The sequence below is a fragment of the Streptomyces sp. NPDC096339 genome, from assembly GCF_044762985.1.
GTDB lineage: Bacteria > Actinomycetota > Actinomycetes > Streptomycetales > Streptomycetaceae > Streptomyces.
In genome coordinates, this window is sequence record NZ_JBIWFI010000044.1 from 1 (window position 1) to 57,671 (window position 57,671).

The 57,671-nt window shown below is 72.1% G+C and carries 44 protein-coding genes (1 of these 44 running past the window's edge); 25 read left to right on the forward strand and 19 right to left on the reverse strand.

Translation table 11 applies throughout. The annotated features are described in order from the left end of the window. Positions 1-158: 158 nt before the first annotated feature. The 6 genes from ACIQ5Y_RS35235 to kdpF (ACIQ5Y_RS35260) form a co-directional block, all read right to left on the reverse strand. Entirely contained in the window at positions 159-878 is a 720-nt protein-coding gene (locus ACIQ5Y_RS35235) for a potassium-transporting ATPase subunit C (RefSeq protein ID WP_403890058.1), read from the reverse strand. 6 nt (positions 879-884) lie between these two features. After that, positions 885-2,993: a potassium-transporting ATPase subunit KdpB gene (gene kdpB, locus ACIQ5Y_RS35240; protein WP_403890060.1), complete on the reverse strand. Its 2,109-nt coding sequence runs from the start codon at positions 2,991-2,993 to the stop codon at positions 885-887. After that, positions 2,990-4,654: a potassium-transporting ATPase subunit KdpA gene (kdpA, locus tag ACIQ5Y_RS35245; protein ID WP_403890062.1), complete on the reverse strand. Its 1,665-nt coding sequence runs from the start codon at positions 4,652-4,654 to the stop codon at positions 2,990-2,992. Before kdpA ends, kdpB (ACIQ5Y_RS35240) begins: the two co-directional genes overlap by 4 nt. 5 nt (positions 4,655-4,659) lie before the next feature. Then, positions 4,660-4,749, reverse strand: a complete 90-nt coding sequence (gene kdpF, locus ACIQ5Y_RS35250) for a K(+)-transporting ATPase subunit F (protein ID WP_063785316.1) — start codon at positions 4,747-4,749, stop codon at positions 4,660-4,662. A 240-nt stretch (positions 4,750-4,989) separates the two neighbouring features. Next, positions 4,990-5,298, reverse strand: coding sequence for a hypothetical protein (locus ACIQ5Y_RS35255; protein ID WP_403890064.1), 309 nt, complete (start codon positions 5,296-5,298; stop codon positions 4,990-4,992). A gap of 65 nt (positions 5,299-5,363) precedes the next feature. Next, the gene (gene kdpF / locus ACIQ5Y_RS35260) at positions 5,364-5,453 is read right to left on the reverse strand and encodes a K(+)-transporting ATPase subunit F (RefSeq protein WP_403890067.1); all 90 of its coding nucleotides are present in this window, start codon (positions 5,451-5,453) and stop codon (positions 5,364-5,366) included. A gap of 241 nt (positions 5,454-5,694) precedes the next feature. Between kdpF (ACIQ5Y_RS35260) and ACIQ5Y_RS35265 the strand changes: the two genes are divergently transcribed. Together ACIQ5Y_RS35265 and kdpB (ACIQ5Y_RS35270) are read left to right on the forward strand one after the other, a co-directional pair. Then, positions 5,695-7,584, forward strand: coding sequence for an APC family permease (locus ACIQ5Y_RS35265; RefSeq protein WP_403890070.1), 1,890 nt, complete (start codon positions 5,695-5,697; stop codon positions 7,582-7,584). Positions 7,585-7,845: 261 nt separating this feature from the next. Beyond that, entirely contained in the window at positions 7,846-9,996 is a 2,151-nt protein-coding gene (kdpB, locus tag ACIQ5Y_RS35270) for a potassium-transporting ATPase subunit KdpB (protein ID WP_403890073.1), read from the forward strand. Positions 9,997-10,050: 54 nt separating this feature from the next. Here the strand turns inward: kdpB (ACIQ5Y_RS35270) and ACIQ5Y_RS35275 are convergent, their stop codons facing one another. After that, entirely contained in the window at positions 10,051-10,218 is a 168-nt protein-coding gene (locus ACIQ5Y_RS35275; protein WP_403890076.1) for a hypothetical protein, read from the reverse strand. Between the two features lie 221 nt (positions 10,219-10,439). Between ACIQ5Y_RS35275 and ACIQ5Y_RS35280 the strand changes: the two genes are divergently transcribed. Continuing rightward, entirely contained in the window at positions 10,440-12,377 is a 1,938-nt protein-coding gene (locus tag ACIQ5Y_RS35280) for an amino acid transporter (protein WP_403890079.1), read from the forward strand. Positions 12,378-12,459: 82 nt separating this feature from the next. On the opposite strand, the gene ACIQ5Y_RS35285 is transcribed toward ACIQ5Y_RS35280, so the two are convergent. After that, positions 12,460-13,119 carry a CBS domain-containing protein gene (locus ACIQ5Y_RS35285; RefSeq protein WP_403890082.1) on the reverse strand — a complete coding sequence of 220 codons (660 nt, stop codon included), beginning with the start codon at positions 13,117-13,119 and terminating at the stop codon, positions 12,460-12,462. A gap of 374 nt (positions 13,120-13,493) precedes the next feature. Between ACIQ5Y_RS35285 and ACIQ5Y_RS35290 the strand changes: the two genes are divergently transcribed. From ACIQ5Y_RS35290 to ACIQ5Y_RS35310, 5 genes are all read left to right on the forward strand, one after another. Then, the gene (locus tag ACIQ5Y_RS35290; RefSeq protein ID WP_403890085.1) at positions 13,494-14,570 is read left to right on the forward strand and encodes an alcohol dehydrogenase catalytic domain-containing protein; all 1,077 of its coding nucleotides are present in this window, start codon (positions 13,494-13,496) and stop codon (positions 14,568-14,570) included. Positions 14,571-14,575: 5 nt separating this feature from the next. Then, positions 14,576-15,262 carry a helix-turn-helix domain-containing protein gene (locus ACIQ5Y_RS35295; protein WP_403890088.1) on the forward strand — a complete coding sequence of 229 codons (687 nt, stop codon included), beginning with the start codon at positions 14,576-14,578 and terminating at the stop codon, positions 15,260-15,262. Continuing rightward, entirely contained in the window at positions 15,259-16,014 is a 756-nt protein-coding gene (locus tag ACIQ5Y_RS35300; protein ID WP_403890091.1) for an HAD family hydrolase, read from the forward strand. The genes ACIQ5Y_RS35295 and ACIQ5Y_RS35300 overlap by 4 nt, the downstream gene beginning before the upstream one ends. Further along, positions 16,011-18,410 (forward strand): glycoside hydrolase family 65 protein, encoded by a 2,400-nt coding sequence (locus ACIQ5Y_RS35305; RefSeq protein ID WP_403890094.1) that lies wholly within the window; start codon positions 16,011-16,013, stop codon positions 18,408-18,410. The genes ACIQ5Y_RS35300 and ACIQ5Y_RS35305 overlap by 4 nt, the downstream gene beginning before the upstream one ends. A 78-nt stretch (positions 18,411-18,488) precedes the next feature. Next, positions 18,489-18,938 (forward strand): universal stress protein, encoded by a 450-nt coding sequence (locus ACIQ5Y_RS35310; protein WP_403890097.1) that lies wholly within the window; start codon positions 18,489-18,491, stop codon positions 18,936-18,938. 48 nt (positions 18,939-18,986) lie between these two features. Here ACIQ5Y_RS35310 and ACIQ5Y_RS35315 read toward each other — a convergent pair whose 3' ends face one another. After that, positions 18,987-19,592 carry a CBS domain-containing protein gene (locus ACIQ5Y_RS35315; protein WP_403890100.1) on the reverse strand — a complete coding sequence of 202 codons (606 nt, stop codon included), beginning with the start codon at positions 19,590-19,592 and terminating at the stop codon, positions 18,987-18,989. A gap of 25 nt (positions 19,593-19,617) precedes the next feature. Then, on the reverse strand, positions 19,618-20,280 hold the full coding sequence (locus tag ACIQ5Y_RS35320; protein WP_403890103.1) for a CBS domain-containing protein: 663 nt from the start codon (positions 20,278-20,280) through the stop codon (positions 19,618-19,620). Between the two features lie 251 nt (positions 20,281-20,531). On the opposite strand from ACIQ5Y_RS35320, the gene ACIQ5Y_RS35325 reads away from it, so the two are divergent. From ACIQ5Y_RS35325 to ACIQ5Y_RS35335, 3 genes are all read left to right on the forward strand, one after another. Further along, a complete protein-coding gene (locus ACIQ5Y_RS35325; RefSeq protein ID WP_403890106.1) occupies positions 20,532-21,452 on the forward strand; it encodes a universal stress protein in 921 nt (306 codons plus the stop codon). After that, positions 21,449-22,348 (forward strand): universal stress protein, encoded by a 900-nt coding sequence (locus ACIQ5Y_RS35330; RefSeq protein ID WP_403890109.1) that lies wholly within the window; start codon positions 21,449-21,451, stop codon positions 22,346-22,348. Before ACIQ5Y_RS35325 ends, ACIQ5Y_RS35330 begins: the two co-directional genes overlap by 4 nt. Before the next feature lie 85 nt (positions 22,349-22,433). Continuing rightward, entirely contained in the window at positions 22,434-24,164 is a 1,731-nt protein-coding gene (locus ACIQ5Y_RS35335; RefSeq protein ID WP_403890112.1) for a GAF domain-containing protein, read from the forward strand. Between the two features lie 44 nt (positions 24,165-24,208). On the opposite strand, the gene ACIQ5Y_RS35340 is transcribed toward ACIQ5Y_RS35335, so the two are convergent. Together ACIQ5Y_RS35340 and ACIQ5Y_RS35345 are read right to left on the reverse strand one after the other, a co-directional pair. Continuing rightward, positions 24,209-24,949 carry a response regulator gene (locus tag ACIQ5Y_RS35340; protein ID WP_403890115.1) on the reverse strand — a complete coding sequence of 247 codons (741 nt, stop codon included), beginning with the start codon at positions 24,947-24,949 and terminating at the stop codon, positions 24,209-24,211. Between the two features lie 53 nt (positions 24,950-25,002). Then, entirely contained in the window at positions 25,003-25,647 is a 645-nt protein-coding gene (locus tag ACIQ5Y_RS35345) for a CBS domain-containing protein (RefSeq protein ID WP_403890118.1), read from the reverse strand. 210 nt (positions 25,648-25,857) lie between these two features. Here ACIQ5Y_RS35345 and ACIQ5Y_RS35350 point away from each other — a divergent pair, with 210 nt between their 5' ends. From ACIQ5Y_RS35350 to ACIQ5Y_RS35380, 7 genes are all read left to right on the forward strand, one after another. Beyond that, the gene (locus tag ACIQ5Y_RS35350; protein WP_403890121.1) at positions 25,858-26,139 is read left to right on the forward strand and encodes an SHOCT domain-containing protein; all 282 of its coding nucleotides are present in this window, start codon (positions 25,858-25,860) and stop codon (positions 26,137-26,139) included. 55 nt (positions 26,140-26,194) lie between these two features. Further along, positions 26,195-26,665, forward strand: coding sequence for a pyridoxamine 5'-phosphate oxidase family protein (locus ACIQ5Y_RS35355; RefSeq protein WP_403890124.1), 471 nt, complete (start codon positions 26,195-26,197; stop codon positions 26,663-26,665). 69 nt (positions 26,666-26,734) lie between these two features. After that, positions 26,735-27,397, forward strand: coding sequence for a class I SAM-dependent methyltransferase (locus tag ACIQ5Y_RS35360; RefSeq protein ID WP_403890127.1), 663 nt, complete (start codon positions 26,735-26,737; stop codon positions 27,395-27,397). 158 nt (positions 27,398-27,555) lie between these two features. Then, the gene (locus ACIQ5Y_RS35365; RefSeq protein WP_403890130.1) at positions 27,556-29,481 is read left to right on the forward strand and encodes an amino acid transporter; all 1,926 of its coding nucleotides are present in this window, start codon (positions 27,556-27,558) and stop codon (positions 29,479-29,481) included. Between the two features lie 111 nt (positions 29,482-29,592). Continuing rightward, positions 29,593-30,585 carry an oxygenase MpaB family protein gene (locus tag ACIQ5Y_RS35370; protein ID WP_403890133.1) on the forward strand — a complete coding sequence of 331 codons (993 nt, stop codon included), beginning with the start codon at positions 29,593-29,595 and terminating at the stop codon, positions 30,583-30,585. Continuing rightward, positions 30,567-32,693 (forward strand): tetratricopeptide repeat protein, encoded by a 2,127-nt coding sequence (locus ACIQ5Y_RS35375; protein ID WP_403890135.1) that lies wholly within the window; start codon positions 30,567-30,569, stop codon positions 32,691-32,693. Before ACIQ5Y_RS35370 ends, ACIQ5Y_RS35375 begins: the two co-directional genes overlap by 19 nt. Beyond that, on the forward strand, positions 32,690-34,258 hold the full coding sequence (locus ACIQ5Y_RS35380) for a phytoene desaturase family protein (RefSeq protein WP_403890138.1): 1,569 nt from the start codon (positions 32,690-32,692) through the stop codon (positions 34,256-34,258). The genes ACIQ5Y_RS35375 and ACIQ5Y_RS35380 overlap by 4 nt, the downstream gene beginning before the upstream one ends. Before the next feature lie 12 nt (positions 34,259-34,270). Here the strand turns inward: ACIQ5Y_RS35380 and ACIQ5Y_RS35385 are convergent, their stop codons facing one another. Together ACIQ5Y_RS35385 and ACIQ5Y_RS35390 are read right to left on the reverse strand one after the other, a co-directional pair. Then, positions 34,271-34,720: a nitroreductase family deazaflavin-dependent oxidoreductase gene (locus tag ACIQ5Y_RS35385; RefSeq protein WP_403890140.1), complete on the reverse strand. Its 450-nt coding sequence runs from the start codon at positions 34,718-34,720 to the stop codon at positions 34,271-34,273. Positions 34,721-34,827: 107 nt separating this feature from the next. Beyond that, entirely contained in the window at positions 34,828-36,000 is a 1,173-nt protein-coding gene (locus ACIQ5Y_RS35390; protein ID WP_403890144.1) for an FAD-dependent monooxygenase, read from the reverse strand. Positions 36,001-36,079: 79 nt separating this feature from the next. Here ACIQ5Y_RS35390 and ACIQ5Y_RS35395 point away from each other — a divergent pair, with 79 nt between their 5' ends. Next, positions 36,080-36,679: a TetR/AcrR family transcriptional regulator gene (locus ACIQ5Y_RS35395; protein WP_403890146.1), complete on the forward strand. Its 600-nt coding sequence runs from the start codon at positions 36,080-36,082 to the stop codon at positions 36,677-36,679. Positions 36,680-36,698: 19 nt separating this feature from the next. Here the strand turns inward: ACIQ5Y_RS35395 and ACIQ5Y_RS35400 are convergent, their stop codons facing one another. Then, a complete protein-coding gene (locus ACIQ5Y_RS35400; protein WP_403890149.1) occupies positions 36,699-37,274 on the reverse strand; it encodes a TetR/AcrR family transcriptional regulator in 576 nt (191 codons plus the stop codon). A 121-nt stretch (positions 37,275-37,395) separates the two neighbouring features. Here ACIQ5Y_RS35400 and ACIQ5Y_RS35405 point away from each other — a divergent pair, with 121 nt between their 5' ends. Together ACIQ5Y_RS35405 and ACIQ5Y_RS35410 are read left to right on the forward strand one after the other, a co-directional pair. Then, positions 37,396-37,836, forward strand: coding sequence for a nuclear transport factor 2 family protein (locus ACIQ5Y_RS35405; RefSeq protein WP_403890151.1), 441 nt, complete (start codon positions 37,396-37,398; stop codon positions 37,834-37,836). Between the two features lie 121 nt (positions 37,837-37,957). Then, positions 37,958-38,392: a hypothetical protein gene (locus tag ACIQ5Y_RS35410; protein ID WP_403890153.1), complete on the forward strand. Its 435-nt coding sequence runs from the start codon at positions 37,958-37,960 to the stop codon at positions 38,390-38,392. A 227-nt stretch (positions 38,393-38,619) separates the two neighbouring features. Here the strand turns inward: ACIQ5Y_RS35410 and ACIQ5Y_RS35415 are convergent, their stop codons facing one another. Continuing rightward, positions 38,620-40,476: a serine hydrolase gene (locus ACIQ5Y_RS35415; RefSeq protein ID WP_403890156.1), complete on the reverse strand. Its 1,857-nt coding sequence runs from the start codon at positions 40,474-40,476 to the stop codon at positions 38,620-38,622. A gap of 663 nt (positions 40,477-41,139) precedes the next feature. Between ACIQ5Y_RS35415 and ACIQ5Y_RS35420 the strand changes: the two genes are divergently transcribed. After that, the gene (locus tag ACIQ5Y_RS35420; protein ID WP_403890158.1) at positions 41,140-42,255 is read left to right on the forward strand and encodes an NAD(P)H-dependent flavin oxidoreductase; all 1,116 of its coding nucleotides are present in this window, start codon (positions 41,140-41,142) and stop codon (positions 42,253-42,255) included. 5 nt (positions 42,256-42,260) lie between these two features. Beyond that, complete coding sequence (locus tag ACIQ5Y_RS35425; protein WP_403890161.1) at positions 42,261-43,814, forward strand: acyl-CoA synthetase; 1,554 nt, start codon at positions 42,261-42,263, stop codon at positions 43,812-43,814. A 12-nt stretch (positions 43,815-43,826) separates the two neighbouring features. Here the strand turns inward: ACIQ5Y_RS35425 and ACIQ5Y_RS35430 are convergent, their stop codons facing one another. After that, positions 43,827-44,606: a hypothetical protein gene (locus ACIQ5Y_RS35430; protein ID WP_403890165.1), complete on the reverse strand. Its 780-nt coding sequence runs from the start codon at positions 44,604-44,606 to the stop codon at positions 43,827-43,829. Between the two features lie 132 nt (positions 44,607-44,738). Here ACIQ5Y_RS35430 and ACIQ5Y_RS35435 point away from each other — a divergent pair, with 132 nt between their 5' ends. After that, positions 44,739-45,854: a calcium:proton antiporter gene (locus ACIQ5Y_RS35435; protein ID WP_403890168.1), complete on the forward strand. Its 1,116-nt coding sequence runs from the start codon at positions 44,739-44,741 to the stop codon at positions 45,852-45,854. A gap of 86 nt (positions 45,855-45,940) precedes the next feature. Here ACIQ5Y_RS35435 and ACIQ5Y_RS35440 read toward each other — a convergent pair whose 3' ends face one another. After that, positions 45,941-52,456 carry an RHS repeat-associated core domain-containing protein gene (locus ACIQ5Y_RS35440; protein WP_403890171.1) on the reverse strand — a complete coding sequence of 2,172 codons (6,516 nt, stop codon included), beginning with the start codon at positions 52,454-52,456 and terminating at the stop codon, positions 45,941-45,943. A 273-nt stretch (positions 52,457-52,729) separates the two neighbouring features. Between ACIQ5Y_RS35440 and ACIQ5Y_RS35445 the strand changes: the two genes are divergently transcribed. Further along, positions 52,730-57,421: an FG-GAP-like repeat-containing protein gene (locus tag ACIQ5Y_RS35445; RefSeq protein WP_403890174.1), complete on the forward strand. Its 4,692-nt coding sequence runs from the start codon at positions 52,730-52,732 to the stop codon at positions 57,419-57,421. Positions 57,422-57,538: 117 nt separating this feature from the next. On the opposite strand, the gene ACIQ5Y_RS35450 is transcribed toward ACIQ5Y_RS35445, so the two are convergent. Then, positions 57,539-57,671, reverse strand: the 3' portion of a protein-coding gene (locus ACIQ5Y_RS35450) for a hypothetical protein (protein WP_403890177.1). It continues 56 nt past the right edge of the window; 133 of the gene's 189 nt are visible here — the last part of the coding sequence; its start codon lies beyond the right edge, outside the window; the stop codon is at positions 57,539-57,541.

Sequence of the window (57,671 nt, forward strand, 5' to 3'; positions counted from 1 at the left end):
TTTTTTGTGGGGGGGGGGTCGGGGGGGGGATTGTCCCCCCACCCCCCCCCCGGGGTTGTGGGGGGGGGGGGTTGGGGGGGGGCCGGGCCCGGGGGGGGGGGGGGGGGGGCGGGCGGGGCCCCCCCCCCCCCGGCTCCCGGGCCGTGCGATGTGGAGCATCAGCTCTTGCTGGTCAGGGCCTTGAGAGCGATGTTGAGTTCGAGGACGTTGACACGGGGCTCGCCCATGAAGCCCAGCGTGCGGCCCGCGGTGTTCTGCTCGACGAGCCTCTCGACCTGCTTCACGTCGAGCTTGTTCTGCTCGGCGACCCGGTGCACCTGGAGCTTGGCGTACTCGGGCGAGATGTTCGGGTCGAGGCCGGAGCCGGAGGAGGTGACGGCGTCGGCCGGCACGTCCTCCGGCTTGACCGTGTAGCAGGCCGTGGAGTTGTCCGCGATGACGGCTTCCTTGGCGGCGACGACCTGGGCGCAGAGGGTGCCCTCCTCGGCGTCCTTGGTGCACTGGCCGTTGACGGCGCCGTTGTCGGCCGAGCGGTTCGTGGCACCGGACAGGATGAGGGAGTACTGGGTGTTGACGCTGTTGCTGCCCAGGCCGTTGGAGGGGCGCGGCTGGAACCACTTGAGGTCCGGCTTGGCGGCCTCTTCGGCGTCGTCGGGGTTCTGCTTCGGGAGGTTGTAGCTCTGCCCGATGAGGGAGGATCCGGCGACCTGGCCGCTCTTGTCCTTGATCTCGGAGCCGTTGGCCTTGTCGTTGAACAGGGCCTGGGCGATGCCGGTGACGGCGAGGGGGTAGATGACCCCGCAGATGACCGTCAGGACGAGCAGGGCCCGCAGGCCTGCGCCGATCAGGCGCGCCGTGTTGCCTACAGAGTTGTTCATCGCAGATCAGCCGATTCCGGGGATGAGGGAGATGAGCAGGTCGATGATCTTGATGCCGATGAACGGGGCGATGAGACCGCCCACGCCATACAGGCCGAGGTTGCGGCGGAGCATCTTGTCGGCGCTGGTCGGCCGGTACTGCACGCCCTTGAGGGCGAGCGGTACGAGCGCGATGATGATCAGCGCGTTGAAGATGACGGCGGACAGGATCGCGGACTCGGGCGAGGCCAGCCCCATGATGTTGAGCTTGTCCAGGCCCGGGTAGACCACGGCGAACATGGCCGGGATGATCGCGAAGTACTTGGCGACGTCGTTGGCGATGGAGAAGGTCGTGAGGGCTCCTCGGGTGATGAGGAGTTGCTTGCCGATCTCGACGATCTCGATGAGCTTGGTGGGGTTGGAGTCGAGGTCGACCATGTTCCCGGCCTCCTTGGCGGCCGAGGTGCCCGTGTTCATCGCCACGCCGACATCCGCCTGCGCGAGCGCGGGGGCGTCGTTCGTTCCGTCGCCGGTCATCGCGACGAGCTTGCCGCCGGCCTGCTCCCGCTTGATGAGGGCCATCTTGTCCTCGGGCGTGGCTTCCGCGAGGAAGTCGTCGACGCCCGCCTCTTCGGCGATGGCCTTGGCGGTGAGCGGGTTGTCACCGGTGATCATGACGGTCTTGATGCCCATGCGGCGCAGTTCGTCGAACCGCTCGCGCATGCCCTCCTTGACGACGTCCTTGAGGTGGATGACACCGAGGACGCGGGCGCCCTTCTCGTCGTGGACGGCGACCAGCAGCGGGGTGCCGCCGGCCTGCGAGATCGAGTCGGCGAGCGAGCCCGCCTCGTCGGTGACCTCTCCGCCCTGTTCCTTGACCCAGGTGATGACGGATCCGGCGGCGCCCTTGCGGGTCTGCCTTCCGTCCACGTCCACGCCCGACATGCGGGTCTGGGCGGTGAACTCGATCCAGTCGGCGTGGGCGAGTTCGCCCTGGTGGCGTTCGCGCAGCCCGTACTTCTCCTTCGCCAGGACGACGATGGAGCGGCCCTCAGGGGTCTCGTCGGCCAGCGAGGACAGCTGGGCGGCGTCGGCGAGCTCGGCCTCGGTGGTGCCCTTGACGGGCACGAACTCGGAGGCCTGGCGGTTGCCGAGGGTGATGGTGCCCGTCTTGTCGAGCAGGAGCGTCGACACGTCACCGGCGGCCTCGACGGCGCGCCCGGACATGGCCAGGACGTTGCGCTGGACCAGGCGGTCCATGCCCGCGATGCCGATCGCGGAGAGCAGGGCTCCGATGGTGGTCGGGATCAGGCAGACCAGCAGCGCCGTGAGCACGATCATGGACTGCTTGGCGCCCGCGTAGATCGCGAACGGCTGGAGCGTGACCACGGCCAGCAGGAAGACGATCGTGAGGGACGCGAGGAGGATGTTCAGCGCGATCTCGTTGGGCGTCTTCTGCCGCGCCGCGCCCTCCACCAGGGCGATCATGCGGTCGATGAAGGTCTCGCCGGGCTTGGTGGTGATCTTGATGACGATCCGGTCGGAGAGGACCTTGGTGCCGCCGGTGACCGCGCTGCGGTCGCCGCCGGACTCGCGGATGACCGGCGCGGACTCGCCCGTGATGGCGGACTCGTCCACGGACGCGACGCCCTCGACGACGTCGCCGTCGCCGGGGATGACGTCGCCGGCCTCGCAGACCACCAGGTCGCCGATACGCAGCTCGGTGCCGGGTACGGACTCCTCGCCGAGGCCGTCCTTGGTCAGGCGGCGGGCGACGGAGTCGGTCTTGGCCTTGCGCAGGGTGTCGGCCTGCGCTTTGCCGCGGCCCTCGGCCACGGCCTCGGCGAGGTTGGCGAAGATCGTGGTCAGCCACAGCCAGGCGGTGATGGCCCAGCCGAACCAGTCCGTCGGGTCCTTCAGCGCCAGCACGGTCGTGACGACCGAGCCGATCAGGACCACGAACATGACCGGGGACTTGATCATGACGCGGGGGTCGAGCTTGCGGACCGCGTCCGGGAAGGACTTGAGCAGCTGCTTCGGGTCGAACAGGCCGCCGCCGACCCGTCCGGCGCCGCCCGGCTCATGGCCGGTGGGCACGTGCTGGTGCGGAGCCCTGGTGGGTGTGGCGGTGCTCATGATGCGAGCCCTTCGGCGAGCGGTCCCAGCGCGAGGGCCGGGAAGTAGGTCAGTCCGGTGATGATGAGGATCGTGCCGACGAGCAGGCCCGCGTAGAGCGGCTTGTCGGTACGCAGGGTCCCTGCCGTCTCGGGGACGGGCTTCTGCTCGGCGAGCGAGCCGGCCAGCGCGAGCACGAACACCATGGGCATGAACCGGCCCAGCAGCATCGCGATGCCGATGGTGCTGTTGAACCACTGCGTGTCGGCGTTCAGGCCCGCGAAGGCGGAGCCGTTGTTGTTGGCGCCCGAGGTGTAGGCGTACAGGACCTCGGAGAAGCCGTGCGCGCCGGAGTTGAGCATCGAGTGCGGCGGGGTGGGCAGCGCCATCGCTGCGGCGGTGAAGCACAGCACCAGGGCCGGGGTGATCAGGATGTAGCAGGCGGCGAGCTTGATCTCGCGGGTGCCGATCTTCTTGCCCAGGTACTCGGGCGTACGGCCGACCATCAGACCGGCGATGAACACCGCGATGATCGCCATGATCAGCATGCCGTAGAGGCCGGAACCGACACCGCCGGGAGCGATCTCACCGAGCTGCATGCCCAGCAGCTGGATGCCGCCGCCGAAGCCGGTGAAGGAGGAGTGGAAGGAGTTGACCGCACCGGTCGAGGTCAGCGTGGTGGCGACGGAGAAGATCGCGGAGGCGCCGATCCCGAAGCGGGTCTCCTTGCCCTCCATCGCACCGCCCGCGACATCGAAAGCCGGGCCCTTGCCCGCGAACTCCGTCCACATCATCAGCGCGGTGAAACCGAGCCAGATGATCGCCATCGTCGCGAGGATCGCGTAGCCCTGGCGCAGGTTCCCGACCATGCGGCCGAAGGTGCGGGTCAGCGCGAAGGGGATGACGAGGATCAGGAAGATCTCGAAGAGGTTCGTGAACGGGGTCGGGTTCTCGAAGGGGTGGGACGAGTTGGCGTTGAAGTAACCGCCGCCGTTCGTCCCGAGCTCCTTGATGACCTCCTGCGATGCGACCGCGCCGCCGTTCCACTGCTGGCTGCCGCCCATGAACTGGCCGACCTCGTGGATCCCGGCGAAGTTCTGGATCGCGCCGCACGCGACCAGCACGATCGCGCCGATCACGGCGATGGGCAGGAGGATGCGGACGGTGCCGCGGACCAGGTCTGCCCAGAAGTTGCCGAGCTCACCGGTACGCGAGCGGGCGAAGCCCCGCACGAGCGCGACGGCGACGGCCATGCCGACCGCGGCCGAGACGAAGTTCTGCACCGCCAGGCCGCCGGTCTGTACGACGTGGCCCATGGCCTGCTCGCCGTAGTACGACTGCCAGTTCGTGTTCGCCACGAAGGAGGCGGCGGTGTTGAAGGCCTGGTCCGGGTCGATGGCCTGGAAGCCGAGCGAGCCGGGCAGGATGCCCTGGGCGCGCTGGAGGCCGTAGAGGAAGAGGACGCTCACGGCCGAGAAGGCGAGGACGCCGCGCAGGTAGGCGGGCCAGCGCATTTCCGCGGTCGGGTTGGCGCCGATGGCCTTGTAGATCCACTTCTCCGGTTTGTAGTGCTTCTCGGAGGAGTAGACGCGGGCCATGTAGTCGCCCAGGGGGCGGTAGGCCAGCGCGAGTGCGGCGATCAGTGCGAGGAGCTGGAGCACACCAGCGAGAACGGGACTCATCGGTGCTAGAACCTCTCCGGCTTGACGAGGGCGAGGACGAGGTATCCGAGCAGGGCGACGGCCACGATGAGGCCGACGATGTTTTCGGCGTTCACAGCTTGGTCACCCCTCGGGCGATGAGAGCCACCAGCGCGAAGACCGCGATCGTGGTGACGACGAAGGCCAGATCGGCCACCGTGAGCTCCTGGAAGAAGTGGAAGATGGGAATCGGCCAAGACGGCCGAGGTCGACATAACCGTGTCTTCAGCCCGGCGTTAAGACGCCTTGACGGGGTCCATACGGACGCAGCGGAACTCTTAACGGGACCCTGACGCGAGAGGCGGGCGACGGGCGCGTCAGGCCTGGTGGGGGAGGCCTGCGGTGTCCAGGGCGGCACCGGCCTGGGCGGCCGGCGCGACCGCCACCCGGCGGGCCTCCTCGGGGGGCAGGGGACGGCCCGGGACCGGTTCGATGAGGTATCGGCCGTAGTAGTGCCCGCCGCCGAAGACCCTCAGCTCGGTCTCACCCTCCGGCGGCCAGGCCGTGTACTCCGTGATCCGGTCCCCACGGCGGAGCCACAGCCCGCCGTCGTGCTCCATCCGGGGCAGCCGGCCCGTCAGCGAGCCGTACTGGAAGCGGCAGCCGCGCAGTCGCAGCAGGCCCACCGGCCCGGTCGTGGAAGCGGAACCCGGACATGTGATGCCTCCGGTCCGGACAGGGCGATCCCGAGTCAGAACTTCTCGGGCTTGATCAGGGCGGTCACCAGATAGCCGAGCAGGGCGATGGCGATGACGAGCCCGACCACGTTCTCCGCGTTCATCGCCACGTCTCCTCGGGAGTCATCGGGCGTGTGCCGCCCACACTTCGAGCGTGCCCCCGGGCGACGGCGGAGGCACGCACCCCGGTGTGGTCTTGACGCGCCCCATACGGCTTCCCGGCCCCGGCGTCAGGAGCGCGTGAAGAGCGCGCCGCCCGGCGTATGGATCTCGCCAAGAGCACTGGTGGTCCTGCCGTGGCGTCCCGACGCTGGGCTCACTTTGTCCAATGGAGGAACAGCGAACATGTCCATACACATGGGGAAGCCGGCGGCTGCGGAACGGACTCCCGGCACGCAGGAGCCTCCTGATACCGGGGTGGCGACGCCCGCGGCGGAGGCCGGGGAACGGCACAAGCTGACCGCACTGCAGGGGCTCGCCGCGCTGTCACTCGACGCCATGGCGTCCGTGGCGTACGGGCCCGAGTCGATCGTGCTGGTGCTGGCGGCGGCCGGCGCGTACGGAATGGGCTTCACCCTCCCGGTGACGCTCGCCATCGCGGCCCTGCTGGCCGTGCTGGTGGCCTCGTACCGCCAGGTGATCGCCGCGTTCCCGGACGGCGGTGGTTCCTATGCCGTTGCCAGGAACCACCTCGGGCGGCGCACCAGCCTGGTGGCAGCGGCCTCGCTGATCCTCGACTACGTCCTGAACGTCGCCGTCTCCGTCACGGCCGGTGTGGCCGCGCTGACCTCGGCCTTTCCCGGGCTGTACGGGGAGCGGGTGTGGATCTGCCTCGGGGTCCTCGTCCTGGTCACCGCCGTCAATCTGCGGGGTGTGGTCGATTCGGCCAAGGCGTTCCTGGTCCCGACCGCCCTGTTCGTCGGTTCGATCCTGGCGATGATCGTCGTCGGTCTCTTCCGGGACGGGCCCGTCAGCACCGCCTCCGCCGCCGGGCACGCCTCCGTGCTCGGCGAGGGCGCCACGACGGTCGGGGCGCTGCTCCTGCTGAAGGCCTTCGCGGCCGGCTGCTCCGCCCTGACCGGCGTCGAGGCCGTCGCCAATGCCGTGCCGTCCTTCCGGACCCCGGCAGTCCGCCGCGCCCAGCGCACCGAGGTCGCCCTCGGCGCCCTGCTCGGAGTCATGCTGATCGGGCTGTCGGTGCTGATCGGCCGCTTCCACCTCCAGCCCGTCGAGGGCGTGACCGTCCTCGCCCAGCTCGCGGACGCGTCCTTCGGCCACAACGCGGCCTTCTATGTGGTGCAGTTCGCCACCATGGTGCTGTTGGCGCTGGCCGCCAACACCTCCTTCGGCGGTCTGCCGGTCCTGATGAGCCTGCTCGCCCGGGACAACTACCTGCCGCACGTCTTCGCACTGAAGGCGGACCGCCAGGTCCACCGGCACGGTGTGGTCTGGCTGGCGCTCGTGTCCGCCGCCCTTCTGGTGTTCTCCGGCGGGGACACCAACACCCTCGTCCCGCTCTTCGCCATCGGCGTGTTCGTCGGCTTCACCATCTGCCAGGTCGGCATGGTCCGGCACTGGTACGCCGAACGCCCGCGCGGCCGGCAGGCGAAGGCGGCCCTCAATGGCTTCGGCGCATTGCTCACCGGGGTCTCGGCGGTGGTCGTCACCGCCACCAAGTTCACCGAGGGCGCCTGGCTGATCGTGGTCGCCCTGCCCCTGCTCGTGCTCGGCTTCGAGAAGATCCACCGCACCTACGCCGACATCGGCGAGCGTCTCGAACTCGGCCGGATCCCCGTGGCCCCGCACCGCTCCCGCTCCCTGGTCGTGGTGCCCGTTTCGGGACTGTCGCGACTGACCTGCCAGGCGTTGACCGCCGCGCGTTCCCTCGGTGACGAGGTCCTCGCCGTGACGGTCACCCACCCCACCCCCGAGGACCGGCAGGCCACCGAAGCGCTGCGCAGGGACTGGGAGTTGTGGAAGCCCGGCGTCGAACTCATCGAGCTCCCCTCGGAGACCCGGTCCCTCGGACGTCCCGTGTCCGGCTACGTACGCGAGCTTGCGCGGACCCACCCGGACGCCCAGGTCACCGTCCTCATCCCGGAGACGGAACCGGCCCGGTTGTGGCAGCGGCTGCTCCAGAACCAGCGCGGCTCCGTCGTCGCCCACGCCGTCCGCCGGGACACCGACGCGGTGATCTGCCGACTGCGCTTCCGCGTCACGTCGGGCGCCCGCTGACGCACCCTTGACGGGGGTTTGACGTGCCCCGTACGCCGCCGTCAAGACGGTGCCAATTCCCCTGCCGAAATGGGGATCATGCGACCAACGGGCAGTAACTTGCTGCCTGTTGCGCCGCCGGGGGTCTCTCGAACTCACATGACGGCCGAGGGGGTCGATGGAGAGGACCCCCGGCGGCGACACTCCTCACCCACGCATCCGCCTCTCGCCCGCCAGGGCCGTTGAGGGCGTGCCCAGCCGCACTCACCAGAAGGTCGTTTCATGGCTCCCGCCGCAGCCCAGCACGTTCCCCCGGGTCTCGGGACCCCGCCGCGGACCCCGGTCAACCGGCCCTCCCGGAAGCGCCCCGGCCAGGTGAACGTGCTGGAGCCCGAGCTCCTCGCCACTTCCGCCAAGGACGCCGTCGCCAAGCTCCACCCGCGTGAACTGGTCAAGAAGCCGGTGCTGTTCGTCGTGGCCGTCGGCTCCGTCCTCACCACCCTCTCCGCCCTCGTCCACCCGTCCGTCTTCACCTGGGTGATCAGCGTCTGGCTGTGGCTGACGGTCCTGTTCGCCAACCTGGCGGAGGCGGTCGCCGAAGGCCGTGGCCGCGCCCAGGCGGAATCCCTGCGCAAGGCCCGTACGGACACCGTCGCGCTGCGGCTGGAGCACTGGACGTACGGGGCGAACCTGCGGCAGGCCCGGACCGAGGCCGTCACCCCGGCCGAGCTCCAGCCCTTCGACTTCGTCCTCGTGGAAGCCGGCGAACTGGTCCCCGCCGACGGTGACGTGGTCGACGGGGCGGCGATGATCGACGAGTCGGCCGTCACCGGCGAATCGGCGCCGGTGCTGCGGGAATCGGGCGGCGACCGGACGGCGGTCACCGGCGGTACGACCGTCCTGTCCGACTCGATCGTCGTACGCGTCACCTCCCGCCCCGGCAACAGCTTCATCGACCGGATGATCGCCCTGGTCGAAGGCGCCTCCCGGCAGAAGACGCCGAACGAGATCGCGCTGAACATCCTGCTGGCCGCCCTGACCGTCATCTTCATCCTGATCGTCGTCGCCATCCAGCCGATGGCCGCCTACGCGGGCGCCGCCCAGTCCACGACCGTCCTGGTCGCGCTCCTCGTCACCCTCATCCCCACCACGATCGGAGCCCTGCTCTCCGCCATTGGCATCGCGGGCATGGACCGGCTCGTCCAGCGCAACGTCATCGCGATGAGCGGCCGCGCCGTCGAGGCCGCCGGAGACGTGAACACCCTCCTCCTCGACAAGACCGGCACCATCACCCTCGGCAACCGCGAAGCCGCCGCCTTCATCCCGCTCCCCGGCACCGACCACACCAAGCTCGCGGACGCCGCCCAGCTCTCCTCCCTCGCCGACGAGACCCCCGAAGGCCGCTCCGTCGTGGCCCTCGCCCATGGCTACGGACTTCAGCCTGTCGCCGTGGAGGAACTCGCCAACCCCCGCTTCACCGAGTTCAGCGCCCGCACCCGGATGAGCGGCATCAACCTCAGCTGGGACAACGGAGCCGGCTGCGCCATCCGCAAGGGCGCCGTGACACAGGTCTGCGACTGGGTCGCCGCGCGCGGAGGGACGGTACAGGCCGAGGCCGTCGGGTGGTCGGCCTCCGTGTCCGCGTCCGGCGGCACCCCGCTGCTGGTGGCGGTCCATGACTGGGACGGACCGCGCGTTCTCGGGATCATCCACCTCAAGGACGTCGTCAAAGACGGCATCCGGGAGCGCTTCGCGGAGCTGCGCAGCATGGGAATCCGTACGGTCATGGTGACCGGCGACAACGAGCTGACGGCCCGTGCCATCGCCGCCGAGGCGGGCGTGGACGAGTACCTGGCCGAGGCCACCCCCGAGGACAAACTGGCTCTCATCAAGCGGGAGCAGGCCGGCGGCAAGCTCGTCGCGATGACCGGCGACGGAACGAACGACGCCCCCGCGCTCGCGCAGGCCGACGTCGGCGTGGCGATGAACACGGGCACCTCGGCCGCCAAGGAGGCCGGGAACATGGTCGACCTCGACTCCAACCCCACCAAGCTCATCGAGATCGTCGAGATCGGCAAGCAACTCCTCATCACCCGAGGAGCCCTGACCACCTTCTCGATCACCAACGACGTCGCCAAGTACTTCGCGATCATCCCCGCGATGTTCGCGTCCGCCTACCCCGGCCTCGGCGCCCTCAACATCATGGGGCTCAGCAGCCCCACCTCCGCCATCACCTCGGCGATCATCTTCAACGCCCTCATCATCGTGGCCCTGATCCCCCTCGCCCTGCGCGGCGTCCGCTACAAGCCGGCCTCCGCCCACGACCTGCTCCGCCGCAACCTCGGCGTCTACGGCCTCGGCGGCCTGATCCTGCCCTTCGTCGGCATCAAGCTCATCGACCTGGTGGTCTCCACCATCCCGGGACTCGGCTGACGTCTCCCCGGCCACCGGGCGACACGGGCCGCCGGTGCGGCGCCCGTCCGCAGCTCACTGTCGTTGTCCGTCGGCCGGTGCCCTCAGCAGCCGGTCCAGCCCGTTCCCGGCCCCGTCGTACCCGGCGTCGGCGATCCGTTGCAGCTCGCGCAGGTCGCGGGCGGCGCTGCCCGGGCTGGACGCGGCCTCCGGGGTCCCGACCCTCGTCTGGAGCGCGGTCAACGACTCCTCTGCGGCGTGGCAACGCCTCGACACGCTCATCCGCGCGGAACTGGCGGAACTGAAGGCGGGACACCACGTCTGCTGGGCCACCCGTGGCGTCGTCCGCGTTAAGAGCGCGTCAGGATTCGATCAGCTACGGGCAGAACGGGTCAGCGTGCGTACGCTTGCTCAGCCGTCGGTGTCGATGGCCGATTCTTTTCGTACGACAGGAGCCCACCACGATGGCCACCCCTGCCCGCACGTCCCGCCTGCGCGCGTGGCTGCTGGAAGGCTTGACCGCCGAGAACAGTTCGCCCGCGGCCAAGGAGACGGCCGCCCAGCCGCACGGCCGGCCGTGGTGGCGGGTCATGTGCCTGACGGGTCTCGACTACTTCTCCACCCTCGGCTACCAGCCCGGCATCGCCTTCCTCGCGGCCGGCCTGCTCTCGCCGCTGGCGACCATCGTGCTCGTGCTGCTGACCCTCTTCGGCGCGCTGCCCGTCTACCGGCGCGTGGCCGAGGAGAGCCCGCACGGCGAGGGATCCATCGCCATGCTCGAGAAGCTGCTGTCGTTCTGGAAGGGGAAGCTGTTCGTGCTGACCCTGCTCGGGTTCGCGGCCACCGACTTCCTCATCACCATCACCCTCTCCGCCGCCGACGCGACCGCGCACATGGTGGAGAACCCGCACCTGACCAGCACCCTGCACGGCCACGAGGTGCTGATCACCCTGATCCTGATCGCGCTGCTCGGCGGCGTGTTCCTGAAGGGGTTCAGCGAGGCCATCGGCGTCGCCGTGGTCCTGGTGGCCACCTATCTCGGGCTGAACGTCGTCGTCGTGGCGGTCGGACTGTGGAACGTGTTCAGCGAGCCGCAGGTCATCACCGACTGGACGACCGCGCTGACCGCCGAGCACGGCAACGTCTTCATGATGATCGCCATCGCGCTCGTGGTGTTCCCGAAGCTCGCGCTCGGCCTGTCCGGCTTCGAGACCGGCGTGGCGGTCATGCCGCACGTCCAGGGTGACCCCGAGGACACCGAAGAGAAGCCCGTCGGCCGGATCCGCGGCGCCAAGAAGCTGCTGACCACGGCGGCCGTGATCATGAGCGTCTTCCTGATCTGCTCCAGCCTCATCACGACCCTCCTGATCCCGGCCGCGGAGTTCGAGCCGGGCGGCGAGGCCAACGGCCGTGCGCTGGCCTACCTGGCGCACGAGTACCTGGGCTCCGCCTTCGGCACCGTCTACGACATCTCCACGATCCTCATCCTGTGGTTCGCGGGCGCCTCGGCGATGGCCGGGCTGTTGAACCTGATGCCGCGCTACCTGCCCCGTTACGGCATGGCCCCGCGCTGGGCGCGCGCTCTGCGCCCGATGGTCATCGTGTTCACCCTGATCGCGTTCCTGGTGACCTGGATCTTCGACGCCGACGTCGACGCGCAGGGCGGCGCCTACGCCACCGGCGTCCTGGTCCTGATCACCTCGGCGGCCGTGGCCGTGACCATCGCGGCCCGCCGGGCGGGGGAGCGCGGCTGGACGATCGGCTTCGGCGTCATCTCGGCCGTCTTCATCTACACCACGGCCGTGAACGTCGTGGAGCGCCCCGACGGTGTGAAGATCGGTGCCTGCTTCATCGCGGGCATCATGGCGCTGTCCCTGCTGTCGCGCCTCGCCCGCGTCTTCGAGCTGCGCGTCACGCACATCGAGTTCGACGACATGGCGCAGCGGTTCATCCGTGACACCTCCAACCGCACGATCCGCTTCATCGCCAACGAGCCCGATAAGCGGGACCTGGAGGAGTACCGGCAGAAGAAGGCGCAGATCCGCGCGGACAACGACATCCCGTCCGAGGACGACGTCATGTTCGTCGAGGTCACCGTTCTGGACGCGTCCGAGTTCGAATCCGGCATGCGGGTGCGCGGCGAGGTCCTGCACGACCGCTACCGCGTCCTGACCCTGGAGAGCTCCAGCATCCCCAACGCCCTCGCCGCGCTCCTCCTCCACGTCCGGGACGAGACCGGCCAGCGGCCGCACATCTACTTCGAGTGGACCGAGGGCAACCCGATGGCCAACTTCTTCCGCTTCTTCCTCTTCGGGCAGGGCGAGGTCGCCCCGGTCACCCGCGAGGTCATCCGCGAGGCCGAACCCGACCGCTCCCGCCGCCCGCACGTCCACGCCGGCTGACCGCTCTCGAACGGGAAGCGCAAGGAATCCCGCCGGTCCCCGCAGGTCCCGGACGTGGCCTGATGCCGGCCATGAAGCCTCGTCACAGCGAGGCCCCGCTGTCGGCGCGCAGCCGGCAGCGGACGTCGACGACGCCTTCCACGGCGTGCGTGAGGCGCTCGGCCATCGAGATCAGGTTCGGGTCCCTGACCGGGCCGGTCAGGGTGGCGACGCCCTGGTCCACGCTGACCTCGACCGAGCCGTGGGAGAGCGGGAACAGGCGCTCGACGACGCTCTCGCGGATCTCCGCGGTCAGGTCCTCGTCGGTGCGGAGGAAGACCTTCAGGAGGTCGGCACGGCTGACGATGCCCGTGAGGGTGCCGTCGGCGTCGACCACCGGGAGCCGCTTGACGTGCCGGTCGGCCATGAGGCGGGCGGCCCGGGGAAGGGTGGCGTCGGGACGGATCGTGACCGCCGGGGTGGTCATGAGCTGCTCGGCGACGGTGGAGCCGGCCTTGGCGGTGTCGCCGAGGCGGCGCATCTGCTCGATCAGGCCGGGGCGGTGCTCGTGGAACTCCTCCTTGGGCAGGAGGTCGGCCTCGGAGACCACGCCGACGACACGGCCCTCCCCTTCGATGACGGGGAGGGCGGTCACCTTCCACCGCTCCATGGCGGCGGCGATGTCCTTGAAGCCGGTCGACGGGGTGACGGCGATGACCTTGGTGGTCATGACGTCGGCGACGGTGTACGGGGTGGAGGTCATGGTGAGCTCCTCGGGGTGAGGGGCCGGCGTGCCCGGCGGTGGGCGTGGGTGTCGACGACGCCGTGGGCGGCCGGCGGTGGCGTCGCAGGGCGACCGGTACCGGTTGCGGCGCGGCCGGTCCGCGACACCCTGGAAGGGTCCGCAGTCGCAGAGGATCCGGGCAGCTGCCCGAGCCGTGCCGAGGCCGACCGGGACATCGCACCGGCCCTCGCTCCGGAACGGGCGCCGGTCTCCACCGTCGCACCGTCCGGGCTCCCGGGGAGGGGCCCGACCGGTACCAGGCAAGGGGCCGACCGGCCCAAGCGAGCCGACGCGGTACGGGCACAGCCTGGCGGTGGACCCTTTCGCACCGCACACAGAGAGAAGGCCGCGCCATGAAGGCACTCGTCTTCCACGGGCCCGGACAGACCTCCTGGCAGGACGTCCCGGACCCCGCGATCAAGGACGCCGCGGACGCGGTCGTCCGGGTCGACGCCGTCACCATCTGCGGCACCGACCTGCACATCGTCAAGGGCGACGTCCCGGAGGTGACGCCGGGCCGCGTGCTCGGCCACGAGGCCGTCGGCACCGTCGTGGAGACCGGCGGCGACGTGCGCACCGTCCGGCCGGGCGACCGTGTGCTGATCTCCTGCATCTCGGCCTGCGGCCGCTGCCGGTTCTGCCGCGAGGCCCGCTACGGACAGTGCCGGGGAGGCGGCGGCTGGGTCCTCGGACACACCATCGACGGCACCCAGGCCGAGTACGTACGCGTCCCCTTCGCCGACCTCTCCGTCCATCCCCTGCCCACGGCGTTGGCCGCCCACGAGGCGGTCCTGCTCGCGGACATCTTCCCGACCTCGTACGAGGTGGGCGTCCTCAACGGGAACGTCCGTCCCGGCGACACCGTCGTCGTGGTCGGCGCCGGCCCCATCGGCCTGGCCGCCATCGCCACGGCGTCGCTCTACAGCCCGTACCGGACCGTCGCCGTCGACCTGGCCGCCTCCCGGCTCGCCGCCGCCCGTGACCTGGGCGCCGATGCCATCGTCAGCGCCCGGGAGGAGCCGGAGCGGCTGGTGGAGGACCTGACCGACGGCCTCGGCGCGGACGTGGTCATCGAAGCCGTCGGGGTGCCCGAGGCCTTCGAGCTGTGCACCCGGATGGTCCGTCCCGGCGGCCGGGTCGCCAACATCGGCGTCCACGGCAAGCCCGCCACCCTCCACCTCGAAGACCTGTGGATCAAGGACGTCACCCTCACCACCGGCCTCGTCGACACCCACTCGACGCCCATGCTGATGCGCATGATGGCCGCCGGTCGCCTGCCCGGGTCGGCGCTGGTCACCCACCGCTTCGAGCTGGACGAGATGGAAGAGGCGTACGACGTCTTCTCCCGCGCCGCCGACACCGGCGCACTCAAGGTCGTCCTCGGCGGAGCACAGCACGACACGGTCGCCGTACCGCCCCAGGAGCAGTGATCACCGTGAAGAGCAACCCGGGAACCGCGCACCGGCCGTCCGCCGGAGCGGCCGGCCACACCGACCTGGGCCGCCGTCTGGCGGCCCGCCGCGAGGCCCTCGGCCTGACCCGCGAGGAGCTCGGCCGGCGGTGCGGAGCGGACGGCAAGTACATCTCGTACCTGGAGGAGCACGCGGCCTCCCCGTCCATCGGCACCCTCGTCCGGCTCGCCGACGTACTCGGTGTGACGGTCGACGACCTGACCGGCGCGAGCGCCGGCCGGGTCCGCGGCCGGTCCACCGCCCGCCGCGACGCCGCACTGGCGGCGCTCGACGAGGACGAGTGCCGGACGCTGCTGGGTACGCACGGGGTGGGGCGCATCGCGGTCTTCACCCCCGAAGGCCCGGCCGTCCTCCCGGTCAACTACCTGATCGCGGGCGAGGACATCGCGTTCCGCACCGCCGTCGAAGCCGTCGCGGCCAGAGCGGCGGGTACCGAGGTGGCCTTCGAGATCGACAACATCGACGACGTCACCGCCGGCGGCTGGAGTGTCCTGGCCGTGGGCGGACTGGAAGCCGTCACCGCCCCCGACGAGATCCGTCACCTGACGGCCACGGCCCGGTCCCAGCCCTGGGCCGGGGGCCCGCGCACCCACTGGATGAAGATCACCCCCGTCCGGCTCACCGGCCGTCGCGTGGCCCACCGGTCATGAGCCGCGTGGGCGCGGTCGTCTTCGACACCGACGGAGTGCTCCTGGCCACGGCCGACCGGCACGCGGCCGCCTGGAAGGAGACCTTCGACGGCTGCCTCGCCGAGTGGGAGCAGCGGTTCGGAGACCGGCAGCGCCCGTTCGACACCGTCCACGACTACCGGGACCTCGTCGACGGCAGGTCCCGGCTCGACGGCGTACGCGCCTTCCTCACCGCACGCCGCATCGGCCTCCCGCCCGGAACCCCTGGAGATCCACCGGGATGCGACACCGTGCACGCGGTGGCCGCCCGCAAGGAGGCGGTCTTCTCCGGGATGCTGCGGACCGAGGGGGTCCAAGCCTACGACGACGTCAGGCCCGTACTCGCGCGACTGCGCGAGATGAACGTGGGATGCGCGGCGGTCTCCGCCTCGCGGCACGCCCGTGCCCTCCTGCGGTCCGCAGGCCTCACCGGCTTCTTCGGCGCCCTGATCGACGGCCGGGACGCGGACGCGCTCGCCCTCCCGGGCAAACCCGACCCGGCCGTCTTCCTCGAAGCGGCCGACCGGCTCGGCGGCGGCCCCGAACACACCGCCGTGGTGGAGGACGCCCTCGTCGGAGTCGAGGCCGGCCGCATCGGCCGCTTCCACCTGGTCGTCGGACTCGATCGCGGCCGCGACCCGCGCACGGCCGACGCGCTGCGGGCGCACGGCGCCCACCTGGTGCTGCCGGATCTCCTCGGACTCCCCGCCGCGCTCGACGGAGACGGGCGGTGAACACGTCCTGGAGCTGGGAGTACCGGCACTACGACCCCAAGACCGAGCGGCTGGTCGAGTCCCTGTGCACCCTGGGCAACGGCCGCTTCGCCACCCGCGGATCAGCCCCCGAGACCACCGCCGACGCGGTCCACTACCCGGCCACCTACCTGGCCGGCTGCTACGACCGCCTCACCTCCCGCGTCGCGGGACGCACCGTCTCCAACGAAGACCTGGTCCGGCTGCCGGACTGGACCGCCCTGCGCTACCGCTGCCTGCCCGACGGCGCCCCGCCCGGCGCGTGGCTCACCCCGGACCACCCGACCCTGCGCCACCACCGGGTCTCGCTCGACCTGCACGGCGGGACGCTCACCCGCCGCATGTTCTTCGTCGACGCCGAAGGCCGCCGCCTGGGCGTCACCCACACCCGCCTCGTCCACATGGGAGACCCGCACCTGGCCGCACAGCGCACCGTCTTCCGCGCGTCCGGCTGGAGCGGCCGGATCGAGGTCCGGTCCGTCCTCGACGGCGAGGTCGTCAACGCCGGCGTGGACCGCTACGCCGCCCTGGCCGGGCGCCACCTCGTCGGGCACCGGGCGGGGGCCGGGGCGGACGGCACCGCTTGGCTGTCCTGCCGTACATCCACCTCGGCCGTGCGCATCGGGCTCGCCGTACGCACCTCCACGCGGCCCCTGGCGGCCGTCGACCGGGCCTGCACGGCCACCGCGGCGACGCAGACCTCCGTGCTGCCGATCAGGCGGGGGCGGCCGGTCGTCGTCGTGAAGACCGCCGCCCTGTTCACCTCGCTCGACCGACCCCACGCCGATCCCCTGCGAAGCAGCATCGGACGGGCGGAGCACGCCCCGGACTTCCCCGCCCTGCTGGCAACGCACGAGGCGGCCTGGCAGCGGATCCGGAGCGAAGGCGGGCTGCGGACACCGGGGGAGACCGGCAGGATCCTGCGCCTGCACGCATTCCACGTGCTGCAGACCGTCTCCCCGCACACCGCGGAACTCGACACCGGCGTTCCCGCCCGCGGCCTGCACGGGGAGGCGTACCGGGGGCACGTCTTCTGGGACGAGCTGTTCGTCCTGCCCTACCTCGCCCTGCACTTCCCGGAAACCGCCCGCGCCCTGCTGATGTACCGGCACCGGCGGCTGCCCGCGGCCCGGGAAGCGGCGCGCCGGGCCGGGGCCAGGGGCGCGATGTTCCCCTGGCAGAGCGGCAGTTCCGGCGCGGAGGAGACGCAGAGCCTGCATCTCAACCCGAGCTCCGGTCGATGGCTGCCCGACCACTCCCGCCTCCAGCACCACGTGGGCTCGGCCATCGCCTGGAACGCCTGGCAGTACGGCCTCGCCACCGGGGACACCGGCTTCATGTACGGCCCGGGCGCCGAACTCCTCCTGGACGTCGCCCACTTCTGGTCGGGCGCCGCCACCTGGGACCCCGGGCTCGGCCGCTACCGCATCCGCGGCGTCGTCGGCCCGGACGAGTACCACGACGCCTACCCGGACGCCGCCACCCCCGGTATCGACGACAACGCGTACACCAACGTCACGGCGGCCTGGGTGCTCGCCCGCGCCCTCGACCTCCACCGGGAGCTCCCGGCGGCCCGGAAGGCGGAGCTCTTCGTGCGGCTGGGCCTCGGAGCGGACGACCTCACGGGCTGGGAGGAGATCTCGCACCGCATGTACGTCCCCTTCCACCAGGGCGTGATCAGCCAGTTCCACGGCTACGGAGACCTCGCCGAGCTCGACTGGGACACGTACCGTGCCCGCTACCACGACATCCGCCGGCTGGACCGCATCCTGGAAGCCGAAGGCGACACGCCCAACCGCTACCAGGCCTCCAAACAGGCCGACGCCCTCATGCTCGGCTTCGTCTTCCGCCCCGCGGAACTCGCCCGGCTGTTCAGCCGGCTGGGATACGACTTCGACGACGAGCTGTGGGCGAGGACGGTGGAGTACTACCTGCGCCGGACGTGTCACGGCTCCACGCTCAGCAGCCTCGTCCACGGCTGGGTGCTCGCCCGGCAGCAGGGTCCGGACGCCTGGCGGTACTGCCGGGAAGCCCTGCTCGGCGACATCACCGACGTCCAGGGCGGCACCACGGGCGAGGGGATCCACCTCGGCGCGATGGCGGGCACCCTCGACCTCGTCGAACGCGGAATCGTCGGACTCGACCCCGCTGCCGACGGTCTGCGCGTCGACCCGGTGCCGTTCTCCGGGATACCGGGTTCGAGCTTCTCCGTCTCCTACCTCGGCCACCGGGACATCCGCATCCGGTTCCGGCCGGGCCGACTGGGCATCCGCGTACCGCCCTCGCTCCTCGGCCCGGTGCCCCTGGTCCTGCCCGGCAACCGACACGAGTGGATCGCCCCGGGTCAGGAGCGGTGGTTCCACCTGCCCACGGGGTGAAGCGACCGCCCGCCGCGTGGCGATGCGTCCGCGCCTCGCCCACGCTGGAGAGAGAGCGCCGGAAGGGGTGAAGGACATATGGGCACGCAGCAAGAGGCTCCGCGCATCGTGGTGGGCGTCGACGGATCGCCGTCCTCCCAGGCCGCGCTGCGCTGGGCGGTGCGGTACGCCGGCCTCGTCGGCGGGAAGGTGGAGGCGGTCACGGCCTGGGAGGTTCCGGGCAGCTCGTCGTGGTCGGCACCCGCGGTGGACGCCACGTTCGACGAGGAGGACGCCGAGCGGCGCCTGGTCGAGGAGGTGCGTACGGTCCTCGGCGAGGACGGCGCCTCTTCCGTGCACCAGCGCCTGGTGCACGGGCATCCGGTCGACGTGCTGGTGGACGCGGCCGAGGGGGCGGACATGCTGGTGGTGGGCAGCCGCGGCCGTGGCGGCTTCAGCCGGGCCCTGCTCGGTTCCGTGAGCCAGCAGGCGGCCCTGCACGCCCCGTGCCCGGTGACCATCGTGCGCCCGGACGTCCCCGGCGGATGAAACCCGCTGCCCGGCCGTCTCCTGCGTGGGTACGGGGACGGTGAACTCCTACGTGGGTACGGGGACGGAGAAGTCGGCCTCCACGTCCACGACCCCGGGCACGCCGCGGGCGGCACGTACGACGACATCCCGCACATCGGCGTCCGGCAGCGTCCCGCGGAGGTGGACGATGCCGTCGGCGACGTGGACGTGCACTTCCGCCAAGCGGTGCGGGAGGAGCTGGTACATGATCAGCTCACGGACCTCGGCCCCGATGTCGGCGTCCGGCCGGAGGTAGACCCGCAGCAGGTCGCCGCGGCTGACGACACCGACGAGGCGGCCCTCGCCGTCGACCACGGGGAGACGCTTGAGGTGGCCGCGGGCCATCAGGCGCGCCGCGCCCGCGATCGTGGTGTCCCGCCGCACGGTCACGGCCGGGCGGGTCATCAAGCGCTCCGCGACGGTGTCGTGCGACGCGCCGGCCTCGTCCTGTGTCCTGAGCAGCAGGTCGGCCTCGGAGACGACACCGACCACCCGTCCGTCCCCGGACAGCACGGGCACGACGCTCACGTGCCACATCCGCAGCGTCTCGGCGATGTCCTTGAACGCGGTTCCACGATCGACGGAGACCACGGTGCGGGTCATGACGTCGTCGACGGTGCGCAGATGCTTCATGGTCCTTCCTCCAGAGGGAGCGCGGTCACGGCATCGCGTGGCGGAGGTGGCCGGCACCAGCGGTCGACGTGTCGTCCGTGCGGGCCGTGATGTGGGAGGCCACGGCCACGACGCCGTCGAGCCGTTCGACGAGACCGAGGACCACGGGCAGCCGACTCACGCGCGGCACGGTGCCGCCGAGAGTGACGACGCCGTCCACGACGTGCACCTCGATGTCGTCGGCCGGTGCGCCCGCCACGTCCCTGAGGACGTCCTGGACGCGCCGGCGTATCTCGGAATCCGGGCGCAGGAACATGCGGAGCAGGTCCCGGCGGGTGACGATGCCGACGAGCCGGTCCTCCTCGTCCACGACGGGCAGCCGTTCGATGCCCCGGCGCGTCATCAGCCGGGCGGCGCCGACGGCCGTCTCGCCGGCGAGGACGGTCACCGCGGGGGCCGACATGATCCCGCCCGCGGTGGTGGCCCGCCCCCGCGTCCCGTCGTACGGAGGCTCGTGCGGACCGGGTGCGGCATGCGCCAGCACGTCGGTCTGCGAGACCACGCCCACCACACGGTCCTCCTCGTCCAGGACGGGGACACCGCTGATGTCGTACTGGGCCAGCAGTTTGGCGACGTCCTTGAAGGCGGTCCCAGGGGCCACGGAGACGACCTCGTCGCTCATCAGGTCCGCAACCTTGAGGCTTTTCATGAGGCCCTCCTGCTCACTGCCGTGCGTCTGTGCCACCCACCATCCGACGGAGCGGGCCACGGGATCGAGGGCCGAACGGTCCCGTCCGGGGGCCGGAAGGACCCCTGGGCCGTCCCTTCCGGGCGCCGCCGGGCCGGGCCCGGCGATGGGGACCTTCGGCCCCCGAAAGGTCCCGGGCGGCCCTCTTCCGCGGCCGGCGCCGGTGACAGCGTGAGGGGTGCCACCCATCGGCTTCTCGGTCGGGAGACATCGTGGAAACCACCCTCCGTACCCCGGACAACAGCTCGGTCGTCGTCGGCGTCGACGGCTCCGAGCCGGCACGCGCCGCCGCTCTGTGGGCCGCGGCCGAGGCCGTACGCCGTGACCGCCCCCTGCACATCGTCTACGGCGGCGACACGGACGGCAGGGCCCTGTACGTGTCCGCGCAAACCATCGAACGGATCCGCGTCGCGGGCCGGGAGCTCCTGGACGACACGGCGAAGGCCGTGACCGCCGAGTACCCCGGTCTGAGCGTGACCACCGAGTTCAGCCGCACCGACGCCGTCACCACGCTGCACCGGACCGGTGGCGCGCACGGCACCGTCGTCGTGGGCAGCCGCGGCCTGGGCGGCTTCGGCTCGCTCGTGCTCGGCTCCGTCGGCCTGGGCATCGCGGCCGTCGCCAGGAGCCCCGTCATCGTGGTCCGCGGCACCGACGGTGCCGAGGAGCGCGGCATCGTGATCGCGGCCGTCCGCGACGAACACGACCTCGTCTGCGCCCGCTACGCCGCCCGGGAGGCCGAGCTGCGCAAGGCGTCCCTGCGCCTGCTGCACGTGTGGAACGTGCTGGAGTCCGTGGGCAGCGTGGTGACCATGCTGGACGGCGTGGACGAGATCGCGGGGGGACACGAGGAAGCCCTGTGGGCCCTCACCGGCGTCATCCACGACGAGTTCCCCGACCTGGCCGTCCAGAGCGACGCGGAGAAGAGCGCCTCGGTGGCCGGAGCCCTGGTCGCGGCGTCCCACCAGGCCGACCTGCTGGTCATGGGCGGCCGCCGGGCCCCCACCCCGCTCGGACTCGGCCGCAACCTCGGCCGGGTCACCCACGGCGTCCTGCACCACGCCCGGTGTCCGGTGCTCCTCATCCCCCGGTCCGGCAACGGGTCCGGCGGCCGGTCCGGCGGTCGGTCATGACCGCCGAGTGGGAGGGGGCACACGACCTCGTGCTGGGGATCGACCCGGCCAGGGACTGGCACCTGGCGGCGGCCTGGGCCGCCGACGAGGCCCACCGCCGCCGACTGCCGCTGCGCCTGGTGCTGGCGGTGCCGCCACCCCACGACACCCACCACGCCCACGACACGCACCACGCCGACGACGCCCACCACGCCGACGACACCCCGCGGCAGACCGCCCTGCGGCGAGCGGGCGCCGACACGCTGGACGAGGCCCGGGGCTGGGTCCTCGACCGGAACCCGGAAGTGAAGGTCACCACCGAGCTGCTCGCCGGTTCCCCCGCCCACGTCCTCGTGGCGCAGGCGCGCCACGCCCGCCTGGTCGTCCTGGGCTCCCGACACCTGGGCCGCGTGGCCGAGTTCTTCAGCGCGGGCTCGACGGTGATCCCCGTGACGGCCCAGGCCCCTTGCCCGGTCGTCGTGGTGGGCGACGCGGAACACGTCACCCAGCAACCGCCCTACGTCGTCGCCGGCTTCGACGGCAGCGCCTTTGCCACGGACGCCCTGACCTTCGCGTTCGACGAGGCCGACCGGCGGGGCGCGGCACTCAGGGTCGTCTGCGTCCGCCGGCAGCAGATGCTCATGCCGGACGACGAGAGAGCCGCGGTCCAGGAGCAGCGGACCCTGCTGGTCGAGGCCACCGCCGGGCCGGCGCAGGAGTTCCCGGACGTGCGCGTCACCCACGAGGTCCTCTCCGGCCACCCGGTCGAGGAACTGGCCCGGGCCGCCGAGCACGCCCTCGCCGTCGTCGTGGGGCGCCGCGGGCACGGCGGCTACACGGGCATGCGGCTCGGCTCCGTCGCGCACGGGCTGCTGCACCGTGCCCACTGCCCGGTCATCACCGTTCCCACCGGATGAGGGCTGGCCGACGCGAAACCCGCCCCGGCCGGGGCTAGCCTGGACGAGGTGGTCCTCTCACCGCCGCCACCGGCCGAGGAGGGACATGAGCGCGGACGGCAGGCCCCCCGGAGGCGGCGTGCCACGGCTGCGGCTGGACGAGCTGCTCGACGAGCTCCAGGTACGGATCGACGAGGTGAGGGGCGCCCGGGACCGGCTGAACGGCCTCCTGGAAGCCGTCATGTCGGTCGGCCGGGAACTGGACCTGCCCCAGGTACTGCGCGGCATCGTCGAGGCCGCCGTCGTCCTCGTGGACGCCGAGTACGGCGCGCTGGGCGTGATCGGCGACGGTAAGAGGCTCGCCGAGTTCGTCCCCGTCGGCATCGGCGACGAGCTCCGCGCACGGATCGGCGACCTGCCCTCGGGCCACGGGATCCTGGGCGAGCTGATCCGCCATCCGCAACCCCTGCGCCTGTCCGAGCTGTCCGAACACCCCGCCTCGTACGGCTTCCCGCCCCACCACCCGCCGATGCACTCCTTCCTCGGCGTCCCCGTCCGGGTCCGCGAGGAGGTCTTCGGCAACCTCTACCTGACCGAGAAGCGCGGCGGGGCGGAGTTCGACGCCGAGGACGAGGCGGTCCTGTCCACCCTCGCCGTCGCGGCCGGCATCGCCATCGAGAACGCCCGCCTCTACGAGGAGGCCCGACTGCGGCAGCGCTGGCTGACGGCGGGCTCCGACGTCACCAGCGCCCTGCTCTCCGGCACCCGGCGCGACGAGGTACTCGAAGGCATGCTGGAGCGCGCCAAGGACATCACCGGTGCCGACATCGGGGTCTTCTACCTCCTCGGTCCCGCGGGCGAGCTGCGCGGTTCACTGGCCCTCGGGGAGGGCGCCGGGGCACACCGGGGGATGGTCCTGCCCGGCACCCGGGGCACGCTGGCCGAAGCCGCCCTCGCCCGGGACGGCCTGATCACCGTCACGGACATCGAGAACGACCGGCACGTCACCGTGCAGCCCGAACGGTGGAGGGGCTTCGGCCCCGCGGTCGCCGTCACCGTCGGTACGAAGGACAAGCTCAGCGGCGTGCTGATCCTCGCCCGCTGCCGGGGGCGACCGGCGTTCGCCACCGCTGAGGTCGCGGCACTACCCGGTTTCGCCGGCCAGGCGACCCTGGCCCTGGAGCTGGCGGACCGGCGCCGCGACGCCGAGCAGACGAGCATGCTGGAGGACCACGACCGCATCGCCCGTGACCTGCACGACCTGGCCATCCAGCGGCTCTTCGCGGCGGGCATGACCCTCCAGAGCGCCCAGCGGTTCGTCGAGCACCCCGAGGCATCCGAGCGGCTCGCCCGCGCGATCGACGACCTCGACGCCACCATCAAGATCATCCGGTCGACCATCTTCGGGCTCCGCGAGCACGAGCCCCCGGCCACGGGCTCGAAGCTCCGCTCCCGGGCCGTCCGGACCCTCGACGAGGCCGCCGCCGCACTCGGCTTCGCCCCCGCGCTGCGCATGGAAGGCCTCATCGACACCGATGTACCGCCCGCCGTGGCCGACGAGGCCCTGGCGGTCATCGGTGAAGCCCTGAGCAACGTCGCCCGCCACGCCCGCGCCACCCGCGCGGAGGTGTCGATCGCCGCGAGCGGCGGAGTCCTGACCGTGGCGGTGACGGACGACGGCGTCGGCATGCCCGAGGGCGGCCGGCGCAGCGGGCTGCGCAACCTCGCCGAGCGCGCCGAGAGGCTCGGCGGCCGGATGACGGCCGCCCCGCGGGGCGGCGACACGGGAGGCACCCGCCTGGAATGGCGGGTGCCGCTGACTCCCGCGCGGAACTGACGCGTGCCGCCCCCGACGGACCGGGCTCCCCGCGCACCGCACCATCAGGTTCCGTGAGGAGCGCGCGGGCCGGTTCCGTCGGCGCGTACGGCGGCCTGGCCGCCGTGGTCGTGATCGTGGACCTGCGCGGCGATCACTGCCGCCTGGACCCGTCGTTCGACGCCGAGCTTGCCCAGGAGCCGCGAGATGTGGTTCTTGACGGTCTTCTCCGACAGGTAGAGCCGCTTGGCGATCTGCCGGTTGGTGAGGCCCTCGCCGATGAGTTCCAAAACGGCCCGTTCCCGCTCCGTCAGAGCCGCCAGGCGGGCGTCCTCCGGTTCCTTCGCCGCTTCCGGGTCGCGCAGGGAGTGCATCAGGCGGGCGGTCGTGGCCGGGTCCAGCATGGACTGTCCCGTGGCGACGGTGCGCACGGCGGAGACGAGGTCGGAGCCCTTGATCTGCTTCAGAACGTATCCGGCGGCGCCCGCCATGATCGCGTCCAGCAGGGCGTCCTCGTCGTCGAACGACGTCAGCATCAGGCAGGCCAGGTCCGGCATGTGGGAGCGCAGCTCCCGGCAGACGCCGATACCGTCGCCGTCGGGCAGTCGCACGTCGAGTACGGCGACGTCCGGGCGCAGCGCCGGCCCGCGGGCCAGAGCCTGCTCGGCCGTGCCCGCCTCGCCCACGACCGTGATGTCCGGCTCGGCGTCGAGGAGGTCCCGCAGTCCGCGCCGGACCACCTCGTGGTCGTCGAGGAGGAACACCTTGATCTGAGCCTCGGCGGAGGCGTTCGGATCGTAGGACATGGTCACCCCGGTTCGGTCCGCGCCGTGCGCTCCCATCCGAATTGTCTCAAGGGTCAGGCGGCGGCGCCGAGCGTGCCTGCCACCTCCATCCGGACGTCCACGACGCCCTCGACCGCGCGGATCGCCCGCGCGAGCAGGGGGACGAGCGCGCGGTCCCGTACCGGGCCGCGCAGGGTCACGACACCCTCCTGGACCTCGAAATCCCAGGTCACGCCGGGTGTCAGCTCGGTGAGTACCGCCCGGCGGATCTCCTCTTCGAGCTCCTCGTCCGGTCGCAGGAAAACCTTCAGGAGATCACTGCGGCTGACCACGCCCTCGAGCATGCCGACCCCGTTGACCACGGGCAGGCGCTTGACGTGCTTGCGCGCCATGATCCGGGCCGCCTCGGCGAGGGGCGCGTCCGGATGGACGGTGACGGCGGGGGCCGACATGAGTTCCTCGGCCAGTACCCCGCCGGCCTTGGACGCCTCCTCCAACTGGTCGGGGAACACGGGCTCGGTACGCCGGAACTCCTCCTTCGGCAGGAGGTCGGCCTCCGAGACGACGCCGACGACACGGCCCTCGCCCTCCAGCACGGGCACCGCGCTGACCTTCCACTGGTGCATCAGCTCGACGATCTCCTTGTAGGACGCCTCGCGGCCGATCGCGATGGCGGTGTGCGTCATGACGTCACTGACGGTGTAGCGGGATGCGGGCATGACCGGCTCCTTCGGCGTGCGGTGACGAGAGGACGGCCACCGGCTTCGAGTCCGGCTCCAGTCTTCGCCGCCCGGTACACCCGGGCATGGGCCCTGTGGTCCCCCGCCGGGGCCCGACCGGCCCATGTCCGGCGGTGCCCGGCCGGGGATCCTGGCAGCAGACGGCCGGAGAACCACGGTCGTCCCGTCCCGAGATCCGGCAGGTATGCGATGTACTGGAACGATCACATGGGTGCCTGGGGCTGGTTCGCGATGTCCCTGACGACGTTGGTCGTCTGGGCGCTGATCGTCGCCGCCGGCGTCGTCCTGGTCCGCACCCTCCGACACGACGGTGCGGCCGGACCGGCGGCACCGGCTCCGCGTGCCGACTCCGCCGGGGAGGCCGAGCCGCTCCTCGCGGAGCGGTACGCCAGGGGTGAGATCGACGACGAGGAGTACGAGCGGCGGCTCGCCGTCCTGCGTGGCCATGCCCGGGGCTCCACGGCCCCTTGAGACGAAGACAGCGGGGAACGCACTGCCCGCCCCCGCTCGACCCGAGGTGCCCACGATGACGAGCCGTCCGGTCGGAAGGACCCCTGGTACGCCGCCCGCGGCCCCGCCGCTGCGGCGGGCGGAGGAGCTCGGGGCGGACGAGGCGCTGGAGTTGCTCGGCACCGTCGAAGTGGGCCGCATCGTCTTCACGCGCAACGCGTTGCCCGCGGTACGCCCGGTGAACCACGTCCTCGACGCCGGGGACATCGTCGTCCGCGTTCAGGACGACTCGACTCTGGCCGCCCTCCTCACGGTCCAGGCCGGTACGGGCGTGGTCGTCGCCTACGAAGCCGACGCCATCGACCCCGGTGACCGCCTGGGATGGAGCGTGGTCGCCACCGGCTACGCCATCGCCGTGACCGACCCCCACGAGATCGAGCGCTACGCACACCTTCTGCGACCCTGGGTGCAGGGGGCCGCGTCCGGAGCCATCCGGATCAGCCCCGGCCTCGTCACCGGGTTCCGGCTGAGGCCGGGCGACCCGTAGCGGCCGGCACGGGGGCACGGCGCCCCCGGCCTGCGCCGGTGGGCAGGTGCGAAGGTGAGGCGGGCGGCAGTGACGGACGAGGAAGACCTGGCCGCGGCGCAGCGCGCGCACTGGGACGCCACCTATACCGCCCACCCGGGCATGTACGGACAACGGCCCTCCCGGCCCGCCGTCCACGCGATGGAGGTGTTCCGGGCGGCCGGTGCGAGGGACGTTCTGGAGCTGGGCGCCGGGCACGGCCGCGACGCACTGTACTTCGCGCGCGGCGGATGCGCCGTCCGGGCCACCGACGTCAGCGCCACCGGACTGGAGCAGCTGCGGCGGGCGGCCCGGGAGCAGGGTCTGGAAGGGCGGGTGACGGCCGCCGTCCAGGACGTACGCGAACCCCTGGCGCTCCCCTCCCGCTCGGTGGACGCCGTCTTCGCCCACATGCTGCTGTGCATGGCCCTGTCCACCGGGGAGATCCGCGCCCTGGTGGACGAGGTCCGCCGCGTGCTGCGGCCGGGCGGCACCTTCGTCTACACCGTGCGGCACACGGGCGACGCGCACTACGGCACCGGGATCGCGCACGGCGACGACATCCACGAGCACGGCGGCTTCGCCGTCCATTTCTTCTCCCGGCGCCTGGTCGACGCCCTGGCCGAAGGCTGGATCCTCGACGAGGTGCACGCCTTCGAGGAGGGGGAACTGCCACGGCGGCTGTGGCGCGTCACGCAGTCCGTGCCCCGGTGAATGTCCGTGGTCGAATCGCAGGACCTGTGGTGGGGAGAGATCCGCGTTAAGGAATCGTAAGTATTTCGCCGGATCCGAGCATTGATGCGCAGGCTGCGTACGCTGGCCGAGCCGTCACGTCGATGGCTGATTTCAAGCCGTACGACAGGAGCACCACGATGGCCACCCCTGCCCGCACGTCACGCCTGCGCGCGTGGCTGCTGGAAGGCTTGACCGACCGCCCCAAACAGCAGGCGCACGCCGAGCACGAAGGCCGCCCGTGGTGGCGCGTGATGTGCCTGACGGGTCTGGACTACTTCTCGACCCTCGGTTACCAGCCCGGCATCGCGGCACTCGCCGCCGGCCTGCTGTCGCCGGTGGCGACGATCGTGCTGGTGCTGCTCACCCTTTTCGGCGCGCTGCCCGTCTACCGGCGGGTGGCGGAGGAGAGCCCGCACGGCGAGGGCTCGATCGCGATGCTGGAGCGGCTGCTGTCGTTCTGGAAGGGCAAGCTGTTCGTCCTGACCCTGCTCGGGTTCGCGGCGACCGACTTCCTCATCACCATCACCCTGTCGGCGGCCGACGCGACCGCGCACCTGGTGGAGAACCCGCACCTGACCAGCACGCTGCAGGGCCACGAGGTGCTGCTCACCCTGATCATGGTCGCGCTCCTCGGCGCGGTGTTCCTCAAGGGGTTCAGCGAGGCGATCGGCGTGGCCGTGGCGCTGGTGGCCTCCTACCTCGCCCTGAACGTCGTCGTCATCACGGTGGGCATCTGGCAGGTGCTCTCCGAGCCGCACGTCATCACGGACTGGACCGCCGCGCTCACCGCCGAGCACGGCAACCCGTTCATGATGATCGCCATCGCGCTGGTCGTGTTCCCGAAGCTGGCCCTCGGCATGTCCGGGTTCGAGACGGGCGTGGCGGTCATGCCGCACGTCCAGGGCGAGGCGGACGACACGTCCGAGAAGCCCGCCGGCCGGATCCGGGGCACCAAGAAGCTCCTCACCACGGCCGCCGTGATCATGAGCGTCTTCCTGATCACCTCCAGCTTCATCACGACGCTGCTGATCCCGGCCGCGGAGTTCAAGCCGGGCGGGGAGGCCAACGGCCGTGCCCTCGCCTACCTCGCCCACGAATACATCGGGTCCGGGTTCGGCACTGTCTACGACATCTCGACCATCCTGATCCTGTGGTTCGCGGGCGCCTCGGCGATGGCCGGGCTGTTGAACCTGATGCCGCGCTACCTGCCCCGTTACGGCATGGCCCCGCACTGGGCGCGCGCTCTGCGCCCGATGGTCATCGTGTTCACCCTGATCGCGTTCCTGGTGACCTGGATCTTCAACGCCGACGTCGACGCGCAGGGCGGCGCCTACGCCACCGGCGTCCTGGTCCTGATCACCTCGGCCGCCGTCGCGGTGACCATCGCCGCCCGCAAGGCCGGCGAGCGCGGCTGGACCGTCGCCTTCGGCCTCATCTCCGCGGTCCTCGTCTACACGACCGGCGTCAACGTGGCGGAGCGCCCCGACGGTGTGAAGATCGGTGCCTGTTTCATCGCGGGCATCATGGCCCTCTCGCTCCTATCCCGCCTCGCCCGTGTCTTCGAGCTGCGTGTCACGCACATCGAGTTCGACGACATGGCGCAGCGGTTCATCCGCGACACCTCCAACCGCACGATCCGCTTCATCGCCAACGAGCCCGACAAGCGGGACCTGGAGGAGTACCGGCAGAAGAAGGCGCAGATCCGCGCGGACAACGACATCCCGTCCGAGGACGACGTCATGTTCGTCGAGGTCACCGTCCTGGACGCGTCCGAGTTCGAATCCGGCATGCGGGTGCGCGGCGAGGTCCTGCACGACCGCTACCGCGTCCTGACCCTGGAGAGCTCCAGCATCCCCAACGCCCTCGCCGCGCTCCTCCTCCACGTCCGGGACGAGACCGGCCAGCGTCCGCACATCTACTTCGAGTGGACCGAGGGCAACCCGATGGCCAACTTCTTCCGCTTCTTCCTCTTCGGGCAGGGCGAGGTCGCCCCGGTCACCCGCGAGGTCATCCGCGAGGCCGAACCCGACCGCTCCCGCCGCCCGCACGTCCACGCCGGCTGACGGGGCGCCTCGGCCGGGGCCGTCCGACGGATCACGGCCGAGGCCGACCCCGATCCGCCGGACAGGCCCTAGGCTGGGTCCGCCGGGCGCCTGTGGCAGGGAGGTACGGGGATGGGCGACACCACGACCGGACGTACCGGCCCCTCAGGACCCACGAGTCCCACGAGACCCACCAGCCCCATCCGCCCCGACCCCGGGTTGTACGGACCGTCGTCCGTCACCTGGCAGTGCCACGGCGACCCCGTCATGTGGATCGCCGGCGTCCGCGCCCTCTACCTCCAGGCGCTGCACCCGCGCGCCGTCCGCGGGGTCATGGAGAACTCCGACTTCAGACGAGACGCCTGGGGCCGGCTCCTGCGCACCGCGGACTTCGTCGGCACCCTCACCTACGGCACCACCGAGGCCGCCGAGCGCGCGGGCGCCAGCGTCCGCGCGATCCACCGCAAGCTGTCCGCCACCGACCCGGGCACCGGCGAGCGGTTCCCGGTCGACGACCCCGAGCTGCTGCTCTGGATCCACTGCGCGCAGATCGACAGCTTCCTCCACGTGCTGCGCCGCTCCGGCGTCCGCCTCACCCCCGGCCAGGCCGATCGGTACGTCGACGAGAACAGGGTGAACGCCCGGCTCGTCGGCCTCGATCCGGCCGGTGTCCCGGCCGACACCGCCGCCCTCGCCGCGTACTTCGAGCACGTCCGCCCCGGGCTCGCCGCCGGCCCCGACGCCCAGGCCGTGTACGACTTCCTCCAGGGCCCGCCGGTCCCTCCCCTCCTCGGACCTGGCCGAAACCTGCTGTGGCGCCCGATCGCCACCCTCGCGTACGGTTCCCTCCCCGACTGGGCGCACCACCTGTACGGGCGACCCGCACCAGCCCCGCGCACGGTAACCCGGCGCCTGCGCCTCACGGGTCGCGTGCTGCGCGGCATTCCCGCAGGTCTACGCTGGAAGCTGCCGCCAGGTCACATCTTGAAAGCGATGCGTCGCATGGGCCCCGGGAGCCGCCCCTCGACGCACGGGCTGCGCGCGGCAGCCTCCATACTGGACGGGCCGGGGAGGGCATCGCACGACGACGGGGGCGGCTTTAAGACATGGCGGAGTCCAGACTGATCCAGGGTCGGTACCGGTCGCTCGACCTGATCGGGCGCGGCGGCATGGGCGAGGTATGGCGCGCCCGGGACGAATCCCTGGGCCGGCAGGTCGCCGTGAAGTGCCTCAAGCCGATCGGGGCCGACCAGGACGCCCACTTCACCCAGGTGCTGCGCGAACGGTTCCGGCGCGAGGCGCGCGTGGCCGCCTCCCTCCAGCACCGGGGGGTCACCGTCGTCCACGACTTCGGCGACGACAGTGCCTCGGGCGGCTGCCTCTACCTGGTGATGGAGCTCCTGGAAGGCCGCAACCTCAGCCAGCTCCTGGACGAGAACGAGACCCGCCCGCTCCCCGTGGACGTGGTCGTCGACATCGCGGAGCAGATGGCCGCCGCCCTCGGCTACACCCACGACCAGGGCGTCGTCCACCGTGACCTGAAGCCCGCCAACATCATGCGGCTCACCGACGGCACGGTGAAGATCTGCGACTTCGGCATCGCCCGCCTCGCCCACGACATCGGCTTCACCGCCAAGCTCACCGGCGGGGGCATGGCCATGGGCACCCCCCACTACATGTCGCCGGAGCAGATCGCGGGCGGCGAGGTCGACCACCGCAGCGACCTCTACTCCCTGGGCTGCGTCCTGTACGAGATCGCCACCGGAGCCCCGCCCTTCGACCTCGGCGACTCCTGGTCCGTGCTGGTCGGCCACCGCGACAACGCGCCCGTGCCGCTGCGGCAGCACCGCCCCGAGCTGCCGGTCTACTTCGAGGAACTCGTCCTCGAGCTCCTGGCCAAGCGCCCCGAGGACCGGCCGGGCGACGCCATCCACCTGCACCGCCGGCTGGTCGAGGCACGCCTCGGTCCCGGCGGGGTGCCCGGTGCACTGGCACCGCTGCCGGCGTGGGCCCGCGGGATGACCGCCGGGCGCAAGGCCGGGATCGACGCCCGCCCCGCGAGCGGCGAATGGGCCGTGCTCACCGGCTCCTGGACGGCCGCGCGCCCCAGCGGCGAACAGTCGGCGGTACGCTCCGGCGCCGGACAGCCCGTACTGCGCACCACCCTGCCGGGCGGCCGGCACCCCTCCCTCCGCCGCCCCGAGCCCGCCGAAGACCCGCGCCTGACCGTGGCGTACGGCGTCGCGCGCATCCCGGGCCAGCGCGAGACCGACCCCGACGCGCTCACGGCCGGGCACACCCGCGCCTTCGCGCTCAGTCGCGCGGGCCACCCCGAGGAGGCCCTCGCCGCGTACACGGCCGTGGCCGAGGGTCGCGCCCGCGCGCTCGGCGCGGACCACCCCGACACGCTCGCCGCGCGCCAGGAGACGGCGTACGAACTGGGCCGGCTCGGCCGCCACCAGGAGGCCCACGACACCTACCGCGCGGTGATCGTCGCCCGCGAGCGGACCGTGGGACCGCGCCACCCCGACACCCTGCGCTGCCGTCACAACCTGGCCTGCGAGCTGGGAGCCCTGGGCCGGTTCGCGGACGCCCACGCCACCGCCGCCCTGGCCGCCGCCGACCGCGCGGCCGTCCTGGGCGCAGAGCACCCCGACACCCTGCTGACCCGCTACGAGGTGGCGTACGCGCTGGGCCGCCTGGAGCGCTGGAAGGAGGCCCTGGCGGGCTTCAGCGAGGTCGCCGCCGTCCGGGAACAGGTCCTCGGCCGCGACCACCCCGACACCCTGGCCGCGCGCTACGAGGTCGGCATCGCGCTCGGCCGCACCGGGAACAGCGCCCAGGCCCTCGACCTGTTCCGCGGCCTGGTCCGCGACCGCACCCGCGCCTACGGCGCCACCGACCCCGAGACCCTGCGCGCCCGGCACGTCCTCGGCGTCAACCTGGGCCGGCTGGAGCGCTGGGAGGAAGCGGTGGCCGAGGCCCGGCAGGTGGGGACCGTACGGGCGAAGGTGCTCGGCGCCGAACACCCCGACACCCTGGTCAGCCGCCGCGAACTCGCCGTCGGCCTCGGCCGGCTGGGCCGCTGGGAGGAAGCGCTGCCCATCTACCGCGAGCTCTCGGGCATCCGCGAGAGGTCCCTGGGCGACGAGCACCCCGACACGGCGCTCGCCCACGCCGACGAGGCGTACTGTCTGGAGCGGCTCGGCCAGGTGTGCTACCAAGAGCCATGACGACCTTCGGGCGGGACGTATACGACGACGTGATCGTGGGCGGCGGACACAACGGCCTGGTGGCCGCCGCGTACCTGGCCAGGGCGGGCCGCGCGGTCCTCGTCCTGGAACGGCTCGGGAACACCGGCGGGGCGGCCATCTCCAGCCGCCCCTTCGCCGAGGTCGACGCCCGCCTCTCGCGCTACTCCTACCTCGTCTCCCTGCTCCCGCCGAAGATCGTGCGCGATCTGGGCCTGCGGTTCGAGGTCCGCCGCCGCACCGTGTCCTCGTACACGCCCGTCGAACGCGGCGGCCGGCCCGGCGGACTCCTCGTCGGCGGCGACGAGCAGCGCACCCGGGAGTCCTTCGCGCGGCTGACCGGCTCGGAACGGGAGTACGAGAGCTGGCGCGCGTTCTACGGGACCACCGGGCACGTGGCCCGCGCGGTGTTCCCGACCCTCACCGAACCCCTGCCCACCCGCGCGGAGCTGCGCTCCCGCATCGACGACGAGGCCGCCTGGCGCATGCTCTTCGAGGAGCCGCTGGGCCGGGCGGTGGAGGCGAACTTCGACGACGACCTGGTGCGCGGGGTCGTCCTCACGGACGGACTCATCGGCACCTTCGCCGACGCGCACGACCCCTCGCTCGCCCAGAACCGGTGCTTCCTCTACCACGTCATCGGCGGCGGGACGGGGGACTGGGACGTGCCCGTGGGTGGGATGGGCGCCCTGACGGACTCCCTCGCCGCCGCCGCGCGGGCCGCCGGCGCGGAGATCGCCACCGGGCACGAGGTGCTGCGGATCGACACGGACGGGACCTCACCGGCGGAGGTGGTGTTCCGTACGGCCACGGGCGAGGGGCGGATCGTCGCCCGCACGGTGCTGGTGAACGCCTCGCCCCGGGCGCTGGCCGAACTCCTCGGCGAGGCACCGCGGGACCCGGCCCCGGAAGGCGCCCAGCTCAAGGTCAACATGCTGCTGCGCAGGCTGCCCCGGCTGCGGGACACCACCGTGGACCCGCGCGAGGCCTTCGGCGGCACCTTCCACATCGCGGAGGGCTACGGAGAGCTGGCCCGGGCGTACGCGGAGGCGGCGTCCGGCGAACTGCCGTCCGTACCGCCCTCGGAGATCTACTGCCACTCGCTGACCGACCCCACGATCCTGGGGCCGGAACTGGTGGAGCAGGGCTACCAGACGCTCACCCTCTTCGGACTGCACACCCCGGCCCGCTTGTTCGGACACGACAACCGGCAGGCGCGCGAGGTGCTGCTCGCCGCCACCCTCGCGCAGCTCGACACCCACCTGGCCGAACCCCTCACCGACTGCCTCGCCTTCGACGGCGACGGCCGCCCGTGCATCGAGGCGAAGACCCCGCTCGACCTGGAGCGCGAACTGCGCCTGCCCGGCGGCCACATCTTCCACCGCGACCTGTCCTGGCCGTACGCCGACAGCGATGCCGGCGGCGGCCGGTGGGGGGTGGAGACCGCCCACCGCAACGTCCTGCTGTGCGGCGCGGGGGCGGTCCGAGGGGGCGGCGTCAGCGGGGTCCCGGGCCACAACGCGGCGATGGCCGTGCTGGGGCACTGACCCCGCCGGCTCCTACCGGACGGGCTCGATCACGACGATCGGGATCTCGCGGTCCGTCTTGGCCTGGTACTCGTCGTACGAGGGCCAGTGACGCAGCATCAGGGGCCAGTACGCGGCGCGTTCCGCGGCCGTGGCGGTGCGGGCCGTGCCCTGGAGGATCCGGGGGCCGACCTGGATGCGGACCTCGGGGTGCTCGGTCAGGTTCAGGTACCACAGGGGGTGCGCGGGGTCGCCGCCCTTGGAGGCGACGACGAGGTAACGGCCTTCGTCCTCGCCGTAGATGAGGGGCGTGCGCACCGGATTGCCGGAAACCCTGCCCACGGTCGTGAGCAGCAGGGTCTGCGTGCCGTTCCAGTACTGGCCCTCGGTCCCCTTCGAGTCCACGTACAGCTTGACGTGGTCGAGCTGCCAGCTGCCCGGCTTGGGGTCGGTCGGGTGGTCCCAGTCGATGTCGGTCGTCACGGTATTCAGCCTGCCTTCGTGCGTTGAAGGGTCAACGAACCTCGACAACGAATGCCAACGCCGCGGGACACGCGGTTTATGCCGGGCACGCGGGGCGCGCAGGGGCGTCAGGGGAGCTTGAAGCCGTCGACGATCCCGTCCATGGCGCGGTTCGTGACGAAGGGCGGGGTGGCGCGGACCGCGAGGTCGCGCGCGGCGACCGCGAGCGGGTGGGTGAGGGCGGCGACCCTGCCCATGCGGCGGGCCCGGACGCGGATGGCGTCGGTGCGGGCGCAACGGGCCGCGCTGTAGGCGGCGAGTGCGGCCGGTACGTCGCGGGAGTCCTCGGCGTCGCCCAGCAGATGGGCGAGCACGGCGGCGTCCTCGACGGCCTGGCAGCCGCCCTGGCCGAGGTTGGGGGTCATGGCGTGGGCGGCGTCGCCGAGCCAGGCGAGGCGGCCGTGGTGGAAGCGGGGGAGCGGGGCGGCCAGGTCGTAGAGGTCGTGCTGGAGCACGGCGGCCGGGTCGATCCGTTCCAGCAGCGCGGGGATCGGGTCGTGCCAGGCGCCGAAGCGGCGCAGGAGTTCGGCGTGGACGTCGGCCGGGCGGTACCCCTCGGGGGCGACGGCGGTGGCGTAGACGTAGACGCGCCCGTCGGCGAGCGGAACGGTGCCGAAGCGCTCCCCGCGGCCCCAGGTCTCGGCCGTGTCGACGCCGACACCGCCCGGGGTGGCGGGCGCCGGCAGGACGGCGCGCCAGGCGGTCTCCCCGCTGTAGTGCAGTCCCGGGTGGTCCGGGAAGTACTGGCGGCGCAGCGGGCTGTGGATGCCGTCGGCGGCGAGGACGAGGTCGGCTTCGAGGTCGCCCGCGGAGGTACGGGCCACCGGGCGGCCGGCCGCGTGGTCCACGGCGGTGACGGCGGTGGCGTACCGGATCGTGCCGTCGGGGAGCGCGGCGGCCAGGGCGTCGGCGAGGGCCGAGCGGTGCAGGGCGAGCGGCGGCCGGCCGTAGCGCGCGGTGAGCGCGGCGGTGTCGGCGCGGGTCAGCCAGATTCCGTCCGAGCGCCGCAGGCCCATCGCGGCGGGGACCGTGAGGCCCCCGGCGCGGGTGGCGTCGAACCCGATGGTGTCGAAGGCGCGCAGTGCGTTGGGGGCGAGCACGATCCCGGCGCCGACGGCGGTCGGCCCGGGCGCCCGCTCGCACACGGTGACGCTCCAGCCGCGCCGGTGCAGGGCCAGCGCCGCGGTGAGCCCCCCGATCCCCGCACCCGCCACGACCGCATGACGCCGGAGTACCGACATGTCGAGCCCTCCCCATCTCCCTCGATCCTCTACATCCGTAGAGGCGCATGCCCGCACTCTACAGCTGTAGAGTGCGGGCATGTCAACGGAGCGCAGAACCCTGATCGCCGACACCGCGATCGACCTCGTGGCCGCCGCCGGTCTGCGGGGGCTCACCCACCGGGCGGTCGACGGCGCGGCGGGGCTGCCGGCGGGCAGCACCTCGTACTACTTCCGTACGAGGACGGCCCTGATCGGGGCCTGCTACCAGCGGCTGGCGGAGCTGGACCTGGCCGACCTCGGGGAGGACGGCCGGGCCGCCCCTGTCTCCGCCCTGTCCGGCCGGGACGTGGCCGCGGCGGCGCTCGGCGGGCTGCTGCTGCGCTGGCTGACCGTGGGGCGCGAACGCCAGCTGGCCCGTTTCGAGCTCAGTCTGGAGGCCGCCCGCAACCCCGAGCTGGAGGCCGACCTCCATCGTGCGGGCCAGGGGGCCCGGTCCCAGGCGGCCGCGATGCTCGCCGCCCTGGGGGCCGACCGCCCCCGGGAGGCCGCCGAGCTGCTCGCGGCCTGGACGGACGGACTCCTCTACGACCGCCTCGCGGGCGCCCTCGCCCGCTCCCGCCCGGCCCCGGATCCGGCCGAACTGACCACCGTGGCCCGCCGCATGATCGACGCGGTATTGGCGCCCCGGGTGGACTGACGCGCCATCGGCAGGCCGCTCAGGGGTGTGGGCGCAGCCCGTCGAAGACCACGGTGAAGATCCGTTCCCTCGGGGCCGGTTCGGGCCCGAGCTGTTCCAATGCCCTTCCCGTCCCCGCCAGAAGCGCGATGAACTCCGGCAGGCCCAGCTCCGGGCGGACCGCCCCCGCCCGTTGCGCCCCGGACAGCAGATCGGCGAGCCGGGCCTGGATCTCCGCGGTCGGCCCTTGCAGGGCCGCGTGTGCGTCCACCCCGGCGGCGGCGAGCGCGCGGGTGAACTCGCTCTTGCCTGTGGACTCCTCCACCACGAGGCGGAAGCACGCGAAGAAGGCCTCGGCGGGTCCGGTATCGGCGGCCAGCCGCGCCGTGCGGGCTCCCATCTCCTCCAGTCTGCGCACCATCACGGCCTCCAGGAGCGCCTCCTTGGTCGGGAAGTGCCGGAAGAGCGTGCCCACTCCGACCCCGGCGGCGCGGGCGATCTCCTCGGTCGGCACCCCGACGCCGCGGGTGGTGAACACCTCCGTGGCGGTGTCGAGCAGCTTGGCCCTGTTGCGGGCCGCGTCCGCCCGCAGCGGGCGCTCCTGTGCGCCACCCATGCGTCTCCCACCCTTCGTCGCCGACGACGGCATCACCCTGGACAACCGGAGTCCCCAGTCCGTATCGTCGAAACGGAGTCGCCAGTCCGATTCTAGTCGCGGATCTCACCGGAGGTTGGGCATGTCCGAAACGCTGTCACCACGCGAGGTCTTCCGGAAGCTGATCGAGAACATCGGCGCGGGCCGGTACGAGGAACTGGCCGCGCTCTACGCCGAGGACGCCGTGGTGGAGACCGTCTTCGAACCGGTCGGTCCGCGCCGGGTCGAGGGGCGGGCCGCACTCGAGGAGCGGTTCGCCCAGGTCGCCGCGGATTCGCCGGTGGAGCTGACCCCGGTGAACGTGGTCGTCCGGGAGACCGACGACCCGGAGGTGGTCGTCGCCGAGTTCGACTACCGGGTGCACCACCGGGTGACCGGCCGGACCTTCGAGGCCGCCAACATCCAGGTGCTGCGCGTCCGTGACGGCCTGATCGTCGGCAGCCGGGACTACCACGACCACCTCGCCCTCATCGTGGCCGGCGGGAACCTGCCCCAACTGGTGGCGGCGCTGGACGGCGCCTGATCGCCCCTCCGCCTGATTGTCCGGTCGTCCGGTGGTCCGGTCGTCCAGGGCCTGTCCGGACGATCACGCTGTGGTGACGTGCCAAGGCTTCTGTCTCAGGCCATCAGTAGGGTTCGCAGACATGGGAGCGAGTAGATGGTCGTACTTCACGCCTTTCCGGCACAGTGAGCAGGATGCGCTGGACGATCTTCGCGAGACGGTCTTCGCCGAAGACTCCGCGTACTACCGGGAAGCAGGCATCGATGCGCCGGCAGCCCTGGTGGCGAGCGCCTGGTTGGAGGAGGAGCCGGCGCATTCGGTGCTGGACGTCGAGCGCGTGGTCCGCTGCGAGGAACACATGGAGGAGCCTGGCGACGTAAGGGTGGTCGAAGCGGCTGAAGCCGTCGAACTGTTCGGGACGACGCGGCCCGGGCGGGATGTGGTCGAGCAGGGCCTGAAACGGGCCGGAGACGGCTGGTTTCCTCCGTTCGACCGCGGCTCCGGTTGCTGCACGGTTGTTTACGACCCCGAGGGCCACCCGGCGGAACTGTGCTTTTGGGGCTTCACCGGAGACTGATGCGGGCCCCACGGCCGGAGATACCGGCCACACTTCTCGGGTCGACCATGTGCGAAGCCGGATGGCGAGGGCCGGGGCGGTCACGGGGCCGGGGAAGACGTGGCCGCGCTCGCCGACCGTTGGGAACGGCCGCAGCCGTTCCCACTCGGCATCGCTCAAATCACCCCGCACCATGCCCGCATCGACGACTCGGGCTCGGAGCGGTCGCATGCTCGCGCGGACAAGTCCTAGTCGGCGGACCGGGTCCAGCCGATCGCCACGAGGCGGGCGGCGTCGGACGGGCGGTCCTCCGCGAAGAGGAGTCGGGACGGTTCGGCGACGCGGATGACGTCCACGTAGATGCCGCGTCCCACGTAGCGGCCGGTCGCGGTGTGACGCAGGCGCAGCCGGACCTCGCGGCCCGCCCAGGCGGCCGTGAGGGGGGCTTCGAGGCGGTGCCAGATGCGGCCGGACCAGCCGGTCGCGGAGCCGCGGGGCCACTCCTCGGGCGCGCCGCCGGTGGTGCGCAGCGTGGTGAAGGGGAGCGGCTCCCAGTGCTCCCCGTCGGGCGAGGCCTCCAGGTGGAGGGCGCCCTCGCCCGGCACGGTGTCCCACCACACGGCGCAGCGCAGCCGGGCCGCCGCGGTGGCCGGGGTGAGCGGGGGCAGGTTGAGCGTGCCCGAGGCGCCCGGCTGGATCCCGGAGAACCAGGCCGCGCCGCCGTGCTTCGTGCGGACCGGGACGGCGCGGGCGAAGCGGTTGCCCACGGCGACCCGCGGCGCGCTGCCGGCCCGCCAGGTGCGGACGGGGTGGACCGAGTTGCCGAGCAGGATCAGGAAGGAGTCGGTGGAGGGATCCAGGACGAGTGAGGTCCCGGTGAAGCCGGTGTGTCCGGCGGAGTGGGGAGTGGCCATCGCGCCCATGTACCAGTGCTGGTAGAGCTCGAAGCCGAGCCCGTGGTCGTCGCCGGGGAAGGCGGTGTTGTAGTCGGTGAAGAGCAGCTCGACGGAGGCCGGGGAGAGGATGCGCTTGCCCGCGTAGGCCCCGCCGTCGAGCAGGGTCCGGGCGAGGACGGCCAGGTCCCAGGCGGTCCCGAAGACCCCCGCGTGGCCCGCGACTCCGCCGAGCGCGTGGGCGTTCTCGTCGTGCACCTCGCCCCAGACCAGCCCGCGGTCCAGGCCGGACCAGGGCGGCCGCTGCACCTCGGTGGCGGCGGTGATCCGGCGCCAGGAGAGCGGCGGGTTGTAACGAGTGCGGTGCATCCCGAGCGGAGCGGTGATCTCGTCGTGGAGCAGGACATCCAAGGTGCGGCCGGTGATCCGCTCCAGGAGCAGCTGGAGGGAGATCAGGTTCAGGTCGGAGTAGCGGTACACGGATCCGGGGGTCTCCTGCGGCACGACCGACCAGAGGAGTCGCAGTTGCCCCTCGCGGCTGGACTCCCGGTAGAAGGGAGCCCAGGACCGCAACCCCGAGGTGTGGGTGAGCAACTGGCGGACCGTGATCAGTTCCTTGCCGCCCCCCGTGAACTCCGGCAGGTACTGCCGCACCGGGGCCTCCAGCGCCAGGTGCCCCCGCTCCATCTGCTGCACGGCCAGGATCGAGGTGAACAGCTTCGTCAGCGAAGCGAGGTCGAACACCGTGTCCTCGGCCATCGCGATCCGCTCGGCCGCCGGGAACTCCCGCACGCGGTCGGTGCGTCCGTCGTAGTCCGCGTACCGCACGGCGTCGCCCATCGCGCGGTGCAGGGCGATGGTGCGGCCCCGCCCCGCGAGGACCACGGCCCCGGCGTAATAGGGGTGCTCGGGGGAGGGGCCGAGGAACCGGCGCGCCTCCTCGGCCACGCCTTCGAGGTGACGCTCCACCAGACCGGCCTGGCGCGCGGAGCCGTACCGCAGGCGGAGCCCCTGGAGCGCGCGGCGTTCGGCCGGGTTGCCGGACGCGGCCGCGCCGGGGCCTCCCGGCAGGGCGGCGTGGAGCACCAGTACGCCGCCGAGTGCGAGGAGGCGGGCGCCGAGCCTGCGGCGGCTCAGCCCGTGCCCGTCGGCGGTGGCCGCGCCGTCGGCCCTTTTCTCGGTGCCCGCGGCGGCCCCCGTTGTCGCTGCCATGTACGGCCCTCCTGTCCTCTGCTCTTCTGTCCGAGCCTGCCTGCGGCGCCGTCTCCCGGGGCTCCGCCCCGGACCCCGCGCCTCAAACGCCGGCGAGGCTGCATGTGCCCCCGCCGTCCCCGAGGCCGACGAGGTGTATGTGCCCCCGCCGTCCTCAGGGCCGGCGAGGCTGTATGTGCCCCGTCGTCCCCGGGGTCGACGAGGTGTATGTGCCCCGTCGTCCCCGAGGCCGGCGAGGCTGTATGTGCCCCGTCGTCCCCGAGGCCGGCGAGGCTGTATGTGCCCCGTCGTCCCCGAGGCCGACGAGGTGTATGTGCCCCCGCCTTCCCCAGGGTCGACGAGGTGTGCGTGTCCCCGTCGTCTCAAACGCCGGCGGGGGCGTGCAGGTACCGCCACCTCCCTGGCCGGTTCGGCCGAGTGCGCCCGTGCCTCGGAGCGGTGCGGCCGGTGCGCCGCCGCTGCGCCGGCGCGCGGCCCGGTCCGTACGCGCCCAGGGCCCCGGCCGGGCCCCGAGTCACGCCGAGCTCGCCGCAGGCGACTCGCACGCCAGTGGGTATGTGCCCGCCCAGTGGCCGGGCTCCGCACCGACGGGCCCGTAAAGAATCTGACACTGCATCAGAAAATCTCTTCCCTCGATGGCCGGGCTGCGGCATCCTGCCGCCCATGGAGACGGAGCTGAGCAAGAAACTGGGAGTCGAGCACGCCATCTTCGGCTTCACGCCCTTCCCGGCGGTCGCCGCCGCCATCACCCGCGCGGGTGGGTTCGGCGTGCTCGGAGCGGTCCGCTACACCGCTCCCGACGACCTCAAGCGCGACCTCGACTGGATGCAGGAACACACCGACGGCAAGCCCTACGGCCTCGACGTCGTCATGCCCGCCAAGAAGGCCGTCGACGGCGTCAGCGAAGCCGACATCGAGGCGATGATCCCGGCCGCGCACCGCGCCTTCGTCCGCGACACCCTCGCCAAACACCACGTGCCCGAGCTCCCCGAGGGCGAGGCCTCCGGCTGGCGGATCACCGGATGGATGGAACAGGTCGCCCGGGGCCAGCTCGACGTCGCCTTCGACTACCCCATCAAACTCCTGGCGAACGCGCTCGGTTCCCCGCCCGCCGACGTCATCGCCCGCGCCCACGACCACGGGGTCCTCGTCGCCGCCCTCGCCGGCAGCGCCAAGCACGCCCGCCGCCACGCCGAAGCCGGCATCGACATCGTCGTCGCCCAGGGCTACGAGGCCGGCGGCCACACCGGCGACATCGCCACCATGGTCCTCGTTCCCGAGATCGCCGAAGCCGTCGCCCCGCTCCCGGTCCTCGCCGCCGGCGGCATCGGCAGCGGCGAGCAGATCGCCGCCGGACTCGCCCTCGGAGCCCAGGGAGCCTGGCTCGGCTCCCTCTGGCTCACCACCACCGAGGCCGACCTGCACTCCCGGGCCCTCACCGAGAAGCTGCTCGCCGCCGGCTCCGGCGACACCGTCCGCTCCCGCGCCCTCACCGGCAAGCCCGCCCGCCAGCTGCGCACCGAGTGGACCGACGCCTGGGACGACCCGCAGGGCCCGGGCGCCCTCCCCATGCCGCTCCAGGGGCTGCTCGTCGCCGAAGCCGTCTCCCGGATCCAGAAGTACGAGGTGCAGCCGCTGCTCGGCACCCCCGTCGGCCAGATCGTCGGCCGGATGAACGAAGAGCGCAGCGTCCAGGCCGTCTTCGACGACCTCACCAGTGGCTTCGAGCGAGCCATAGACCGCATCAACCGCATCGCAGGCCGAGTCCGAGAGGCGTGATCAGCGTGACCGACCAGCCCCCCAACGGCTTCTGGGCCCAGGCCGCCGCAGACCCCGGGCGGACCGTACTCGTCAGCCCCGAGGGCGAGGAATGGACCGCCGCCCGGCTGCACGCCGACGTCAACCGGCTCGTCCACGGCCTGCGCGAAGCCGGACTGGAGCAGGGCGACGTCTTCGCGGTCGTGCTGCCCAACGGCGTCGAGTTCCTCACCGCCTACCTCGCCGCCGCCCAGGCCGGCTTCTACCTCGTCCCCGTCAACCACCACCTCGTCGGCCCCGAGATCGCCTGGATCGTCTCCGACTCCGGCGCCAAGGTCCTCGTCGCCCACGAGCGTTTCGCCGACGCGGCCACCGCCGCGGCCGACGAGGCCGGCCTGCCCGCGAGCCACCGCTACGCCGTCGGAGCCGTCCCGGGCTTCCGCCCGTACGCGGAGCTCCTCGATGGACAGCCCGCCACGCCCCCCGCGGACCGCACCCTCGGCTGGGTCATGAACTACACCTCCGGCACCACCGGCCGGCCCCGCGGGATCCGCCGCCCGCTGCCCGGAAAGCTCCCCGAGGAGACCTACCTCGGCGGTTTCCTCGGCATCTTCGGCATCCGCCCCTTCGACGGCAACGTCCACCTGGTCTGCTCGCCGCTCTACCACACGGCGGTGCTCCAGTTCGCGGGCGCGGCCCTGCACATCGGGCACCCGCTGGTCCTCATGGACAAGTGGACCCCCGAGGAGATGCTGCGCCTGATCGACCGGCGGGCCTGCACCCACACCCACATGGTCCCGACCCAGTTCCACCGGCTCCTCGCGCTCCCGCAGGCCACGAAGGACGCGTACGACGTCTCCTCGATGCGGCACGCCATCCACGGCGCCGCGCCCTGCCCCGACCACGTCAAGCGGGCCATGATCGACTGGTGGGGCACCTGCGTGGAGGAGTACTACGCCGCGAGCGAGGGCGGCGGCGCATTCGCCACCGCCGAGGACTGGCTGAAGAAGCCCGGAACCGTCGGCAAGGCCTGGCCGATCAGCGAACTCGCCATCTTCGACGACGACGGCAACCGGCTGCCCCCCGGCGAACTGGGCACCGTCTACATGCAGATGAAGACCGGCGGCTTCAGCTACCACAAGGACGAGGGCAAGACGAAGAAGAACCGCATCGGCGACTTCTTCACCGTCGGCGACCTCGGGCTGATGGACGAGGAGGGCTACCTCTTCCTCCGCGACCGCAAGATCGACATGATCATCTCCGGCGGGGTCAACATCTACCCGGCCGAGATCGAGTCGGCCCTGCTCACCCACCCGGCGGTCGCGGACGCAGCCGCCTTCGGCATCCCGCACGCCGACTGGGGCGAGGAGGTCAAGGCCGTCATCGAACCGGCCGAGGGCTTCGAGGCGGGCGACGCGCTGGCCGCGGAGATCCTGCGGCACTGCGAGCGGCAGCTCGCCGGCTACAAGCGCCCCAAGACCGTCGACTTCATCGGGACGATGCCGCGCGACCCCAACGGCAAGCTGTACAAGCGGCGGCTGCGCGACCCGTACTGGGAGGGTCACGACCGGGCCATGTGAGACGGCCCCGCCTCACCAGTGGGTGAAGTCGTGCACCGAGGCGCAGTACGGGTCCTGCGTCTCGGTGCGGGTCCACCCCAGCTCGTCGCGCACGAGGGAGTCCAGTGCGGCCATCAGCCCGGTGTGGCCGCCCCTGACCCGGCCGTCGCGGTCGCGGAGCGATACGTCCAGGCCGACCCGCGCGCCCCCGTCCTCGGGGTCCGCGTACAGGCGCACCGTGTCCGCGTCGAGCTGCAGGAAGCCGCCGAGCCGCAACCCCTCCTCCGGGCCCCGGTCGAACGGTCGGAACATCGACACCGCGGAGTGGAGCGCGTCGCCGAGGTCGTACGAGGGCTCCGAGGAGAAGCGGAGCGCAGCGTCGCGGGCGTCGACCACGAGGATGCCCAGGCCGTCCCGTACGGAGCCCGGCCCGTCGGCGGGGGTGGGCCGGACGGCCAGGGTCCGCAGCAGCGCGACGAGAGCGCTCCACGGGATGTTGCCCCCGGCCGGGTGCACCAGCGGCAGGTCGTACGCCACCGAGCCGGCCGGGTCCGCACCGTCCCACAGCACGACCCGGGTGGTGTCCGACCGCCCCGGCGGGGCCAGTACGCCCCGCACCGGCCGTCCGTCGCTGCCGCCCGGGGGCCGTGAGACGTGGCGCAGCATCGCCCAGAGCACGATGCGGTGGAGGTCGTCCAGATCCTCCTCCGTGTACTCGGTGCACGCGGAGTACGAGGAGCGCGCGCTGCACCCGGCGGTTCCGGTGCACTCGTCGCACCCGGTGCACGCGGGATCGGGCTCCTCGGAGGTCATGGCTCAGTCTGGGGCGGGCCAGGGGCCGGCCGGCTCCGCCACGCCCGGGGAACGCGTGAGAAGGGACACGTCAGGGCCCCGGAAGGGCGCCTTGCGCCGCAGCGAGGGGATGGTTCTGGCAAGTTGGCGTATATGAGTACGGCAACCCGCAAATCACCCCTGACCGACTGGACCGTCCTGGTCCCCGTGGTGGCGCTCGTCGCCCTCGTCTTCAGCTGGGGACGCGAGCTGCCCTCGTTCGGGGTGGCCCTGGTCGCGCTCTGCCTGGCGGGCGCGGTGCTGGCGGCCGTCCATCACGCCGAGGTCGTGGCCCACCGCGTCGGTGAACCCTTCGGATCCCTCGTCCTCGCCGTCGCCGTCACGGTCATCGAAGTGGCCCTGATCGTCACCCTGATGGTCGACGGCGGTGACAAGACGGCCTCGCTCGCCCGGGACACGGTCTTCGCCGCCGTCATGATCACCTGCAACGGCATCGTCGGCCTGTCCCTCTTCGTGGGCGCCCTGCGCAATCGGGTCGCCGTCTTCAACGCCGAGGGCTCCGGCGCGGCCCTCGCCACCGTCGCGACCCTCGCCACACTCAGCCTGGTGCTGCCGACCTTCACGACCAGCAAGCCCGGACCGGAGTTCTCCACGGCCCAGTTGACCTTCGCGGCCGTCGCCTCGCTCGCCCTGTACGGACTGTTCATCGGCGTCCAGACCATTCGCCACCGGTCCTACTTCCTGCCCGTGGAACCCGCGAGCCCGAACGGCGCGGCGGACGGGGGAGGCGACGACGAGGCCGAGCGGCCCACGCCCCGCGCCGCCCTGATCAGCGTCGGCCTGCTGCTCGTCGCGCTCGTCGCGGTGGTCGGCGACGCCAAATCCGTCTCCCCGACCATCGAGAAGGGCGTCGCCGAAGCCGGCCTGCCGAACGCCGTCGTCGGTGTGATCATCGCCCTGCTCGTGCTGCTGCCCGAGACCCTGGCCGCGGTCCGGGCCGCGCGCCGCGACCGCGTCCAGACCAGCCTCAACCTGGCCTACGGATCCTCCATCGCCAGCATCGGGCTGACCATCCCCGCCATCGCGCTGGCCTCGGTGTGGCTCTCGGGCCCGCTCCTGCTGGGCCTCGGACCGACCCACATGGTGCTGCTCGCCCTCACCGTCGTGGTCAGCGCCCTCACCATCGCCCCGGGCCGCGCCACCCTGCTCCAGGGCGGGGTCCACCTCGTGCTGCTGGCCGCGTACCTGTTCCTGGCCGTGAGCCCTTAGACACCACGGCCGGGCAGCGGACGGCGCGCCGAAGGCCGGCCCCCCGCGAGGGAACCGGCCTTCGGTGTCATGCTGGTGACGTGGTGTCAGCGTCCGGAGCACGCACGGGTGAGCCAGCACGGGTTGAACACCGACCGGCCCGCCTCCTTGCTGCCTTCGACCGCGGTTTCCACGAGCCTTCCCTTGACGTCCTCGTACTGCTTGTACGCCCATTCACTCGTGGAGACGCCGAGCGCGGCTCCGGCGATCGCACCGATGACCGCACCGGGAGGGCCGCCGACCGCGCCGCCGATCGTCGCTCCCGCCGCCGTGAGGCGGCCGATGTACTGGACCTCGAACCTGGTCTTGACCGCGGCCTTGACGAAGCCCTCGAAGGTGTACCCCTCCTCGCGGAAGTTGTTCCCGAAGGTGAGCAGCGCTCCGACGTAGGTGCCCTTCTTGGCCATGTCCGCCAGCTTCGGGGGAATCGGCAGCCTGTTCTTCTCCAGGTACTGCAGGAGCCCCTTCGGGCCGGCAGTGACGACGGACACCAGGCCCTCCGCGGTGTTCTCGACGGTGCACGTCGCCCCTTCGATGCTGGAGATCCCGCAGTTGGGATCCCAGTGGAACAGGTCGACGCTCGGCTCGTGCTCGCCCTTCGGTGCGGCGATCCCCGGCGGAACGCCGTGCGGGTCGTTCTGAGGCACCACCTTGATGACCGTCTGCGTCGGCTTGGCCGGCGGCGGCGTAGGCCTTGGCTTCACCGTCGAGGGACTCCACGGGATCCCCAGAGCGGCCTCCTGCTGCCGCGTGTTCTCGACGACCTTCTCCCCTTCCTCCTGTGAAATGCCCCGCAGCATGGCGATGGTCGCCGGGTCGTGGTGGTTGCACTCGGTGCTCGGGCAGTAGTCCAGACCCGTCGGGTCGCTGTTCGTGACCGGGTTTCCGCCCGCGTACAGGTAGCCGTGGATCTGCTGCGAGCGCTCCGGGTCCATGACCGGGTCGACGCTGATGAAGCGGCCCAGCGCCGGGTCGTACTCGCGGGCGCCCACGTGGGTCAGGCCGCTCGCGTCCTGCGGCCGGCCGAGGAAGCCCTTGTCGTCCGGCCAGGCCGTGGGGGCCGGGCCCCGGGATTCGCCGTACGGCTTCTGCGCGCGGCGGGTGATCGCCAGGGTCGCGGCGTCCAGCGTGGTGGTCGCCGTGCCGTGGTGGTCGCTCGCCACGTAGGTGAGGCCCGTCGCGGTGCGCACGATGGAGGGGCCGCCGCCGAAGCCCGCGTAGGTGCGGGTGCCGGTGACCTTGCCGGTGGCGGCCGTCAGCGTCAGCTCGTCGGCGCCGAGGTACAGCGTCGTCCTTCCGGGCTCGCGGCGCAGCAGCCGCTGCCCCTCGGCGTCGTACACGTTGCTGCTGCCGTTGTTCGTGGCCAGGTGGCCTTCCGGGTCCCAGGTCAGGGTCTGGCCGCCGGGACGGGTCAGGGTGTTGCCGATGGCGTCGTAGGTGTAGGAGGAGCTTTCCGGGGCTCCCGTGGGCGCGGCCTTGGTCGCCGAGCTCACGGTGTGCGGGCGGGGCTGGCCGGGGGCCGGGGAGGTGTACAGCGTGGTGGTGTCCTGCGCGACCCCCTGGGCGGAGGCGGCGTGGTCGACGAGCTTGGTGCGGTTGCCCGTGACGTCGAAGCCGTAGGACTGCCAGTACGGTACGGGCCCGCCGACGTCGGAGGCCGTGGGCGAGGACGCGCACGCGGCGCCCTTGTCCGTCCATGCCTCGGTCATGCGGCTGAGGTGGTCGTAGGTGAAGCACTGGCGGTCGGTGGTGAAGCCGGCGGCCCCGTCGTCGCGGCGGGTGGAGATGGAGGTGACGTCGCCGGACGGCTTGTAGGTGTAGGTGGCGGCATCGACGGAGCCGGTGACCTGGGTGTCGCCCGGTCCGGTCTGGCGGTCGAGGAAAGTGGACGTCAGGCGTCCGGTGGCCTCGTCGAAGAGCGGGGTGTAGGCGACCTGCTTGGGGACGTCGCCGTAGATCACCCGGCGGGTGCGCCCGAAGGGGTCGTACACGGTGCGGTTGACGTAGTCGGCCTCCTCGCTCCACATGGTGACGGGCAGGCCGTTGTCGCTGAGGCCCGTGGTGACGGTCTCGGCGGGCAGGCCCCCGACCGCGGGCAGGGTGGTCGCGACGGGCAGGCCGGTGACCGGTGTGTACTCGACGGCGGTGGTGTAGACGCCGGCCAGCCCGCCCTCGGCCGCCGGGATGGTGACCTTGGTGCCACGCGGGCGGTAACCCGTGTCGAGAGCGGTGATCTCGGTTGTGTACGCCGCTCCGGTCTTGCCCCCGACATAGCGCGTCGAGCCATCGGGCCGGCCCAGGGCGAGGCGGTCGTAGGACCAGGAGGCCAGCAGGTTCGAGTCCGCGACGGCGCCGTCGTACAGGCCCGTGCGGCGGGAGATCTTGTCGTAGGTGGTGGTCAGGACCTGGCCGCGGGCGTCCTTGGTCCACTCCGGACGGCCCAGCGCGTCGTAGCGCGTCTCGCCGTGCCCCTTGTCGGGGTCGTCCACGGTGGACTGCCGGCCCAGCAGGTCGTAGCCGTACGACCAGGTGTTGCCCGCCGGGTCCTTGACCGACGCCAGCTTGCCCCGCGCGTCGTAGGCGAACCGGGTCGCGGTGAACGCGGAGGCGTTGTCGCTGCCCACGTCGGCCCGGCTGGTGTACTGCCGCTGCTCGGTCGTCCGACCGCGGGCGTCCTTGACCAGGGTGGTCGCGACGCCGCCGTCCGGCGGCGTGGTGCTCACCTTGTCGCTGCCCGCGTACGAGGTCGTGGTGCGCGACTGCTCGACGGCGTGCGACGAGAGGGTCTGCGCGACGGTGCGGCCCTGGCCGTCGTAGAAGACGCCCGTCTGCGCGGGGACCTCGGTGTCGGTGGGGAGGAAGCGGCTGCCGGACGGGCCGGCGGTCTTGTCCCAGTAGGGTTGGTTGCTCTTCACGATGCGGCCGAGCGAGTCGTAGAAGGTATCGGTGAGGATCCGGCCGGGCGACTCGTCGACGGGGGCCGACTGGATCTGCCGGGTCTGGAGGAAGGCGTCCAGGATCTGGTGGGTGCTCTGGTAGGCGCCGTCGTCGCGCAGCGTCTTGGTCGTGACGACGGACGGGGCGGTCTTGCTCAGGTTGTAGGAGAAGACGAGGTTGGCGCTCTGGCTCGCCCGGTTGCGACCCGGCTGCCAGACCTGGGTCAGGCGTCCGGCCGGGTCGTAGGCCATTTCGGTGACCCGGTTGTTGACGTCGGTGGACTTCACCGGCAGGTTGCGGGCGGTGGCGAAGTCGGTCGTGGTGGTCCAGCCTGCGCCCATCGGCCCGGTGACGGAGACCCGGGTGGGCAGTCCGCCGACGGCCGGGGTGTAGCTGGTGGAGGTGGTGTTGCCGACCGGGTCGGTGATCTTGGTGGTGCGGCCGTACGCGTCGAACTCGGTCGTGGTGTCGAGGGTGTGCGACGGGGCGCTGCCGTTCGCGGCGTAGGCGTCGACGACCTGTTTGGTGGTGACGGCGCCCAGGGCGCCGATCCGGCCGAAGGGCTGGTTGTCGTAGAGGTTGCGGGTGTGGGCCGTGGTCGTCGCGGCTCCGGGCGCGACCGAACAGCCGCCGTTCACCGTGTACGACTCGACGGGCAGCGCGAGGATGCCCAGGGCCGTGTTGGAGGCGTACGAGGTGGTGGTGCAGGAATCCGGCAGCCCGTCGGCGGTGTCCAGCTCGGTCAGCGGGACCCCGGTGCCCGGGTCGTAGGCGGTGGTCTTGGCCGTGGTGCGCCACGTCCCGTCGGACAGCGGCAGGCTGCCGGCACTCTTCGCCGTGCGGACGAACCGGGCGGTCTCGTCGGGCAGCCCCGCGCCGCGCACGCGGCGGGCGACGACCGGACCGGTCCAGGGCTCGTTGACCGACTTGCCGGCCAGTGCGCCGCCGTCACCGGTGAACTCCCGTTTCTCGCGCACGAATCCGGCCAGGACGTCGGAATCGGGCGTGGTGGTGCCGGGGATCTGGACCGCGCGCCGGGTGCCGTCGGCCTTGAAGTCGCCGTCCATGCCGCGCAGGTACACGGTGCTGCTCTGGGTGGTCTTGTCGACGGCGTTCGCCTGGGTGCTGCCGTTGCGGACGATGACCTCGCCGTAGCCCCGGAACTGGTTCCAGGTACGGGACTTGGTCTCGGTCAGCGGGCTGTCGTCGCGGTGCCAGGCGGCGCCGCCGACGTACTCGTAGCGGGTGGTGCGGGTGGGGGAGGGATCGGCTCCGGCGGAGGTGGCGTCGACCTGCGAGATACCGGAGACCACGTACTTGTGGAACCAGTCGAGGGTCGGGTCCATGGTCGTGCCCGGATCGGGGTTCCAGAACACCGGATAGCAGCGCCTGGTGTTGGCGTCGGGCGCCGGGAACTGGCCGGGAACGCAGTCGGGGGCCGCGTACGCCACGGCGATCCGCAGGCCGGACTCGCTCGTGATCGACGTCATCCGGCGACGGTTGAGCGGCGGCCTGTTGTCGGTGGCGGTGTCCACCCGGTTCGGCATGAGCGTGCCGGCGAAGTCGACGGAGGGCATGGTCAGGGCCGCCTGACCGTCGCGTGCGGTCCGCGTGATGGAGGAGAGCCAGAGGGAGGGAGTCGTGCCGTCCTGAGGGCTCGGGTACTCGTGGGAGAGCGTCCACTCGTCCACGGTCTGCGGGGTTCCGCCGGTGATCACCTGCGTGGTGATCCGGGCGAGGCGGTGGGTGCTCCAGAAGGTCGGCGAGTGGGTCTTGCAGTCCTTGACCGGGCTGCCGGGGGCGCAGTCCTGGTCGAACGGGACGTCGGGCCAGCTCGCGGCGGTCGCCTTGGTCGGGGCGGCGCCGCAGTCGGCCTTGGGCAGTACGGCCGGGTCGCAGCGCTCGGCGCTGGTGAAGGTGACCCGGGCGGTGGGGCCGGACTGGTCGGTCAGCTTGGAGCCGTAGGAGATCTCGGTCAGGTGGCCGCCCCGGGTGTAGGGGGTCAGCGTGCCGTCGGGGTGCGCGGCGTCCGGGTTGCGGGCGTAGTGGTTGCCCTCGGCGGCGTAGGTGTAGGAGATCAGGGCGCCGCGGGTGTCGACGACGTAGTCGAGGTTCCAACGCCATGCCTGCTGGCACCAGGAGTCGGCGAAGTCGGGCTTGTTGCAGGGTTCCCCGGTGTTGTTGCCGAAGACGGGGCGGGTCCAGGTGGAGTGGGATCCGGGGCCGCCGGTGGTCCCGGGGCGTACCTCGGCGCCGAAGTAGTACTGGACCCCGTCGGTGGTGGTGACCTTCCAGTACTCCCCGTCGTTGTCGCCGTTCGCGACGCCCGCAGGCAGTGTGGCGGGCTCGATCCGGCTCGGCGAGCCGTCGGCCGTGCGCCACTTCTTGTCGGTGTCGTCCTGGACGAGTGAGGTGCCGGAGCCGCCCAGGACCATGGTGAGGGTCTGCTTGCCGCTCCAGCAGGCCTCGCCGTTGCGGTCCTTGCCGTCTTCCTTGCAGCTGAGGTAACTGCGCTCGATGTAGCCGGGGTTGTACTCCCAGCCATCGCCGATCCAGGAGGACTGGGCATTGCGGCTGACCGTGCGGCCGTCGACGGAGGCCGAGTTGTAGCCGAGGGAGACGTCCGGGGCCGTGCCGCCGAGTGCGGGCGGCACGGCGATCGGGTACGACCAGCTGAAGGTTCCCGCGCTGCCGCCGGCGCTCCAGGAGGAAGTGGGCGCCAGGGAGGTGGCCTTGTAGTCGCCGGTGGGGCCGGAAGGGTCGGCGTCGGCGGCGAGTACGGTCGCCTGGGGGGCCGAGGCCATGACGAGCTGCGACACGGGGGCGCCGGCGGGCGCCGCGAGGTCGAGGTCGGCGGACAGGCGGGCCGACCGGACGTCGTTGACCGCGCCGCGCACGGGGGTGCGGGTGCGGCAGCGCTCGAGCTGGGGCGTGGTCAGGGCGCAGGCGGGCAGCGCCACGAGGTGCAGGCGCGCGGCCCAGTCACCACCGTACGCGCTCTTGACGGCCGAGTAGTCGAGGCTGATCCGGGCGGCGCCGCGGGCGGCGGGTTCGCGCGGGGTCAGCGAGACGAGCAGGCCGTCCACGCCGGCCCGCCCGGCGGCGGCGCGGTCGGCGAGCGCGACGGCGACCTTGCCGGTGGCGGCGTTGCCGTGCGGGGCGGCGGGCACCGCGGCCGACGTGGAGCGGGATGCGGCGGCGTCGGACGCGCTTCCCGGGCCCACCCACACCGGCAGGGTGCCGGCGCGCTGTGTACCGGGTCCCGCCGCGGCCCTGCCCGCGGCGCCGGCCGAACCGGAGGACCCGAGCCGGACCTCGGCCTGCGCGGCGGCCGGCCAGCCCGCACGGGCGGGCCGCCAGGGCGGGGCTCCGTCGCCCTGGGGCGCGGCCTTCCGGGCCGCGGGCGCGGGCTTGCCCGATACCGACGCGACGGGGTCGAGCTTGCGGGGCGACCACAGCCGCGCGTCCTTGGGCCCGCGGCCGTGGTCCGTGTTGCCCGTGCCCGCGGCCGCGGCCGTGGGCACGGCCAGGGCCAGCGTGAGCGCGACCGCCATCACCGCCCGAACGATGAGGCCGCGTGGTCTGCGTAAGTGCGGGTTGCGCGAGGGGGGCTGATCCACGTGCATGGGGACCTCCGGGACGGGGCCGTAGTGAGGCGCGGAATCCGAATTCGCAGGCAAAAACAGAAAGTTGAGGCGCCGTCAAGGACATACGCGCCCACTGGGAGCCTGCTCGAGAACCGTTGTAGTCCGGATCTCGTTCCGCTCGTCCGCTGGTCGGCGCGGGCATGACAATTCCGTGGTGCCGGGTGCCGCCGTGTGAGACTCCGCCCGTCCGCGCAATGGCGGCCGAGCGACCACCGTCTGCGCCCGTCCCTCCTCCTCGCTGGAGAGCCCCGCATGAGAGCCATGTACGCGCACCGCGTCCGGCGCCGGTTCCTCCGGTGGGCTGCTGCGTTCGGCCTGTCCCTGGCCGTCGGGCTGCCGACCGCCTTACCGGCTGGAGCCGCCGGTCCGACCTCCTCCCTCCCTCCGGCGGCGGCCGGCCTCAAGGCGCCGTCGAAGCAGGACGCGCCCGCCTCGGTGCCGCCCAAACCGGCGCCGTCCCCCGAGTCCCTGGCCGCCGCCGAGGCGAAGCGGACCGGCAAGCCCGTCGCCGTGCCCGAGCGCACCACCGAGACGGACACCGTCGTGGCCCGGCCCGACGGCACGTACGCCCTGACCCGCACGGTCGCCCCGGTACGCACGAAGCGGAACGGCGCGTGGGTGCCACTGGACGCGACCCTGGAGCGCGGCGCCGACGGGGCTTGGCGGCCCAAGGCGGCGCTGTCCGGGCTGACCCTGTCGCCCGGCGGCCGCGCCCCGATGGCCCGCCTGGCGGCCGAGGGCGGCCGCACGATGGACCTGACCTGGCCGGACGCACTGCCCGAGCCGGTCGTCGACGGGGCGAAGGCGACGTACCGGGAGGTGCTCCCCGGCGTCGACCTGGCCCTGACCGCCATGGTCGACGGGGGCTTCACCCAGGTACTGGTGGTCAAGACGGCGCAGGCCGCGAAGAACCCGGCGGTCGCTTCGTACCGGCTGGGTATGGCCACCGTGGGGCTGGACGTGAAGGCCCGCCGCGACGGCACCCTCGCCGCCACGGATCCGGCGGGCCGCGAGGTGTTCACCGCTCCCGCGCCCGTGATGTGGGACTCCTCCCGGCCGGCCGCGCCCAAGGACGCGGTGGCCCGGCAGGAGGCGAAGGAGGCTGCGGCCGCCCGGCCGCCCGGCGCGGTCAAGACGGTCTCGGACGTCGTGGGCCCCGGCGACTCGGCCCGCACCGCCTCTGTCACCGCGACCCCGAAGGGCGCCGCGCTCACGGTGCAGGCCGACCCGGGGCTGCTGAGTGATCCCGCCACTGTCTTCCCGCTGTACATCGACCCGGGCTGGAAGCCCAACTGGCGCGGCACCCAGCACTGGACGTGGGTCCAGGAGGGCTGCAAGACCGCCACGCACTACGACGACTACGGCGACCGGTACGACATGGGCGTGGGGAACCAGCGCTGGGCGACCACCTGCAAGGGCCGCGAGCACACCTTCGTCCAGGTCGAGTCGTTCAACCCCGCGGGCAAGACGATCAACTTCGCCACGTTCAACGCCATCCAGTCGTACGCGGCCGACAACACCTGCGCCAACCTCCACGGCGTGGACCTCTACTTCACCGGCGGCATCGACGGCGCCACCAACTGGAACAACCAGCCCGGAAACATCCGCTACTTGGGACGGACCAACACCAACAGCGCGGGCGGCGCCGGCTGCACCGGCGGCACCAACCAGGCCGGCTGGGACGTCACCCAGCTGATCCGGGACGAAGGCTGGCGCGCCAACCTCACCTTCGGCCTGTACGGCGCCGACGAGACCAGCGCGAGCAGCAACGGCTTCAAGCGCTACACCCGCAAGTCGAGTCCGAACCCGCACTCGCTGCCCTTCCTCTACGTCGAGTACAACACCCTGCCGACCGCCCCCACCAACCTGTACGTGACCCCCGCGCCGAAGAACCCGACGCGCGGCGACTGCGGCTGGATCGGCAACACCAACGCGGCGACGGGCGGCATCGGCCTGCACGCCACGGTGGGCGACCCCGACGGCGACAGCGTCGGCGCCAACTTCAACCTGTGGGACCTCACGGCCGGCAGCACCCTGCGCGACTTCGGTTGGGTCCCCAACCCGCTCGTCCCCAGCGGCAGCCAGATCGACGTCACGGCCGGCAGCCTGATCGACGGCCACCAGTACGACTGGTACGCGCGCGGCGGCGACGGCATCGGCGACGGCCCGTGGTCGCGCGGGTGCAGCTTCTCAGTGGACCTGAGCGCACCCTCGGTGCCCGCCGTGTCATCCACCGACTTCCCGCCGACCGGCAGCGCCACCCCGCCGACCAAGACCGCCGGCGGCACGGGGGCGTTCACCCTCTCCGCGACCGACCCGGCGGGCGGCTCCGGGATCCAGCTCTTCGAGTGGTCCTTCAACGGGGTGCTGCCCGCCACCGGGGCGCAGAGCGCGAGCGCGGACGCGGACGGCCACGCCACCCTGAGCCTGCCGGTCACCATGTGGGGCACCAACGTCCTGCACGTCCGGGCCGTCGACCGGGCGGGCAATCGGTCCGCCGAGTTCTCCTACGCCTTCTACGCCCCCGACGACCCGCAGGCGAAGACCGTGCTCGGCGACATCACCAAGGACGGCTACGTCGACATGCTCGTCCCGGACGCCTCGGGCGAGCTGCGCCTGTACTCCAAGAACCGCGACCCCGGCGCCGGCGGCGAGCGGGCCTCCCTCGCCGCCGGCGCCCCGGACGGCAGTTGGACCGGGGTCGACACCACGCACCGCGGCGGCAACGGTTCGTACGCGGACGACCTGTGGGCGCACCGGCAGGGCGATCCGAAGCTGTACTACTACATGAACACGGCCAACAGCACCGGCCCCGCGGCCAACGACGGCCAGTACTTCACAAGCGCCCAGCGGCTGAGCACCACCCGCCCCGCCACCGGCTGCGTGAACCCGTACAACACGCAGGGCCAGACCTGCGGGAGCGAGTACGCGGCGGACTGGTCGAGGGTCCGCCAGGTCCTCGCCCTCGGCGACGTCGACGGCACCCAGGCCCCCTCGACGCCCCGCTACGACCTGCTGACCGTCGAGGACGACGGCAGCGGCGGCACCAACCTGTGGCTGTTCAAGGGCCAGAACGGCACCAACGCCCTGGGTAGCCCCCGACTGGTGGGCAAGGGCGGCTGGCAAAACCTCACCCTCGCCGCGCCCGGTGACACCGGCAGCGCCGCAGGGGCCAAGGACGGCCTTCCCGACCTGTGGGCGCGTGACCGCCGCGACGGACGGCTCTATTCCTACCCCTCGCGCCGCGACGCGTCCGGCGCCCCGGTCTTCGACGCGTACGGCACCCGCGGCCCGGGCTGGCTCCAGACGGGTCTGACGCAGACCGTGTACCCCGTTGTCTCCAGCGACGGCGACGGCGACGGCGACGGACGCGCCGACCTGTGGAGCGTGGCCGACGACGGCCGGATCACCACCTGGGAGGGCAAGGACCCGGCCGGGACCAACAACTTCTTCGGCAGCCCACAGGTGCTGCGGGACAGCACGACCACGGACTGGAACACGTGCCAGACCTTCGGCTCGGCCGACAGCGGCGAGCACCGGGTGTGCGGACCGATCCTCTCCAAGTACCTCGCGGTCGGCGGTCCCTCGTTCGGCTACCCCGTCATCGACACCCTCAACACGCCGGACCTGTACGGCAAGTTCGTCCACTTCCGGCTGCCGGGCCAGTACGAGCAGTCGATCTACTGGAGTCCGGACACCGGGGCGCACGTGGTGCGCGGCGGCATCCGCGGCCACTGGTCCGACCAGGGCTGGGAGAACGGCCCGCTCGGCTTCCCCACCTCCGACGAGTACGTCGTCACCAACGGCGCCCGCTCCGACTTCCAGGGCGGATACGTCCGCTGGAACGCCACCACCGGCACCGTGAACCGGTACGCGAACGGCACGGGCGAGGGCACAGCCCGCATCACCCTGTCCGGCGACTTCAACGGCGACAAGCGCTCCGACGTGGCCACCATCGTCGACTACGGAAGCTGCGGGGCCGCGCTCTGGACCCACCTCGGCACCCCGGCCAGCGGCCTGGGCTCCCCCTTCGAGTCGTGGCGGGCGTCGATGAACAACTGGTGCGTGACGAGCGCCAAATACGCGGCGGGCGACTTCAACGGCGACGGACGCACCGATATCGGGGCGCTGTACCTGTACGGCGACAACTCGGTGCGGCTGTGGTCCTGGCTCGCCAGGCCGGACGGCGGCTTCGACCCCGGTCCCGCGGGCTGGTCGCAGGCCTCCGGCTGGGACTGGTGGCGCACCACGCTGCTGGCGGGCGACACCGACGGCGACCGGCGGGCCGAACTGATCGCCATCTACGGGTACGCAGACGGCCGCATGGCCAACTTCACCTCCCGGTTCCGCGACGGCACCGGCTTCGAGGCCCCGGCGAAGGGCTTCGAGGAGACCCATCCCGGCTGGTGGTACTACGACATGGCCAAGTACGCGGCGGGTGACGTCAACGGGGACGGACGCACCGACATCATCGCCCTGTACGTGTACGGCGACAACTCGGTACGCGTCTTCACCGGCCTGGCCCGCCCCGACGGAACCCACCCGGGCTTCAGCCAGTCCGGCTGGTCGGCGCCGGCCGGCAGCTGGCAGCTCGACCCCGTCAAACTCTTCGCAGGCGACACCGACGGGGACGGCCGGGCCGATCTGACGGCCATGTACCGCTACGGCAGCGCCCGCATGGGCCTGTTCCAATTCCCCGGCGGCGCGGACGGCAACCTGGGGACGCCCGAGATGACCGTGGACACCGGCTACGGCAACTGGGAGGCCGACCGCTCCTGGCCGATGGCCGGCGACGAGAACGGCGACGGCAGGTCCGACATGTCCACCCTGTACGACTACGGCAACGGTGTGTACGCCACGTTCACCTTCACCGCCGAGGAGAACGGCAAGTACAGCAACAACAGCATCCTGAAGAGCTGGGACAGCCCCGCCGGCACCTGGTAGACGCGACCGCGTGCGGGCCCGCCACGAGCGGGCCCGCACGCACGTGTCCGTGCGTGCGGAAGGCAGTGGGAGGCGCGGCCTGCCCCGGAGGAGATGGGGCAGGCCGCGGGATGTGTGTCAGTCGTTCTGCGTCGCGTCCGAGTCAGCCTGGGCGGCGGCCTGGTCGGCGTTGTCGAGCTTCTGCTGCATGTCCTGCGTCTGCGTCGCGCTGTCCGGTGCGGCGGCTTCGTCCTTGCCGCAGCCGGTGAGG

Excerpts from the sequence above, each read along its gene's own strand:
- ACIQ5Y_RS35235 (WP_403890058.1), bottom strand. The coding sequence starts at position 878 with ATGAACAACTCTGTAGGCAACACGGCGCGCCTGATCGGCGCAGGCCTG.
- ACIQ5Y_RS35265 (WP_403890070.1), top strand. The coding sequence starts at position 5,695 with ATGTCCATACACATGGGGAAGCCGGCGGCTGCGGAACGGACTCCCGGC.
- kdpB (WP_403890073.1), top strand. The coding sequence starts at position 7,846 with ATGGCTCCCGCCGCAGCCCAGCACGTTCCCCCGGGTCTCGGGACCCCG.
- ACIQ5Y_RS35355 (WP_403890124.1), top strand. The coding sequence starts at position 26,195 with ATGACGAGCCGTCCGGTCGGAAGGACCCCTGGTACGCCGCCCGCGGCC.
- ACIQ5Y_RS35420 (WP_403890158.1), top strand. The coding sequence starts at position 41,140 with ATGGAGACGGAGCTGAGCAAGAAACTGGGAGTCGAGCACGCCATCTTC.
- ACIQ5Y_RS35430 (WP_403890165.1), bottom strand. The coding sequence starts at position 44,606 with ATGACCTCCGAGGAGCCCGATCCCGCGTGCACCGGGTGCGACGAGTGC.
- ACIQ5Y_RS35435 (WP_403890168.1), top strand. The coding sequence starts at position 44,739 with ATGAGTACGGCAACCCGCAAATCACCCCTGACCGACTGGACCGTCCTG.
- ACIQ5Y_RS35365 (WP_403890130.1), top strand. The coding sequence starts at position 27,556 with ATGGCCACCCCTGCCCGCACGTCACGCCTGCGCGCGTGGCTGCTGGAA.
- ACIQ5Y_RS35395 (WP_403890146.1), top strand. The coding sequence starts at position 36,080 with ATGTCAACGGAGCGCAGAACCCTGATCGCCGACACCGCGATCGACCTC.
- ACIQ5Y_RS35340 (WP_403890115.1), bottom strand. The coding sequence starts at position 24,949 with ATGTCCTACGATCCGAACGCCTCCGCCGAGGCTCAGATCAAGGTGTTC.
- ACIQ5Y_RS35380 (WP_403890138.1), top strand. The coding sequence starts at position 32,690 with ATGACGACCTTCGGGCGGGACGTATACGACGACGTGATCGTGGGCGGC.
- ACIQ5Y_RS35445 (WP_403890174.1), top strand. The coding sequence starts at position 52,730 with ATGAGAGCCATGTACGCGCACCGCGTCCGGCGCCGGTTCCTCCGGTGG.
- ACIQ5Y_RS35345 (WP_403890118.1), bottom strand. The coding sequence starts at position 25,647 with ATGCCCGCATCCCGCTACACCGTCAGTGACGTCATGACGCACACCGCC.
- ACIQ5Y_RS35370 (WP_403890133.1), top strand. The coding sequence starts at position 29,593 with ATGGGCGACACCACGACCGGACGTACCGGCCCCTCAGGACCCACGAGT.
- ACIQ5Y_RS35320 (WP_403890103.1), bottom strand. The coding sequence starts at position 20,280 with ATGAAAAGCCTCAAGGTTGCGGACCTGATGAGCGACGAGGTCGTCTCC.
- ACIQ5Y_RS35335 (WP_403890112.1), top strand. The coding sequence starts at position 22,434 with ATGAGCGCGGACGGCAGGCCCCCCGGAGGCGGCGTGCCACGGCTGCGG.
- ACIQ5Y_RS35415 (WP_403890156.1), bottom strand. The coding sequence starts at position 40,476 with ATGGCAGCGACAACGGGGGCCGCCGCGGGCACCGAGAAAAGGGCCGAC.
- ACIQ5Y_RS35350 (WP_403890121.1), top strand. The coding sequence starts at position 25,858 with ATGTACTGGAACGATCACATGGGTGCCTGGGGCTGGTTCGCGATGTCC.
- ACIQ5Y_RS35410 (WP_403890153.1), top strand. The coding sequence starts at position 37,958 with ATGGGAGCGAGTAGATGGTCGTACTTCACGCCTTTCCGGCACAGTGAG.
- ACIQ5Y_RS35375 (WP_403890135.1), top strand. The coding sequence starts at position 30,567 with ATGGCGGAGTCCAGACTGATCCAGGGTCGGTACCGGTCGCTCGACCTG.
- kdpA (WP_403890062.1), bottom strand. The coding sequence starts at position 4,654 with ATGAGTCCCGTTCTCGCTGGTGTGCTCCAGCTCCTCGCACTGATCGCC.
- ACIQ5Y_RS35330 (WP_403890109.1), top strand. The coding sequence starts at position 21,449 with ATGACCGCCGAGTGGGAGGGGGCACACGACCTCGTGCTGGGGATCGAC.
- ACIQ5Y_RS35440 (WP_403890171.1), bottom strand. The coding sequence starts at position 52,456 with ATGCACGTGGATCAGCCCCCCTCGCGCAACCCGCACTTACGCAGACCA.
- kdpB (WP_403890060.1), bottom strand. The coding sequence starts at position 2,993 with ATGAGCACCGCCACACCCACCAGGGCTCCGCACCAGCACGTGCCCACC.
- ACIQ5Y_RS35300 (WP_403890091.1), top strand. The coding sequence starts at position 15,259 with ATGAGCCGCGTGGGCGCGGTCGTCTTCGACACCGACGGAGTGCTCCTG.
- ACIQ5Y_RS35405 (WP_403890151.1), top strand. The coding sequence starts at position 37,396 with ATGTCCGAAACGCTGTCACCACGCGAGGTCTTCCGGAAGCTGATCGAG.
- ACIQ5Y_RS35280 (WP_403890079.1), top strand. The coding sequence starts at position 10,440 with ATGGCCACCCCTGCCCGCACGTCCCGCCTGCGCGCGTGGCTGCTGGAA.
- ACIQ5Y_RS35310 (WP_403890097.1), top strand. The coding sequence starts at position 18,489 with ATGGGCACGCAGCAAGAGGCTCCGCGCATCGTGGTGGGCGTCGACGGA.
- ACIQ5Y_RS35285 (WP_403890082.1), bottom strand. The coding sequence starts at position 13,119 with ATGACCTCCACCCCGTACACCGTCGCCGACGTCATGACCACCAAGGTC.
- ACIQ5Y_RS35290 (WP_403890085.1), top strand. The coding sequence starts at position 13,494 with ATGAAGGCACTCGTCTTCCACGGGCCCGGACAGACCTCCTGGCAGGAC.
- ACIQ5Y_RS35390 (WP_403890144.1), bottom strand. The coding sequence starts at position 36,000 with ATGTCGGTACTCCGGCGTCATGCGGTCGTGGCGGGTGCGGGGATCGGG.
- ACIQ5Y_RS35400 (WP_403890149.1), bottom strand. The coding sequence starts at position 37,274 with ATGGGTGGCGCACAGGAGCGCCCGCTGCGGGCGGACGCGGCCCGCAAC.
- kdpF (WP_403890067.1), bottom strand. The coding sequence starts at position 5,453 with ATGAACGCGGAGAACGTGGTCGGGCTCGTCATCGCCATCGCCCTGCTC.
- ACIQ5Y_RS35315 (WP_403890100.1), bottom strand. The coding sequence starts at position 19,592 with ATGAAGCATCTGCGCACCGTCGACGACGTCATGACCCGCACCGTGGTC.